Origin of the sequence: Streptomyces longisporus, from assembly GCF_039532765.1 — a bacterium.
Taxonomy (GTDB): Bacteria; Actinomycetota; Actinomycetes; order Streptomycetales; family Streptomycetaceae; genus Streptomyces; species Streptomyces longisporus.
Map to the genome: position 1 here is coordinate 339,790 of NZ_BAAASG010000012.1, position 56,678 is coordinate 396,467.

The 56,678-nt window shown below is 70.9% G+C and carries 52 protein-coding genes, 5 tRNA genes and 1 other RNA gene (2 of these 58 only partly in view); 24 read left to right on the top strand and 34 right to left on the bottom strand.

Translation table 11 applies throughout. The annotated features are described in order from the left end of the window. From ABD355_RS27250 to ABD355_RS27285, 8 genes are all read right to left on the bottom strand, one after another. A protein-coding gene (locus ABD355_RS27250; RefSeq protein ID WP_115907172.1) for a SigB/SigF/SigG family RNA polymerase sigma factor crosses the window boundary here: on the bottom strand, positions 1-735 show its 5' portion. 189 nt of this gene lie to the left of the window's left edge; the window shows 735 of its 924 coding nt (coding positions 1-735); the start codon lies at positions 733-735; its stop codon lies off the left edge, out of view. A gap of 246 nt (positions 736-981) precedes the next feature. Beyond that, a complete protein-coding gene (locus tag ABD355_RS27255; protein ID WP_344403322.1) occupies positions 982-1,821 on the bottom strand; it encodes an RNA polymerase sigma factor SigF in 840 nt (279 codons plus the stop codon). A gap of 169 nt (positions 1,822-1,990) precedes the next feature. Continuing rightward, positions 1,991-2,284 carry a Dabb family protein gene (locus ABD355_RS27260; RefSeq protein WP_266957404.1) on the bottom strand — a complete coding sequence of 98 codons (294 nt, stop codon included), beginning with the start codon at positions 2,282-2,284 and terminating at the stop codon, positions 1,991-1,993. 19 nt (positions 2,285-2,303) lie between these two features. After that, positions 2,304-2,480 (bottom strand): hypothetical protein, encoded by a 177-nt coding sequence (locus ABD355_RS27265; protein WP_181922395.1) that lies wholly within the window; start codon positions 2,478-2,480, stop codon positions 2,304-2,306. Positions 2,481-2,562: 82 nt separating this feature from the next. Next, positions 2,563-2,647 (bottom strand) — tRNA-Ser (locus ABD355_RS27270). Positions 2,648-2,719: 72 nt separating this feature from the next. Further along, positions 2,720-3,145, bottom strand: coding sequence for a tRNA adenosine(34) deaminase TadA (gene tadA / locus ABD355_RS27275; protein WP_099934251.1), 426 nt, complete (start codon positions 3,143-3,145; stop codon positions 2,720-2,722). Between the two features lie 59 nt (positions 3,146-3,204). Then, positions 3,205-3,732, bottom strand: a complete 528-nt coding sequence (locus ABD355_RS27280; RefSeq protein WP_344403323.1) for a tRNA adenosine deaminase-associated protein — start codon at positions 3,730-3,732, stop codon at positions 3,205-3,207. A gap of 241 nt (positions 3,733-3,973) precedes the next feature. Next, entirely contained in the window at positions 3,974-4,168 is a 195-nt protein-coding gene (locus ABD355_RS27285; protein WP_344403324.1) for a hypothetical protein, read from the bottom strand. Positions 4,169-4,263: 95 nt separating this feature from the next. Here ABD355_RS27285 and upp point away from each other — a divergent pair, with 95 nt between their 5' ends. Further along, a complete protein-coding gene (gene upp / locus ABD355_RS27290) occupies positions 4,264-4,899 on the top strand; it encodes a uracil phosphoribosyltransferase (protein ID WP_344403326.1) in 636 nt (211 codons plus the stop codon). 120 nt (positions 4,900-5,019) lie between these two features. On the opposite strand, the gene ABD355_RS27295 is transcribed toward upp, so the two are convergent. The 6 genes from ABD355_RS27295 to ABD355_RS27320 all read right to left on the bottom strand — a co-directional run bounded on the left by ABD355_RS27295 (position 5,020) and on the right by ABD355_RS27320 (position 8,126). Further along, positions 5,020-5,658, bottom strand: a complete 639-nt coding sequence (locus tag ABD355_RS27295; RefSeq protein ID WP_344403327.1) for a LytR C-terminal domain-containing protein — start codon at positions 5,656-5,658, stop codon at positions 5,020-5,022. A gap of 111 nt (positions 5,659-5,769) precedes the next feature. Next, positions 5,770-6,066 carry a type II toxin-antitoxin system VapB family antitoxin gene (locus ABD355_RS27300; protein WP_003999914.1) on the bottom strand — a complete coding sequence of 99 codons (297 nt, stop codon included), beginning with the start codon at positions 6,064-6,066 and terminating at the stop codon, positions 5,770-5,772. A gap of 181 nt (positions 6,067-6,247) precedes the next feature. After that, complete coding sequence (locus ABD355_RS27305; RefSeq protein ID WP_344403328.1) at positions 6,248-6,370, bottom strand: hypothetical protein; 123 nt, start codon at positions 6,368-6,370, stop codon at positions 6,248-6,250. 56 nt (positions 6,371-6,426) lie between these two features. Further along, a complete protein-coding gene (locus ABD355_RS27310) occupies positions 6,427-6,741 on the bottom strand; it encodes a hypothetical protein (protein ID WP_344403329.1) in 315 nt (104 codons plus the stop codon). Between the two features lie 80 nt (positions 6,742-6,821). Beyond that, positions 6,822-7,472: an HdeD family acid-resistance protein gene (locus ABD355_RS27315; RefSeq protein ID WP_344403330.1), complete on the bottom strand. Its 651-nt coding sequence runs from the start codon at positions 7,470-7,472 to the stop codon at positions 6,822-6,824. 60 nt (positions 7,473-7,532) lie between these two features. After that, on the bottom strand, positions 7,533-8,126 hold the full coding sequence (locus tag ABD355_RS27320) for an HhH-GPD-type base excision DNA repair protein (RefSeq protein ID WP_344403331.1): 594 nt from the start codon (positions 8,124-8,126) through the stop codon (positions 7,533-7,535). Between the two features lie 138 nt (positions 8,127-8,264). On the opposite strand from ABD355_RS27320, the gene ABD355_RS27325 reads away from it, so the two are divergent. From ABD355_RS27325 to qcrB, 9 genes are all read left to right on the top strand, one after another. Then, positions 8,265-8,738, top strand: coding sequence for a cupin domain-containing protein (locus tag ABD355_RS27325; protein WP_344403332.1), 474 nt, complete (start codon positions 8,265-8,267; stop codon positions 8,736-8,738). 223 nt (positions 8,739-8,961) lie between these two features. Next, a complete protein-coding gene (locus tag ABD355_RS27330; RefSeq protein ID WP_344403333.1) occupies positions 8,962-10,698 on the top strand; it encodes a copper resistance CopC/CopD family protein in 1,737 nt (578 codons plus the stop codon). A gap of 247 nt (positions 10,699-10,945) precedes the next feature. Beyond that, positions 10,946-12,256 carry an ABC transporter substrate-binding protein gene (locus ABD355_RS27335; RefSeq protein ID WP_344403334.1) on the top strand — a complete coding sequence of 437 codons (1,311 nt, stop codon included), beginning with the start codon at positions 10,946-10,948 and terminating at the stop codon, positions 12,254-12,256. Further along, positions 12,256-13,236, top strand: coding sequence for a carbohydrate ABC transporter permease (locus tag ABD355_RS27340; RefSeq protein ID WP_344403335.1), 981 nt, complete (start codon positions 12,256-12,258; stop codon positions 13,234-13,236). Before ABD355_RS27335 ends, ABD355_RS27340 begins: the two co-directional genes overlap by 1 nt. Beyond that, positions 13,233-14,117, top strand: a complete 885-nt coding sequence (locus tag ABD355_RS27345; protein WP_344403336.1) for a carbohydrate ABC transporter permease — start codon at positions 13,233-13,235, stop codon at positions 14,115-14,117. Before ABD355_RS27340 ends, ABD355_RS27345 begins: the two co-directional genes overlap by 4 nt. A 26-nt stretch (positions 14,118-14,143) precedes the next feature. After that, entirely contained in the window at positions 14,144-15,457 is a 1,314-nt protein-coding gene (locus ABD355_RS27350) for a glycoside hydrolase family 36 protein (RefSeq protein ID WP_344403337.1), read from the top strand. Next, positions 15,454-17,466 (top strand): beta-galactosidase, encoded by a 2,013-nt coding sequence (locus tag ABD355_RS27355; RefSeq protein WP_344403339.1) that lies wholly within the window; start codon positions 15,454-15,456, stop codon positions 17,464-17,466. The genes ABD355_RS27350 and ABD355_RS27355 overlap by 4 nt, the downstream gene beginning before the upstream one ends. 38 nt (positions 17,467-17,504) lie before the next feature. Then, positions 17,505-18,281: an Fpg/Nei family DNA glycosylase gene (locus ABD355_RS27360; RefSeq protein ID WP_344403340.1), complete on the top strand. Its 777-nt coding sequence runs from the start codon at positions 17,505-17,507 to the stop codon at positions 18,279-18,281. Positions 18,282-18,446: 165 nt separating this feature from the next. Further along, positions 18,447-19,976 (top strand): cytochrome bc1 complex cytochrome b subunit, encoded by a 1,530-nt coding sequence (gene qcrB, locus ABD355_RS27365; protein WP_425585792.1) that lies wholly within the window; start codon positions 18,447-18,449, stop codon positions 19,974-19,976. On the opposite strand, the gene ctaF is transcribed toward qcrB, so the two are convergent. Together ctaF and ctaD are read right to left on the bottom strand one after the other, a co-directional pair. Further along, on the bottom strand, positions 19,894-20,298 hold the full coding sequence (ctaF, locus tag ABD355_RS27370) for an aa3-type cytochrome oxidase subunit IV (RefSeq protein ID WP_344403341.1): 405 nt from the start codon (positions 20,296-20,298) through the stop codon (positions 19,894-19,896). The genes qcrB and ctaF overlap by 83 nt on opposite strands. Beyond that, positions 20,295-21,974 (bottom strand): aa3-type cytochrome oxidase subunit I, encoded by a 1,680-nt coding sequence (ctaD, locus tag ABD355_RS27375; protein ID WP_425585793.1) that lies wholly within the window; start codon positions 21,972-21,974, stop codon positions 20,295-20,297. Before ctaD ends, ctaF begins: the two co-directional genes overlap by 4 nt. 200 nt (positions 21,975-22,174) lie before the next feature. Here ctaD and ABD355_RS27380 point away from each other — a divergent pair, with 200 nt between their 5' ends. Then, complete coding sequence (locus tag ABD355_RS27380) at positions 22,175-22,366, top strand: hypothetical protein (protein ID WP_344403342.1); 192 nt, start codon at positions 22,175-22,177, stop codon at positions 22,364-22,366. A gap of 10 nt (positions 22,367-22,376) precedes the next feature. On the opposite strand, the gene ABD355_RS27385 is transcribed toward ABD355_RS27380, so the two are convergent. The 4 genes from ABD355_RS27385 to ABD355_RS27400 are packed head-to-tail and all read right to left on the bottom strand — an operon-like array spanning position 22,377 to position 25,320. After that, complete coding sequence (locus ABD355_RS27385) at positions 22,377-23,420, bottom strand: Ppx/GppA family phosphatase (RefSeq protein WP_344403344.1); 1,044 nt, start codon at positions 23,418-23,420, stop codon at positions 22,377-22,379. Beyond that, positions 23,374-24,429, bottom strand: coding sequence for an iron-containing redox enzyme family protein (locus ABD355_RS27390; protein WP_344403345.1), 1,056 nt, complete (start codon positions 24,427-24,429; stop codon positions 23,374-23,376). The genes ABD355_RS27385 and ABD355_RS27390 overlap by 47 nt, the downstream gene beginning before the upstream one ends. Further along, complete coding sequence (locus ABD355_RS27395) at positions 24,426-24,647, bottom strand: CDGSH iron-sulfur domain-containing protein (RefSeq protein ID WP_344403346.1); 222 nt, start codon at positions 24,645-24,647, stop codon at positions 24,426-24,428. Before ABD355_RS27395 ends, ABD355_RS27390 begins: the two co-directional genes overlap by 4 nt. Continuing rightward, entirely contained in the window at positions 24,631-25,320 is a 690-nt protein-coding gene (locus ABD355_RS27400; protein WP_344403348.1) for a HemK2/MTQ2 family protein methyltransferase, read from the bottom strand. The genes ABD355_RS27395 and ABD355_RS27400 overlap by 17 nt, the downstream gene beginning before the upstream one ends. A gap of 208 nt (positions 25,321-25,528) precedes the next feature. Between ABD355_RS27400 and ABD355_RS27405 the strand changes: the two genes are divergently transcribed. Continuing rightward, positions 25,529-26,191 carry an MFS transporter gene (locus ABD355_RS27405; protein WP_344403349.1) on the top strand — a complete coding sequence of 221 codons (663 nt, stop codon included), beginning with the start codon at positions 25,529-25,531 and terminating at the stop codon, positions 26,189-26,191. 73 nt (positions 26,192-26,264) lie between these two features. Here the strand turns inward: ABD355_RS27405 and ABD355_RS27410 are convergent, their stop codons facing one another. Then, positions 26,265-26,888, bottom strand: a complete 624-nt coding sequence (locus tag ABD355_RS27410) for a TetR/AcrR family transcriptional regulator (protein ID WP_344403351.1) — start codon at positions 26,886-26,888, stop codon at positions 26,265-26,267. Between the two features lie 172 nt (positions 26,889-27,060). Here ABD355_RS27410 and ABD355_RS27415 point away from each other — a divergent pair, with 172 nt between their 5' ends. From ABD355_RS27415 to ABD355_RS27425, 3 genes are all read left to right on the top strand, one after another. Beyond that, positions 27,061-27,492, top strand: a complete 432-nt coding sequence (locus ABD355_RS27415; RefSeq protein ID WP_344403352.1) for a hypothetical protein — start codon at positions 27,061-27,063, stop codon at positions 27,490-27,492. 64 nt (positions 27,493-27,556) lie between these two features. Next, positions 27,557-28,207, top strand: coding sequence for a hypothetical protein (locus tag ABD355_RS27420; RefSeq protein ID WP_344403353.1), 651 nt, complete (start codon positions 27,557-27,559; stop codon positions 28,205-28,207). A 94-nt stretch (positions 28,208-28,301) separates the two neighbouring features. Then, entirely contained in the window at positions 28,302-28,931 is a 630-nt protein-coding gene (locus tag ABD355_RS27425; RefSeq protein ID WP_344403354.1) for a hypothetical protein, read from the top strand. Here the strand turns inward: ABD355_RS27425 and ABD355_RS27430 are convergent. Together ABD355_RS27430 and ABD355_RS27435 are read right to left on the bottom strand one after the other, a co-directional pair. Further along, positions 28,909-32,640, bottom strand: a complete 3,732-nt coding sequence (locus ABD355_RS27430) for a WD40 repeat domain-containing protein (RefSeq protein WP_344403355.1) — start codon at positions 32,638-32,640, stop codon at positions 28,909-28,911. The genes ABD355_RS27425 and ABD355_RS27430 overlap by 23 nt on opposite strands. Positions 32,641-32,813: 173 nt before the next feature. Beyond that, entirely contained in the window at positions 32,814-34,589 is a 1,776-nt protein-coding gene (locus tag ABD355_RS27435; RefSeq protein WP_344403356.1) for a cellulose-binding protein, read from the bottom strand. A gap of 497 nt (positions 34,590-35,086) precedes the next feature. On the opposite strand from ABD355_RS27435, the gene ABD355_RS27440 reads away from it, so the two are divergent. From ABD355_RS27440 to ABD355_RS27450, 3 genes are all read left to right on the top strand, one after another. Beyond that, positions 35,087-35,617 carry a SigE family RNA polymerase sigma factor gene (locus ABD355_RS27440; RefSeq protein WP_344403357.1) on the top strand — a complete coding sequence of 177 codons (531 nt, stop codon included), beginning with the start codon at positions 35,087-35,089 and terminating at the stop codon, positions 35,615-35,617. After that, on the top strand, positions 35,614-36,399 hold the full coding sequence (locus ABD355_RS27445) for a hypothetical protein (RefSeq protein WP_344403358.1): 786 nt from the start codon (positions 35,614-35,616) through the stop codon (positions 36,397-36,399). The genes ABD355_RS27440 and ABD355_RS27445 overlap by 4 nt, the downstream gene beginning before the upstream one ends. Before the next feature lie 115 nt (positions 36,400-36,514). Further along, positions 36,515-38,956: a non-reducing end alpha-L-arabinofuranosidase family hydrolase gene (locus ABD355_RS27450; protein ID WP_344403359.1), complete on the top strand. Its 2,442-nt coding sequence runs from the start codon at positions 36,515-36,517 to the stop codon at positions 38,954-38,956. Positions 38,957-39,215: 259 nt separating this feature from the next. Here the strand turns inward: ABD355_RS27450 and ABD355_RS27455 are convergent, their stop codons facing one another. The 3 genes from ABD355_RS27455 to ABD355_RS27465 all read right to left on the bottom strand — a co-directional run bounded on the left by ABD355_RS27455 (position 39,216) and on the right by ABD355_RS27465 (position 43,301). Then, positions 39,216-40,901, bottom strand: coding sequence for an RICIN domain-containing protein (locus tag ABD355_RS27455; RefSeq protein WP_344403360.1), 1,686 nt, complete (start codon positions 40,899-40,901; stop codon positions 39,216-39,218). Positions 40,902-41,395: 494 nt separating this feature from the next. Continuing rightward, on the bottom strand, positions 41,396-42,817 hold the full coding sequence (locus ABD355_RS27460) for an ATP-binding protein (protein WP_344403362.1): 1,422 nt from the start codon (positions 42,815-42,817) through the stop codon (positions 41,396-41,398). Between the two features lie 396 nt (positions 42,818-43,213). Next, positions 43,214-43,301: transfer RNA gene (locus ABD355_RS27465), tRNA-Ser, on the bottom strand. Positions 43,302-43,374: 73 nt separating this feature from the next. On the opposite strand from ABD355_RS27465, the gene ffs reads away from it, so the two are divergent. The 6 genes from ffs to ABD355_RS27495 all read left to right on the top strand — a co-directional run bounded on the left by ffs (position 43,375) and on the right by ABD355_RS27495 (position 52,239). Next, an RNA gene (gene ffs, locus ABD355_RS27470) (signal recognition particle sRNA small type) lies at positions 43,375-43,471 on the top strand. Positions 43,472-43,538: 67 nt separating this feature from the next. Further along, the gene (locus ABD355_RS27475; protein WP_344403363.1) at positions 43,539-45,794 is read left to right on the top strand and encodes a DNA polymerase III subunit gamma and tau; all 2,256 of its coding nucleotides are present in this window, start codon (positions 43,539-43,541) and stop codon (positions 45,792-45,794) included. Between the two features lie 302 nt (positions 45,795-46,096). Continuing rightward, on the top strand, positions 46,097-47,350 hold the full coding sequence (gene purD / locus ABD355_RS27480; protein WP_344403364.1) for a phosphoribosylamine--glycine ligase: 1,254 nt from the start codon (positions 46,097-46,099) through the stop codon (positions 47,348-47,350). Between the two features lie 356 nt (positions 47,351-47,706). Further along, positions 47,707-49,518 (top strand): M48 family metalloprotease, encoded by a 1,812-nt coding sequence (locus tag ABD355_RS27485; protein WP_344403478.1) that lies wholly within the window; start codon positions 47,707-47,709, stop codon positions 49,516-49,518. A 213-nt stretch (positions 49,519-49,731) separates the two neighbouring features. Further along, a complete protein-coding gene (locus tag ABD355_RS27490) occupies positions 49,732-51,231 on the top strand; it encodes a N,N-dimethylformamidase beta subunit family domain-containing protein (protein WP_344403366.1) in 1,500 nt (499 codons plus the stop codon). Between the two features lie 108 nt (positions 51,232-51,339). Further along, the gene (locus tag ABD355_RS27495) at positions 51,340-52,239 is read left to right on the top strand and encodes a phosphoribosylaminoimidazolesuccinocarboxamide synthase (RefSeq protein WP_344403367.1); all 900 of its coding nucleotides are present in this window, start codon (positions 51,340-51,342) and stop codon (positions 52,237-52,239) included. 45 nt (positions 52,240-52,284) lie between these two features. Here the strand turns inward: ABD355_RS27495 and ABD355_RS27500 are convergent. The 8 genes from ABD355_RS27500 to ABD355_RS27535 all read right to left on the bottom strand — a co-directional run. Further along, positions 52,285-52,357, bottom strand: a tRNA-Gly gene (locus ABD355_RS27500). Positions 52,358-52,380: 23 nt separating this feature from the next. Next, positions 52,381-52,995, bottom strand: a complete 615-nt coding sequence (locus ABD355_RS27505) for a response regulator (protein ID WP_344403368.1) — start codon at positions 52,993-52,995, stop codon at positions 52,381-52,383. After that, positions 52,992-54,260 carry a sensor histidine kinase gene (locus tag ABD355_RS27510; RefSeq protein ID WP_344403479.1) on the bottom strand — a complete coding sequence of 423 codons (1,269 nt, stop codon included), beginning with the start codon at positions 54,258-54,260 and terminating at the stop codon, positions 52,992-52,994. Before ABD355_RS27510 ends, ABD355_RS27505 begins: the two co-directional genes overlap by 4 nt. Further along, positions 54,242-55,021 (bottom strand): ABC transporter permease, encoded by a 780-nt coding sequence (locus tag ABD355_RS27515; RefSeq protein ID WP_344403369.1) that lies wholly within the window; start codon positions 55,019-55,021, stop codon positions 54,242-54,244. The genes ABD355_RS27510 and ABD355_RS27515 overlap by 19 nt, the downstream gene beginning before the upstream one ends. Beyond that, positions 55,018-55,956: an ABC transporter ATP-binding protein gene (locus ABD355_RS27520; RefSeq protein WP_344403371.1), complete on the bottom strand. Its 939-nt coding sequence runs from the start codon at positions 55,954-55,956 to the stop codon at positions 55,018-55,020. Before ABD355_RS27520 ends, ABD355_RS27515 begins: the two co-directional genes overlap by 4 nt. Positions 55,957-56,094: 138 nt before the next feature. Next, positions 56,095-56,167: transfer RNA gene (locus ABD355_RS27525), tRNA-Gly, on the bottom strand. A gap of 81 nt (positions 56,168-56,248) precedes the next feature. Continuing rightward, positions 56,249-56,320 (bottom strand) — tRNA-Gly (locus tag ABD355_RS27530). 124 nt (positions 56,321-56,444) lie between these two features. Continuing rightward, on the bottom strand, positions 56,445-56,678 hold the 3' portion of the coding sequence (locus ABD355_RS27535) for a histone-like nucleoid-structuring protein Lsr2 (RefSeq protein ID WP_099929933.1). The gene runs 84 nt beyond the window's last position; 234 of the gene's 318 nt are visible here — the last part of the coding sequence; the start codon falls outside the window, past its right edge; the stop codon is at positions 56,445-56,447.

The following is a 56,678-nucleotide window of genomic DNA, read 5'->3' on the forward strand; positions in this document are numbered from 1 at the left end:
CTCGACGCCCTCCAGGGCGGTGTCCTCGTAGCCGAGCCGGTCCGCGAGGGAGCCCTCGCCGCCGTCGTCCTCGGGCGCCGGGGAGTCCAGCGAGGAGGCGGTGTACGCGTTGCCGACCGCGAGGCCGTCGACCACGTCCTCCTCGGAGACGCCGAGCACCGCGGCGAGTTCGGGAACGGTCGGGGAGCGGTCCAGCTTCTGGGAGAGCTCGTCGCTGGCCTTGGTGAGGGCCAGGCGCAGCTCCTGCAGCCGGCGCGGGACCCGCACCGACCACGAGGTGTCGCGGAAGAACCGCTTGATCTCACCGACGACCGTCGGCATCGCGAAGGTCGGGAACTCCACGCCCCGTTCGCAGTCGAAGCGGTCGATCGCCTTGATCAGGCCGATGGTGCCGACCTGGACGATGTCCTCCATCGGCTCGTTGCGCGAGCGGAAGCGGGCCGCCGCGTAGCGCACCAGCGGGAGGTTGAGTTCGATGAGGGTGTCCCGGACGTACGCGCGCTCGGGGCTGGTCTCGTCGAGTGCGGCGAGCCGCAGGAAAAGGGAGCGGGACAGGGTGCGGGTGTCGATGGCATCCGAGGCCGGGGGGGCCGGGATGTCAGCGGCCGTAAGGGCCGGGGCCGGTGCGGTGTCGACGGCTGCCATCTCGTCGATGGAGCCGGGCACGGCGTCGGCGGGCGCTGACTCGCTCTTCGTGAGCGTGAGCACCTTCGAGCTGCCCTGGTCTGCGGACATGCCACCCCCTCTGGGTCGCGGGACGGTCGTGGCCGAGCCTCCTCCGGCGAGGAGTTCAGCCTTCACCTGAATACCGGAGCCGAAGCCGCGGCAAACGCGCTTGGGGAAGAATGTCACATGTCGGCAACACGCTGTAGTGACATGTCGACATGCGAGACACGAATCGGCCCTGGAAAAAGGGGGTCTGAGGCTTTTTCAGCGCAGAACTGTCGGGAACGGCCCTGGTGAGCGATTCGCTCGTGACGGTTATGCCTCGATCCTGTTTGCGGATCGCAGCCGCTGGAAGCTACGCGCGAGTAGCCGTGAGACATGCATCTGGGAGACACCGAGTTCCGCACTGATCTGCGACTGGGTGAGGTTGCTGTAGTAGCGCAGAAGAAGGATTCTCTGTTCCCGTTCCGGCAGTTGTACGAGGAGATGGCGGACGAGGTCGCGGTGCTCGACGCCGTCCAGGGCCGGGTCCTCGTAGCCGAGCCGGTCCAGGAGCCCCGGCAGCCCGTCGCCCTCCTGGGCGGCCTCCAGGGAGGTCGCGTGGTACGAGCGGCCTGCCTCGATACAGGAGAGCACCTCCTCCTCGGTGATGCGCAGCCGTTCGGCGATCTCGGCGGTCGTGGGCGTGCGCCCGAAGGCGGTCGTCAGGTCCTCGGTCGCGCTGTTGACCTGCACCCACAGCTCGTGCAGCCGGCGCGGGACGTGGACCGTGCGGACGTTGTCCCGGAAGTAGCGCTTGATCTCGCCGACGACGGTCGGCATCGCGAAGGTCGGGAACTGCACGCCCCGGTCCGGGTCGAAGCGGTCGATCGCGTTGATGAGCCCGATGGTGCCGACCTGGATCACGTCCTCCATCGGCTCGTTGCGGGAGCGGAAGCGGGCGGCCGCGTAGCGCACGAGCGGGAGGTTGGCCTCGATGAGCGCCCCGCGCACCCGGTTGTGCTCCGGCGTGCCCGGCCCGAGCCCCTTGAGCTCGCCGAAGAGCACCTGGGTGAGGGCCCGGGTGTCGGCGCCGCGGCTGCGCGGCGGTGCGGGCTCCGGTGGGGCCTCGGGGGCCTCCAGGGGCGGTGCTTGAGGCGCAGTACTGGCCGGCACGGTCAACTCCACCTCGCAATCGATCAACGTATTCGGCAAAAGCGGTCATAGCATCACAAGAGATGTGCACTGTGTGCAAGCACCGCATAACGCCGTGTTGAGGGCAAGTTGGGGCCCAATACGCATAAAGGCCCTGCGCCTTTCCGGCGCAGGGCCCAGCGGGGTCCGCTCAGTACTCGTAGTCGGCGATCACCCAGGTGGAGAACTCCTTCCACAGCGTCACGCCCGCCTGGTGCTCCGGGTGCTCGACGTAGCGGCGCAGCGCGGCCGCGTCGTCGAAGCCGGAGTTGATGGCGAAGTCGTACGCGATGGGGCGGTCGCTGATGTTCCAGCCCAGCTCCCAGAAGCGGATCTCGGGGATCTTCCCGTCCAGCGACCGGAAGGCGTCGACGCCCTCCAGGACGCGCGGGTCGTCGCGCTCGACGCCCTCGCCGAGCTTGAACAGGACGAGATGGCGGATCATGTGCGCTCCTAGCTACGGCCTAGTGGGCGCCGTTGGCGAGCCAGGTGAAGAAGTCGCCTATGGCCTTGGCGGCGTCCGATATGCCCTCGAACCCTATCTGGACGTAGCTGGCCGCCTTGGCCGGGTCCGTGATGATGACGTACAGCGCGAAGACCACGAGCACATAGACGGCGATCTTCTTGGCATTCACCGCCATTGCGGCCTCCCCAGTCACTGTTGCCCCACGACCGCACATGATCGCACGAAGGGCCCCGTCTCTCGACGGGGCCCTTCCCAAGCGGTAGCGGAGGGATTTGAACCCTCGGTGACTTGCGCCACACTCGCTTTCGAGGCGAGCTCCTTCGGCCGCTCGGACACGCTACCGAGGGAGACCTTACAGCACGCCGGGCAGTGCTCTGAAATCGGTATTCGGGGCGGGTGTGCAGGGGCCGGTGTTCAGCGGGAGCGGAAGAATTCGGTGAGGATCCGGGCGCAGTCCTCGGCGAGTACGCCCTCGATCACCTCGGGGCGGTGGTTGAGTCTGCGGTCGCGTACGACGTCCCAGAGGGAGCCGGCCGCGCCGGCCTTCTCGTCGCGGGCGCCGTAGACGACACGGTCCACCCGGGACTGCACGAGCGCGCCCGCGCACATCGTGCAGGGTTCGAGGGTGACGACCAGCGTGCAGCCGGACAGCCGCCACTCCCCGAGGTCGGCCGCGGCCCGGCGGATCGCGAGGATCTCGGCGTGCGCGGTCGGATCACCGGTGGCCTCGCGTTCGTTGTGTCCGGCGCCGAGCACGGTCGTACCGTCCGAGGCCAGTACGACGGCGCCCACCGGCACGTCGGCGCCCGCCCGTCCGGCCTCGTCCAGGGCGAGCCGCATCGCGGCCCGCCAGCGGTCGCGTACCGGGTCGGGGGTGCCTCCTTGGGTCGCTGCAGCGGTCAGCGGACGGTCTCCAGGACCTCCGAGGCGCCCAGGGCCTCGGCGATCGTGTTCAGGGCGTCCTCGTCGAGGGCGCGCAGCTCCTTGGCGCTGACACCGAGGTCGTCGAGGATCTCGGCGTCGCCGACCGGGCTGTGCGGCACGGACTCGGCGGACGACGTGTCCTCGTCGCCGTCGTCCTCGTCCTCACCGTCCTCGGTGCCGTCGAGGTCGAGGGACTCCAGGTCGGCGTCGTCGTCGCCGGGCTCCCTTCCGAGCAGTTCGTCGGTGAGCAGGATCTCGCCGTAGCTGCTGCGGGCAGCGGCGGCGGCGTCCGAGACGTAGATACGAGGGTCGTCCTCGCCGTCGACGCGGACGACACCGAACCAGGTTTCTTCCTGTTCGATCAGGATGAGCACCGTGTCGTCCTCGGTCGAGGCTTCCCGGGCGAGATCGGCCAGATCCGACAGGGTTTCCACATCGTCGAGCTCTGTGTCGCTCGCTTCCCACCCGTCTTCGGTGCGCGCGAGCAGTGCGGCGAAGTACACCGTGACTCTCCCACTGGTCTTAGGCGTGCCGGTTGGAGGTCCCCCCGGCGGGGCTCAGGGCGGGGAGAGCTGTGCTCCGAGCCCCACCCACTCGGAATCGTGGCAGAAACAAGGCGTTCAGGGGACGTCTTCGGCACCCTGTGTCTGCCGTCTTTGATCGGCCACGAGCGGGATCGTACGCGGCGATCGGCGTGTGCACGCAACGGGTTGCCCTCAGGCGCGTCCCGAGTCGGACCCCGAGCTACCAGCGGAAGGTGCGCATGCGCATGGCGTGGCGCAGCCGTGCGGTCTTCGCACGCCTGGGCTGCACACGGTCCCGCAGCTCACGGGCTTCGGCGAGGTCACGCAGGAACTGGGCCCTGCGACGCCGGCGCTCGGCGTCGGTCTCGGCCGACGACGAGTCCTTACGGGTTTCACGCTCAGGCAGGTCAGGCATAGGCACACCACCCCCCGGTACGTCCTCCCACTTTCCCTCTGATGGGCGGTTTGATGCCAGCGCAGCCGTCACTGAGGCGCGGTTACTGTTAGGGCATGCGTCTCCACGTCGTCGACCACCCCCTGGTCGCCCACAAGCTCACCACGCTGCGCGACCAGCGCACCGACTCCGCGACCTTCCGCCGTCTCGCCGACGAGCTGGTCACCCTGCTCGCCTACGAGGCCACGCGCGACGTGCGCACCGAACAGGTCGACATCACGACGCCGGTCTCCTCGACCACCGGCGTCAAGCTCGCCCGCCCGCGCCCCCTGGTGGTGCCGATCCTGCGGGCCGGGCTCGGCATGCTCGACGGCATGGTACGGCTGCTGCCGACGGCCGAGGTGGGCTTCCTCGGCATGATCCGCAACGAGGAGACGCTGCAGGCGTCGACGTACGCCTCGCGCATGCCCGAGGACCTCTCCGGGCGTCAGGTGTACGTCCTGGACCCGATGCTGGCCACCGGCGGCACGTTGGTCGCGGCGATCCAGGAGCTGATCAAGCGCGGGGCGGACGATGTGACCGCCGTGGTGCTTCTTGCGGCCCCCGAGGGGGTCGAGGTCATGGAGCGGGAGCTGGCGGGGACGCCGGTGACCGTGGTGACGGCGGCCGTGGACGAGCGGCTCAATGAGCACGGGTACATCGTGCCGGGGCTCGGGGATGCGGGGGATCGCCTCTACGGCGCTGCCGAGTAGGGCTTCGCCTTTTCGCCGTAGGGGCGCGGGTGTTTGGTGGCTGCGGGTTGTCTGTGGCTTGTCGCGCCCACGCGGCGGAGCCGCAAATCGACACCGCCCCGCGCCCCTGAAGGGGCGCTCTCAGCAGCGCTTCGTCGAAGACGTGGGCGTCGGCTGGGGATTGGCCAGTGCCGCCAGGGCCTGGTCCGCCGCCGGCTTCGGGGTGAGGTCCTTGAAGGCTGTGCCGAGGATCAGGTCGACGGCGGGGCCCTTGCGGGTGTCGGCCCGCTTCTCGGCGCCGGCGAGCTGCGTGGCGAGCACGGGCAGCGAGCTGTTCAGGGCGGACGGGGCGCCGAGCAGTATGCCGGTGCCCTTGACCTTCTTGTCGAACTCCTTCGACGCGTTGCCCACGTCACCGATCTTGAAGCCGCGCTTCTGCAGCTCGTCCGCCGTGTTCTTGGCCAGACCACTGCGGTCCGTGGCGTTGTAGACGTTGACCGTGATCGTGCCGGGCTTGGGCACGGGGGCCTTCTTGGTGTCGGCCGACGGGCGCGCCTTGGTCGCGCAGTCCGCCTTGGGGCCGGCCGCCGAGGCCTTCTCGCCACCGCCGGTGAAGAGGTCGATGAGCTGCAGCGTGCCCCAGCCGACCAGGCCGAGTGCGGCAACGGAGGCCACCAGGGCGACTCCGAGCCTGCCGCGCCTGCGCCTGCGCATTCGTGGGTATTTGTCCCCCGTGATCCGGTACTTACCACCCATGCCCGGCGGAGTCAGCATGCTCATGAGCGCAGCGTAGTGCGCCCGGGCGGCGATGCCTACTAGATGATCATTCGAGGCCGCACAGGTGAACCCGAAAGGGCCAAGCCGTCACCGGCAGCCCTTCGGGGGTGTGCGTCAGTCGAGTTCGAGCACGCGTGCGTGCAGCACCTGGCGCTGCTGCAGCGCGGCCCGCACCGCGCGGTGGAGGCCGTCCTCGAGATACAGGTCGCCCTGCCACTTGACGACGTGTGCGAACAGGTCGCCGTAGAAGGTCGAGTCCTCGGCCAGGAGGGTCTCCAGGTCGAGCTGTCCCTTGGTGGTGACGAGCTGATCGAGGCGGACCGGGCGCGGCGCGACGTCCGCCCACTGCCGGGTGCTTTCCCGGCCGTGGTCGGGGTACGGCCGGCCGTTTCCGATGCGCTTGAAGATCACACGGAAAGCCTACCGGTCAAGACCTTCCGGGCGCAGCCATGGCGACGCAGTGCGGGGACCGAAAAGAAGTTGCAAATCGGGGCAAAGGATCCGTACGGGTGTTACGCACAGGCTGTGGACGGCGAGCGTCGGCCCGGCGGAGGCGGTGGTTCACGGGGAACATCCGCCTCCGCCGGCGGATTCAGCGGTCCCGTTCCTTCGGGGGCTGCTCGGACTTAGGCTTCTGCGGGTTCTGCTTGGGTGCGTTGCGTGCGGCTTCGGCGCGCAGCAGGGCGCGCAGGACCGCGTACGGGTCGGTGGGCATGACTGTTTTCCCTGGTTCCTTGCGTGGTGACTGACTTTTCCGGGGGCCGGGATCTGTCAGCAGCGCAGGACCACGGAGCGCAGGGAGTGCAGGGCGTACGGCGGCCGGGGCGGCGCGGGAAGGGGGCGGTCCGCCGGGGTGCCGAGGGGCGGGGCCTGGAGCGGGGCGGGGCGCAGGGCCACGACGGTGCGGTGCAGGGCGTCGGCCGGTGGCCGCACGGCCGCGTCCAGGGCGTCGTACTCGACGATCTCCGTGGCGGAGGGCGGTGCCGCATGCACCTCCGCATGGGCGCCCGGGACCAGCAGGGCGAGCAGCAGGACGAGCGTCCGCAGCCAGGCGTGGCCGCGGGAGAGGCTTCGTACGGTGCTCACGAGAGGTCATTTGCCCATGCTTTGTCCCGCCTTCAGCATGTCGGGGCCGAGAACCGCCCGTTCGGGGGACCCGGCACGGCCTAACGGGTGCACGGCAGTTGCCGGGCCCGGCCGCGGATACGGATCGCGGTGACGATCTCGACCACGCCGACCGCGACCAGCCAGATGCCGCCGAGCAGGGTGAGCACGGCGACCGAATGCAATGGCGAGTCGATCAGCACGATCCCGCCGAGGAAGGTGACGATCCCGAGGAAGATCTGCCAGCCGCGGGCCGGCATGGTGCTGTCGGAGGCGGCGGCCAGGGTCTGGGTGATTCCCCGGATGAGCCAGCCGATGGCGATCCACAGGGCCAGCAGCAGGATCGACCGCATCGGGCCGCGCAGACAGAAAAGGCCCAGCAGGATCGACAGGGAACCGCTGATGAAGGCCAGGACGCGCAGGGCCGTGGTCTTGTGTGTGCCGAAGGCGGCGACCAGCTGGAAGATGCCGCTGATCAGGAGGTAGACGCCGAAGAGGACGCCGGCCGCGAGCAGGGAGGCTCCCGGCCAGACCAGGACCAGCACGCCGAGGACCAGGGAGGCGATGCCGGTGAGCAGGACGATCTGCCAGGCGGCGCGGGAGAGCGCGTGCAGGGCACCTTCCAAGGGGGGCTCCGGCTCATGCGGGCCCGTCGGGCGTCCGGCGGTGTGGACCTGCGAGCCCGCGCAAGAGGCGCTCGATGGCTCGGTCATGTTCCATGCTTGGACCGGCCGCGGGCGGCGCGCCGCCTCTGGGAGCCGGTCGGCTGACGGCTACTTCCCGGCGGCCTTCGCTGCCTTCGCGGCCGCCTTCATCTCCTGCTTGTGCGCCCGGACCTTGGCCAGCGACTCGGGCCCCTCGATGTCGGCGACGGAACGGTGGCAGTTCGCCTCGCCGTATCCGCCCGCGGCCTCCCGCCAGCCCTTGGGCCGTACGCCGAGCTGCTTGCCCAGCAGGGCCAGGAAGATCTGCGCCTTCTGCTTGCCGAAGCCGGGCAGCTCCTGAAGGCGCTTGAGGAGCTCACGCCCGTCGGTCACGCCCTTCCAGACGAGCTCGGCGTTGCCGTCGTAGTGCTCGACGAGGTACTGGCACAGCTGCTGGACGCGCTTGGCCATGGAGCCCGGGTAGCGGTGCACGGCCGGCTTCTCGGACAGCAGCGCGGCGAAGGCGTCCGGGTCCATGACGGCGATCTCGTGCGCGTCCAGGTCGTCGGCGCCGAGCCGGTCCGCGATCGTGCGGGGCCCCTTGAACGCCCACTCCATCGGGACCTGCTGGTCCAGCAGCATCCCGACGAGCACGGCGAGCGGAGAGCGTCCGAGGAGCTCGTCGGCCTTGGGGTCCTGGGCGAGGTGCAGGGTGACGTCCATGCCTCCGATCATGCCGCTTTCATGCCGCGGGGACGATTCCAGCGCACCCACCCTCGGTGCTCGGACCGGCCGGTGGTCGTGCTGCCCCGAGAAGAAGGCCCAATTGGCTTTTCCGCGGGGGGAGGTAGCCTTCCGCGAATGACTCCTGAGGACCTCGTCGCGCACTACGGACTGGAACCGATCCCGCGCGAAGGCGGCCTGTTCCGCCAGACCTGGGCGGGCCCCGAGCGCGCCGACGGACGGCCGGAGGGCACCGCGATCGTCGCCCTGCTGACGGCCGACGACCACTCGGCCCTGCACCGCCTGCCCACCGACGAGATCTGGCACTTCTACCTGGGTGATCCGCTGGAGCTGCTGCTCCTCGCACCGGACGGGACGTCCAGGACGGTGGTGCTCGGACCGGACGTACTGGGCGGCCAGCAGCCCCAGACGACCGTGCCGGCCGGCACCTGGATGGGCGGACGGGTCGCCGCGGGCGGGGCGTGGACGTTCTTCGGATGCACGATGGCACCCGGGTTCACCTACGAGGGCTACGAGCACGGGGACGCGGCCGAGCTCACGCCGCGGTATCCGGCCGAGGCCGACCGGATTGCGGAACTGTGCCGTCCATGAAGCTGCCGGAGGGACAGGTCGTTCCTGGCCATGTCGGCGACGCGTGCCCGGTTTCGTGGCCGGTCCCCTCACCACTCGGCCCGCCACTCGGCTCCGCGTGATGAATGCCCCGCGGTCTGCGTCCGTACCTATGCGGGAGGCGGTCCGGGCCGGGACGGAGGGTGGCGTGGGGTGTGACGGTGAGCGCAGGAGGCGGCAGCGGCGTCGGGGGGTTCGAGGGCTGGTGCTGCTCGGTGCCGTGCTGGTCCTGCTCGTCCTCGGCGGTGCGGGGACCGCGTCGGCGCACGCGGCGCTCAAGTCCACCGACCCCGAGGACGGAACCGTCCTCAGGTCGGCCCCCCGCTCCATCACCCTGACGTTCACCGAGTCCGTCGGTCTGCTGGACGATTCCTTCCGCGTCCTGGGTCCCGACAACCGGCGGGTGGGCATCGGTGAGGCCCAGCACGCGGGGGGCCGCTCCGACACGGCGAGCGTGACCCTGCCGAAGACGCTCGCCAAGGGCACCTATGTCGTGGCCTGGCGGGTCGTCTCGGCGGACAGCCACCCGGTGGGCGGCGCGTTCACCTTCTCCGTCGGCAAAGCCTCCGCAACGGTCGCCACCGTGAACACCGGACCGGTCGAGAACCCGGCGACCGCCAGTCTCTACAACATCGCCCGCTATCTGGCGTACTTGGCGGCCGCGCTGCTGATCGGCACGTCCGCCTTCGTCGCCCTGTGCCGCCCGACGGACCGCGCTCCGCTGCACAAACCCCTGGTCGTGGGCTGGTGGACGCTGCTGGGGAGCACCCTGGCGCTGCTGGTGCTGCGCGCCCCGTACGAGACCGGCACGGGTCCCGCGACCGCCCTCGACACCGCCGCCTTCACCCGCACCCTCACGGGCCGCCCGGGGCTCGCCCTGCTGGCCCGGCTCGCCCTGCTGCTGCTCGCCGCCGTGTTCGCCGTACGACTGAGCAAACGCGACGCACGGCCGCGGCCGCTGCTCGCCGCCGGTGCTGCCCTCGGCGTGGCCCTCGCGCTCACCTGGGCCGCCTCCGAGCACGCCTCGGCGGGCATCCAGGTCCCCCTGGCGATGGCGTCCGCCGTGCTGCACCTGCTGGCCATGGCCCTCTGGCTGGGCGGCCTCACGGCGCTGCTGATCCTGCTCCACCGCACCGAACTCGCCCCGGCCGTCGTGGCCCGCTTCTCCAGGATCGCCTTCGTCTCCGTGACCGTCCTGGTCGTCACCGGCGTCTACCAGTCCTGGCGCGGGCTGGGCTCCTGGAGCGCGCTCACCGGCACGACGTACGGGCGCCTGCTGGTGGCCAAACTGGCCGCTGTGGTGCTCCTGGTGGCGGCCGCTGGGCTCTCGCGGCGCTGGACCGCGCAGCTGGTGACGGCGGACGCCGAGACGGCCGTACGGGAACGGGTCCCGGAGCCCGTGGGCGGGCCTCCCGCGACCGTCGCGGAGGAACCGGCCGTCCCGGCCGCCGAAGGCGCCAGCCTCCGCAGTCTGCGCCGCAGCGTGCTCGCCGAGGTCGCCGTCGGGGTCGTGGTGCTGGTGCTCACGACCGTGCTCAGCAGCACGCTGCCGGGCCGCGCGGCCGCCGAGGCGGCGCAGGCACCCGCGACGGCCGGCGGGCTGCCTGCCGCATCGGTCACGACGATCCCGTTCGAGGTCGGCCGCGCGCGCGGCAAGGTGCAGATCACCCTCGACCCGGGCCGCGTCGGCGACAACACCGTGCAGGCGGTCGTCTTCGGGCCCGACGGCGGCATCGTCACCGTCCCCGAGCTGCGGCTCTCCCTCAGCCTCCCCGCGCAGAAGATCGGCCCGCTGGACGCCAGGTTGACCAATCAGGGCGGCTACTGGGGGAGCAGTTCGGTGACCGTGCCCCTCGCCGGAACCTGGACCATGAAGGCCACGGTCCGCACGTCCGAGATCGACCAGGTCACTGTGACGAAGTCGGTCCGGATCGTCGCCTAGCAGGCCCTGGTCGCCCCGCGAATCCGGCATTTACTCTCAACTCCGGGCGGGATCGTTCGATCACTCGCACCGAAACGATCACGAACATGTCGGTCACATTTCCACAAAGGTCCCCGGCGGCTCTTGACGCATGACCGGACATAGGACTGATATAAGCGCCACGATGTTTGGTCGAGTTGATTTCTGGTCGGTTTCGACTTTTTTCGACGTGGCGTTGTGACCGAACCCCTGCCTTCAGGAGCCGTACATGGACCTCTCCCCCTCGGGTCTCTCTCTTCCCGCGACGAGCCGTCGCAGTCTGCTGCGTGGTGTGGGTGGCGCAGCCCTGCTCGCGGGTGCGGGCATACCGTTGCTGTCCGCGTGTGGCAGCAGTGGGAGTGGCTCGGACTCGAAGACCGTCAGTCTGGGTTCCAACTCCTCGGACGCGGTGCCGAAGAAGGCGTTCGCTGAGATCTACGCCGCCTTCACGAAGCAGTCCGGCATCAAGGTCAACGTCAACACCAAGGACCACAACACCTTCCAGGAGCAGATCAACTCCTACCTCCAGGCCACGCCGGACGACGTGTTCACCTGGTTCGCGGGCTACCGGATGCAGTTCTTCGCGGCGAAGAAGCTCGCGACTCCGATCGACGACGTATGGACGAAGATCGGCGGCAACTTCCCCGACGCGATGAAGCAGCTGTCCAAGGGTGAGGACGGCAAGTACTACTTCGTGCCGCTGTACACGTACCCGTGGGCTCTCTTCTACCGCAAGAGCGTCTTCAAGCAGCACGGCTACCAGGTGCCCACCACGTGGGACCAGCTGGTGACGCTGTGCAAGAAGATGAAGCAGGACGGCCTGGTGCCGATCGCGTTCGGTGACAAGGACGCGTGGCCGGCGATGGGCACCTTCGACCAGATCAACTTCCGGCTCAACGGCTACGACTTCCACAAGTCGCTGATGGCGGGCAAGGAGGCGTGGACGGACCCGAAGGTCAAGGCGGTCTTCGACCACTGGTCCGAGCTGTTGCCCTACCACCAGGACGGCTTCATGGGCCGCACCTGGCAGGACGCCGCCCAGACGCTGGTGTCGAAGAAGGCGGGCATGTACGTCATCGGTTCCTTCGTGGCCCAGCAGTTCACCAACAAGGCCGACCTGGACGACCTGGACTTCTTCGCCTTCCCGGAGATCAACCCGCAGTTCGGGCAGGACACCGTGGAGGCGCCCACCGACGGCTTCATGGTCTCCAAGGCGCCCAAGAACCACGACGGTGTCACCAAGCTGATGGAGTTCCTGGGCACGCCGGAGGCCGAGCAGATCTACCTCAAGGCCGACTCCAGCGTGGTGGCCGCCTCCAGCAAGGCCGACACCTCCTCGTACACGCCGCTGCAGAAGAAGGCGTACGACATGATCTCCGGCGCCAAGTCGCTGACGCAGTTCATGGACCGTGACTCGCGGCCGGACTTCACCTCGACGGTGATGCAGCCGGGTCTGCAGAAGTTCCTCCAGAACCCCAAGGGCGTCGACAGTCTGCTGTCCTCGATCGAGCGCCAGAAGAAGACGATCTTCGCGTCCTGATGAGCTCCGAAACGACTACGAAGAGCCCGGAGGCGGCCGCCGTGCCGCCTCCGGGCCATGCGCCTGCAACCAAGCGGGTCCCGCAGGGCCACAAGCGCCTGCTGACCCGCCGTGACCGCATCACGCTGGCCGTCATGGCCGGCGTGCCCACCGTCCTGCACGTGGCCCTGGTGTGGGTGACCGCGCTGGCCTCCATCGCGCTGGCCTTCACCACCTGGGACGGCATCGGCTTCGACTCGATCAAGTGGGTGGGGCTGGACAACTTCAAGCAGTTGTTCACCGACAACCCGCAGTTCTGGCCGGCCGTCGAGCACAACATCATCTGGTTCGTGGTGCTCATCCTGATCCCCACGCCGATGGGATTGTTCCTGGCCGTCCAGCTGGACAAGAAGATCCGCTTCTCCCGGGTCTACCAGACCGCGTTCTTCCTGCCCGTCGTGGTGTCGCTCGCGGTGACCGGGTTTGTGTGGCAGCTGGTCTACAACCCCGACACCGGGCTGATCAACAGCCTGATCGGGGCGAACAAGCCGGGCCACTACATCGACTGGATCGGCGACCCGCACCTGAACCTGTGGGCGGTGCTGATCGCCGCGTCCTGGCGGCACACCGGCTACATGATGATCCTCTACCTGGCCGGCCTGAAGGGCGTGGACCCCTCCCTGCGGGAGGCCTCCGCCCTGGACGGGGCGAACGAGTGGCAGACGTTCAAGAACGTCATCTTCCCCACCCTGCGCCCCACCAACACCGTCGTCCTGGTCGTCACGATCATCGAGGCGCTGCGCGCCTTCGACCTGGTGTTCGTCTTCAACAAGGGTGCCCAGGGCACCGAGCTGCTGTCGATCCTGATCACCAACAACATCATCGGTGAGTCCAGCCGGATCGGTTACGGCTCCGCGATCGCCGTCGTCCTGCTGGTGATCTCCCTCGCGGTCATCATCCCCTACCTGATCGCGACCTTCCGGAAGGAGCGGCAAGCGTGAGCACGGCTGTCATCGCAAAGGAACGCACGCCGGTCCGCCCGGCCCGGATCCTGCTGCACACCTTCCTCATCGTCACGGCGCTGGCCTGGCTGGCCCCGCTGCTGTGGGCGGTCTTCGCGGCCCTGCGGCCGTACTCGGAGACCAGCAATCGCGGCTACGTGTCCTGGCCGCACAAGCTGAGCTTCGAGAACTTCACCAACGCGTTCCAGCAGTCGGACATGCTGCACTACTTCGGCAACACGCTGATCATCGCGGTCCCGGCCGTGCTGATCACGCTGCTGCTGTCCTCGATGGTGGCCTTCTACGTCTCCCGGTTCGACTTCCGGCTGAACATCTTCCTGCTGCTGGTGTTCACCGCGGGCAACCTGCTGCCCCAGCAGGTCATCATCACCCCGCTGTACCGCATGTACCTGCTGATCGACCTGCCCGGCATCACCGCCAGCGGCAAGCTGTACGACTCCGCGCTCGGCCTGGTCCTCATCCACGTCGCGTTCCAGTCCGGGTTCTGCGCCTTCGTGCTCTCCAACTACATGCGGATGCTGCCGCACGAGCTGACCGAGGCCGCCCTGGTCGACGGGGCGTCGGTGTGGCGGATGTACTGGCAGATCGTGCTGCCGCTGTGCAAGCCCGCCATGGCCGCCCTCGCGACGCTGCTGTCCATCTGGATCTACAACGATTTCTTCTGGGCGATCGTGCTGATCTCCACCGGCGAGAACATGCCGATCACCAGCGCGTTGAACAACCTCTCCGGGCAGTACTTCACCGACCCCAACCTGGTCGCCGCGGGCGCCCTGCTCACCGCGATCCCCACCCTGATCGTGTACTTCGTACTGCAGCGCCAGTTCGTCAGCGGACTGACCCTGGGCGCCAACAAGGGCTGACGCCCTCCCCTTTGAAAGAGACCTCCGTGCAGCACCACTTCACCGCCGTCGCCTCCGTCCCCGTGGACCCGGCCAACGCCCGGGTCCACGAGGAGGGCTGGCAGTCCTGGAGCCCCAGCGGCGCCTATGCCCTCGGCGACAGACCGTACCGCCCGACCGACGACAACTGGGCGACGGTCTGCTACCGCCCCGGTGTGACCGTCCCCGAGGGCACCTTCCAGGGCGAGGGCCTGCTGGCGCTCGACCCCGGTGACGGCTCCCCGGCCCGTCTGTGGGCGGCCGTCGACCCCACCGGCGAGGTGCCGTCCATCCGTCTGACGGTGACGGACCGCATCGCGGAGGTCACCGCCGACGGCGCGGTGAAGGAGTGGACGGGGGTGAACATCCAGGCAGCACTGGGCAGTTGGGCCGAGGGCCTCGGCGTCGAGCCGCCGCGCCCGGCGCCGACCGTCTGGTGCTCCTGGTACGAGTACTTCACGAACGTCACCGAGGACGACATCCACGAGAACCTCCGTGCGATGGACACCCTGGACCTGCCGATCGACGTGGTCCAGATCGACGACGGCTACCAGAAGGCCCTCGGCGACTGGCTCACCCTCTCCGGCCGCTTCCGTTCCCGCGAGGGCATCGCGGACGCCATCCGGGCCCGCGGCCGCCGGGCCGGCATCTGGACGGCCCCCTTCCTCGTCGACCCGGCGAGCGACCTGGCCACCGAGCACCCCGACTGGCTGGTCCGCGACCCCGCGGGCGGTTTCACCCACGCCGGCCGCAACTGGGGCCACGACCTGCGCGTCCTGGACACCACCCACCCCGAGGCGGCGGCGTATCTCACCGAGGTCTTCGGCACCCTGCGCAGCGAGGGCTACGACTACTTCAAGGTCGACTTCCTGTACGCGGGCGCGCTGGACGGCGTACGGCACAAGGACGTCGACGCCCTCACCGCGTACCGCGAGGGCATCGAGCTGATCCGCGGGGCGATCGGCCCGGACGCGTACCTGCTGGGCTGCGGCGCCCCGATCCTGCCCTCCATCGGCCTGTTCGACGCGATGCGGGTAAGCCCCGACACGGCCCCGCACCGCCGCCCCGAGGCCGACGACTTCAGCCAGCCCGGTCAGGACCCGGCCGAGTTCACCGGCGCCGGACGCCAGTGGCAGCACGGCCGCCTGTGGGTCAACGACCCCGACTGCCTGATGGCCCGCCCGGCCGTGGAGACACGGGAGCGCTGGGCGGCCCATGTGGAGGCGACCGGCGGCCTGATGGCCTCCAGCGACCGCCTCCTGTCCCTGGACGAGTGGGGCGTGACCACCACCCGCCGACTGCTCTCGGGAGCCGAGCGATGACCCGCGCCCTGAACGTGCCGGGCATCGCGTACGGCGGCGACTACAACCCCGAGCAGTGGCCCGAGGAGGTCTGGGCCGAGGACATGCGGCTGATGGCCGAGGCCGGGGTCACCATGGTCAGCGTCAACATCTTCTCCTGGGCGCTGCTGGAACCCTCCGAGGGCAGCTACGACTTCTCGCGCCTCGACCGCATCCTCGACCTGCTGCACTCCCACGGGATCGCCGCCGACCTGGCGACCCCGACGGCGGCCCCGCCGGCCTGGTTCTTCGTGAAGCACCCGGAAGCGCTGCCGGTGGACAAGGACGGCCGCAGGCTGTCGTACGGCAGCCGCCAGACGTTCTGCCCGTCCAGCCCCGCCTACCGCGAGGCGGCCCTGCGCATGGTCGGCGAGCTGGCCCGGCGGTACGCGGACCACCCGGCGGTCGTGATGTGGCACGTCCACAACGAGTACGGCTGCCACAACGCCGAGTGCTACTGCGACACCAGCGCCGAGGCCTTCCGCGAGTGGCTGCAGGACAGGTACGCGAGCCTGGACGCCCTCAACCACGCCTGGGGCACCACCTTCTGGAGCCAGTGGTACTACGACTGGGACCAGATCCTGCCGCCGCGCGCCACCGGCGCGGTCCCGAACCCCACCCACCAGCTGGACTGGCGCCGCTTCTGCAGCGACGCCCTGCTCTCGCTGTACGAGGCCGAGCGGGACGTCCTGCGGGAGGCCGCGCCGGAGACCCCCGCCACCACCAACTTCATGGTGATGTTCAACTTCGACGCCCTGGACTACTGGCGCTGGGCGCCCGAGCTGGACATCGTCTCCAACGACCACTACCTCCAGTCCGCCGACCCGGAGTCGCAGATCGACATCGCGCTCAGCGGCGACCTGGTCCGCTCGCTCGCGGGCGGCCCGTGGCTGCTCATGGAGCACTCCACGGGCGCGGTCAACTGGCAGCCGGTCAACCGGGCCAAGACGGCGGGCGAGTTGCGGCGCAACGCCCTCAGCCATGTGGCGCGCGGCGCCGACGGCATCGCCTACTTCCAGTGGCGGGCGGCGAAGGCGGGCGCCGAGCAGTGGCACTCTGCGATGCTGCCGCACGCGGGCACCGACAGCCAGATCTGGCGGGACGTGGTCCAACTGGGCGCGGATCTACGGGCGTTGGCGGAGGTGCGGGGTGCCACCGGCACCGCCGAGGTCGCCATTGTCTGGGACTGGAACGCCCGTTGGGCCATGGAACTGCCCTCGCAGCCCAGCGGCGAGCTGCACTTCCAGGACCTGGTCCGCGCCTGGTACGAGCCCCTGTGGCGGTCCGGCGTGGCGGTGGACTTCGTACGCCCGGACGCGGATCTGTCGGCGTACCGCCTGGTCCTGGCGCCTTCTCTGTACCTGATCGACGACACGGGCGCGGCCAACCTCACCGGCTTCGCGGAGCGCGGCGGCACTCTGGTGGTCGGCTTCCACAGCGGGATGGTCGACGCCAACTGCCATGTGCGGCTCGGCGGTTACCCCGGCGCGTTCCGGGAGGCCCTCGGTGTCCGCACGGACGAGCTGTTCCCGCTGCTGCCCGGGCAGACGGTGGCCCTGAGCGACGGCAGCACGGGCACGCTCTGGTCGGAGCGGGTACGCCTGGAGGGCGCTCAGGTGGTGACGTCGTACACGGACGGACCGCTCGCCGGGGTGCCGGCGGTCACCCGCAACCCGTACGGCACGGGCACGGCCTGGTACGTGGCCACCCACCCGGCCCCGCAGGCCCTGTCCGGTCTCCTGGAGCGCATCCGCGGGGAGGCCGGGGTCGAGCCGGTGCGGTCCGCTCCGGCGGGCGTGGAGGTGGCCCTGCGGCGCGGCACGGAGGCCGACTACCTCTTCCTGATCAACCACACGGACCAGGACGCGGAGGTCGCCGCCTCCCCGGGGGCGACCGAGCTGCTGTCCGGGCAGCCGGTGGCCGGCGGGAGGGTGACGGTGGCGGCGAGGGAGGTCGTGGTGGTGCGGGAGCCACGGGTGGGTACCCGGTAGCCAGGTCGCCGGAGCCTCCCGTAGCGAGGTGAGCGGTCATGCCCGAGCTGCCGGACGTCGAGGGGTTCCGGGAGGTCCTCGTGTCCTGCGCGCAGGGGAGGGTGATCCGGCACGTCGAGGTCCGTGACGCGGGCGTACTGCACGGGGTGAGCGCGCGGCGGCTGCGGGAGGCGCTGGAGGGCCGGCGCTTCACCGGGGCGGAGCGCCACGGGAAGTGGCTCCTTGCCCGCACCGGCGGCCCCACCGTCGCGCTCCACTTCGGCATGACCGGCCTGCTGGTCTGCGCCGGCCCCGACGAGGAGGCCGCGCCCCACGACCGCGTCCTGTTCACCGTGGGCACAGGCCGCCAGCTCCGCTACCGCGACCAGCGCAAGCTCCAGGGCCTGTGGCTGGCCGAGGACGAAACCGCCGTCGAACGGCTGCTGGCCCGCCAGGGTCCGGACGCGCTGGCCGTGGACCGCGAGCGGTTCGAGGCCGCGCTCTGCGCCCGCCGCGGCACGATCAAGACCGTCCTCACCGACCAGTCCGTCGTCGCCGGCCTGGGCAATCTGCTGGCCGACGAGATCCTCTGGCGCGCGAGAGTGCGTCCCGCCGCCCACGCGAACGAGCTCACCGAGGACGACCGCCGCCGCCTCTACACCCAGATGCGCCGCACCCTGCGCTCGGCGGTCCCCACCGGCCGCGTCCCGCCCCGCGACTCCTGGCTCACCGGCCACCGCGACACCCCGTCCCCGCACTGCCCCCGCTGCGGCGAGCCGCTGCGCCGCTCCCGCCTGGGAGGCCGTACGACGGTGTGGTGCGCGCAGTGTCAGTAGCGCCGATCGGGTGCGACACCTCCGGCGCACGAGTGTTTCGTGACCGAGGGGTACTCGCCGCTTGCGCTCCGGGCAAGAGATGCCGGGAGCAGGCGGTGTCGAAGGGAGAGCGGCCGTGAGGTGGGTGCCGTACGAGGAAGCCGTCGGCCGCGCCATGGGCCCGTCGTGACCGCGTCCGGAGCGGCGCGCCCCTCCCACCGCGGGGAGCGGCTGGCGGACGCGGTGGACGCCCGGCTGCCCGTGTACGACGGGGGCGGCAAGCTGTTGCGCAAGGCGTTCCCGGACCACTGGTCGTTCCTGCTCGGCGAGCTGGCGCTGTACAGCCTGCTCGTCCTGGTGCTGACCGGGGTGTGGCTGACCCTCTTCTTCAAGCCGGAGATGCGGGAGGTCGTCTACGACGGGCCGTACGCCCCGCTGCGGGGCGTACGCATGTCACAGGCCTTCGACTCCACCCTGCACATCAGCTTCGACGTGCGGGGCGGGCTGCTGATCCGTCAACTGCACCACTGGGCCGCCCTGGTGTTCGTCTCCGCGATCGGCCTCCATCTGCTGCGGATCTTCTTCACCGGGGCCTTCCGCAGGCCGCGGGAGCTGAACTGGGTCATCGGCGTCACCCTGCTCATGCTCGCCCTGGCCGAGGGCTTCGCCGGCTACTCCCTGCCGGACGACCTGCTCTCCGGCACCGGACTGCGCATCGCCGAGGGGATCATGCTCTCCATCCCCGTGGTGGGGACGTACATCGCCTTCTTCGTCTTCGGATCCCAGTACCCGGGCCACGACGTCATTCCGCGGCTGTACAGCCTGCATGTGCTGCTGCTGCCGGGAGCGCTGATCGCCCTGGTCACCCTCCATCTGATCCTCGTCTTCCACCTCAAGCACACCCAGTGGCGCGGCCCGGGCCGCAGCAACGCGAACTCCGTCGGCAAGCCCCTCTACCCGCAGTTCACGGCCTCGTCCGCGGGCCTGTCCCTGACCGTGTTCGGGGTGCTGGCCGTGCTCTCCGGCGTCGCGCAGATCAACCCCGTCTGGGTGTACGGCCCCTACCGGCCGGACCAGGTGTCGACCGGGTCCCAGCCCGACTGGTACGTCGGCTTCCTGGAGGGCTCTCTGCGGCTCGTACCGCCGTGGGAGACGACCGTCGCCGGCCACACGCTGATGTGGAACGTCCTGCTGCCGGCGGTCGTCCTGCCCGCGCTGCTCTTCGCCGTCCTGTACGCCTACCCCTTCGTGGAGCAGCGGCTGACCGGCGAGTGGCTCACCGAACAGCACCTGTGCGACCGGCCCCGCGAACGGCCCGTACGCACCGGCCTCGGCGCCGCGGGCATCACCTTCTACGGAGTCCTGCTGCTGGCCGGCGGCAACGACGTGCTGGCGGCGACCTTCCGCATCTCCGTCAACACCCTCACCTGGACCCTGCGCATCGCCCTGATCGTGGGCCCGGTGCTCGCCTTCGTGATCACCCGCGCGCTGTGTCACGCCCTCCTGGAGGCGGAACGCGAACGTCTGGTCGAGGGCGAGGAGACCGGCGAGGTGCGGCAGAGCGTGGCCGGGGGCTACGAGAGCGGCCACCGCCCCGTCACCGACTTCCGGCCCGGTGCCCCGCGCGCCCCGCTCACTCCTGTGGACCGGCACCCCGGTCCACGTACTGGAACACCAGACCAAGAACACCCCGGCCCAGCACGCCGAAGCCGATGAGGAACAGCCACAGGCCGTAGACCACACCGGTCGCCGTGACCGCGAAACCGAACGCGGTGACGATCGGCCAGGGGCTGTGCGGTGGGAAGAACTCCAGCGGCCCGGCGGCATCGACCACCTCGGCGTCCTTGCGGTCCTGGGGGCGCCGGCCGTGCCGGGCGTACTGCACGGCGCAGAAGAACGACACCAGCCCGGCCATCGCGAACGCCACGACGAGCGCCGCGGTGCCGGCCGGGTCCCAGTGGGACCAGAAGCCGTAGAGCGCCGCCGAGCCGCCGAAGAAGGCGGCCACGACACCGAAGAGCACGGCCTCGACCTTCACTGGAGTCCCTCCTGCCTGGCCTGCTGGACGACGTCGGGGTGGTGCAGGTCGAAGGCCGGCGACTCCGAGCGCACCCGGGGCAGCGCCGTGAAGTTGTGCCGGGGCGGCGGACAGGAGGTGGCCCATTCCAGGCCCCGCCCGTACCCCCAGGGGTCGTCCTCCTCGACGGTCCGCCCGTGCCGGGAGGTGTGCCACACGTTGTAGAGGAACGGCAGCGTGGACACACCGAGCAGGAAAGCGCCCGTCGACGACAGGGTGTTGAGCAGGGTGAACCCGTCGGACGGCAGATAGTCGGCGTACCGGCGGGGCATGCCCGACTCGCCCAGCCAGTGCTGCACGAGGAACGTCAGCTGGAACGCCGGGAACAGCAGCCAGAAGTGCAGCTTGCCCAGGCGCTCGTCGAGCATCTTCCCGGTGATCTTCGGCCACCAGAAGTAGAAGCCCGCGAACGTCGCGAAGACCACGGTGCCGAAGAGCACGTAGTGCAGATGGGCCACCACGAAGTAGGTGTCGGTGACGTGGAAGTCGAGCGGCGGCGAGGCCAGCAGCACCCCGCTGAGCCCGCCCAGCAGGAACGACACCAGGAATCCGAGCGACCACAGCATCGGCGTCTCGAAGGACACCGAGCCGTGCACCATCGTCCCGATCCACGCGAAGAACTTGATGCCCGTGGGCACCGCGATCAGGAACGACATCACGGAGAAGAACGGCAGCAGCACGGCGCCGGTGGCGAACATGTGGTGCGCCCACACCACCGCCGACAGCATGGTGATGGTGGTCGTCGCCCCGATCATCGGCAGATAGCCGAAGAGCGGCTTGCGCGAGAACACCGGGATGATCTCCGAGATGATGCCGAAGAACGGCAGCGCGACGATGTAGACCTCGGGATGCCCGAAGAACCAGAACAGGTGCTGCCACAGCAGGGCGCCGCCGTTGGTGGCGTCGAAGACGTGCGAGCCGAACTTCCGGTCGCACTCCAGGGCCAGCAGCGCGGCCGTGAGCACCGGGAACGCGGGCAGCACCAGGATCGATGTGAACAGCACGTTCCAGGTGAACATCGGCATCCGGAACATCGTCATGCCCGGGGCGCGCAGACACAGGATGGTGGTGATGAAGTTGACCGCGCCCAGCGTGGTCGACACCCCGGTGACCACCAGCCCCATCACCCACAGGTCGCCGCCCGCGCCGGGCGAGAAGTACGCGCTGTTCAGCGGCGCGTACGCGAACCAGCCGAAGGCCGCCGCGCCGCCCGGCACCACGAACCCCGACACCACCATCAGACCGCCGAACAGATACATCCAGTACGACAGCGCGTTGAGCCGGGGGAACGCCACGTCCGGGGCGCCGATCTGCAGGGGCATCACGGCGTTCGCGAACCCGGCGAACATCGGGGTCGCGAACAGCAGCATCATGATCGTGCCGTGGATGGTGAACAGCTGGTTGTAGGTGTGCTCGTTCATGAACTGCAGCCCAGGACGTGCCAGTTCGGCACGCATGCCGAGGGCGAGCAGGCCGGCGAAAAGGAAGAAGCAGAACGACGTCACCATGTACAGGCGGCCGATCACCTTGTGGTCGGTCGTCGAGGCCCAGGCGAGCAGGGTGCGCCCCAGCGGGACGGCGGCGCCGCGAGACGCACGCCCCGCGCCTTCCTCGAGGCGTTGCGACGCTTCGGTCATGGTTCTCCTCAGCCGGGCCGAGAGCGAGAAGCGCCTCGCGAGTGCCCGCCCCGACCGACGGGAAACCCACGACTCCTCTGCGTGACGACGCTACCCACGCCTCGGACGGCGCGAGGGCTGCCACGCCCGCCGTGCTTCGCACGGGTCTCATGGGGAACTCGCCGGGTCCAACGAGTTCCGACCCAGGCAGGTGTCCGAGCATGTCCAACCCACAGCAACCGGAGCAGCGTCGCAGCGCCAAGGGCGGTGCCACACCGCAGCGCAGCGGCGAGCTGAAGGCACGGCAGGACCAGTCGAAGGGCGGCGGTCACGCCCACGGCACGGACAAGGGCAAGAAGGGCGGCGGCAAGGGCGGGGGAGTGCCTCCGGACCAGCAGGCCGACCACCCGTGACCGCTTCGTATCAGGGCGCTTCGTATCCGGGCGCTGACGAGGAGACGGCCACCCGCAGGGGGCGGGTGGCCACGGCCACCCCGTCCAGGGTCCGCGCCGCCTCGTCCTGGCCCTCCAGGTCGGCCCACCAGTCGGGCCCGTCCTCCAGGTAGCGCAGCAGGATGCCCTCGCGCAGGGCCCAGGGACAGATGGCGAGGGTCTTCACCCCGCTGAGTTTCATCGCCGTGCGGGCGACGATCGCCCCGGCAAGGCTCTGCCGGGCCCGGGCCTTGGAGATGCCGGGCAGCTCGGCCCGCCGCTCGGCGGGCAGCGCGGCCAGCCGGCCGATCGCCCGGCGCAGATCGCGGCGGCGCAGGACGCGCTCGACGAACGGGCCGCGGCGCCCCGGCGCGGCCCCGCACAGCCGCGCCAGCTGCTGGAAAGTACGCGAGGTGGCGACGGCGGTCTGCGGATGCTCCCAGCGGATACGGGCGGAGGCGTCGCGCAGCTGATGGCGTGCCCGGCGACGCAGGGCGGCCGTCTCGGACGGCCTCGGGGAGCCCGCCGAGTGCAGGAACTCCTGGGTGAGACGGTTGGCGCCGAGCGGCAGGGAGACCGCGAACTCCGGCACCCGTCCCCGGCCGAAGGCGACCTCCAGGGAGCCGCCGCCGATGTCGAAGAGGGCCAGCGGGCCGGAGCGCCAGCCCATCCAGCGCCGGGCGCCGAGGAACGTCAGCCGGGCCTCCACCTCACCCGGCAGCACCCGCAGGCTCAGCCCGGTCCGCTCGTGCACCGCCCGCAGGACGTCCGCCCGGTCGGGCGCGTCCCGCACCACGGAGGTGGCGAACACCAGGGGCTCCTGCGCGTCCCACCGGGCGGCCATCTCCGCTGCCGCGGTCAGGGCCGTGAGCAGCCGCTCGGTGCCTGCCTCTCCGAGGCGTCCGTCGTCCCTCACCTGCTCGGACAGGCGCAGCTTCCACTTCGCGGTGTGCACCGGGAGCGGGACACCCGCCTCCGCGTCGCTGACCTCAAGCCGGACCGTGTTCGAACCGACGTCCAGCACGCTCAGTCTCATGGACCCGGGGTACCCCGCCCCGGGGCCGCCAGTCCGCCAGCAGCCTGCCCGCCAGGGCGTCCTCCAGATGACCGGTCGCACGGATCCCGAAGACCACATCGGCCTCCAGGCCCGGATCGCTCTCCAGCAGCCCGCCGACGACGTCATGCCGTACGACCTGCTCGTGCACGGCGTCGGCCTCGACGTGCTCGGTGTAGAACCGCACGGCCGCCGGTCCGGCCCCGGCCCGGCGCATCGCTTCGGCGAGGCGGCGGGAGGCCGGGGACGAGGTCACCTCGACGGCGGCGAAGTGCCCGACGAGCGCGCCGCGCAGCGCCCGGTGCAGACCGAACAGGGACATCAGATTGACGATGGCGAGGGCCTCGGCGGGGGCGGCGTCGACATAGTGCCCGTACGCCGTCTCCAGCCCCAGGTCCGCCATCAGGTCGGCGTACAGCTGCGCATGGATCTCGTCCGCGCGGCCCGCGCCGAACTCGTCGAACTCGACCGCGACCATCGCCGCCTTGGCCCGGCCGTGCAGCCGGGGGATGACCCAGGCGTGCGGATCCGCCTCCTTGAGGTGGTAGAGCGAGCGCAGGGCCGCATACTCCCGCAGCCGGCCGAGATCGCCCTCGTCGCGCAGGAAGTGCGAGACGCTGCCGGCGGAGTCCACCGGCTCGACCTGCAGTTCGTCCAGTGCCTGCCGGGCCGTGTCGGTGCCGTCCACCGGCACGTCCGCGCGCAGTGCGCCGAGGAAGCGGTCCTCGATCGCGGCGCGGCACGCCAGCAGCCCGCTGTCCCACTCGAGCCCGTCGGGCACGCCCTGGAAGCCCTCGTAGTGCAGCTCGTAGAGGACGTAGAGGGCGAGCTGCAGGTCCTCGCCGTACGGCGCACAGTCCGCGGCAGCCGGAATGCTCTCGGGGATCGATCCCCGCAACAGGGCCAGTACGGCGGCGGAGAGCGGGCCCCTCGGTTCGGGCAGGGGCGGTGGCCGGTGCCGTGACTGCTGCCGGGGGTGGGTCGTGCTCATTCGGGCCCGCCTTCGCAGGGGCGCCTGCCGCGGCGGCGATGGCTGGTGTCGCACCAGGGGAAGGTACGGCTGCGGCGGCAGGTGCAGACGGCCACGGTGAAGCGCCGGGAGACCGTCACCTCGCCGTTCTCGTCCACCACTTCGACCGGTCCCTCGATGAGCAGGGGCCCGTCGCGTTGCACGCGAACCCGGCGGGGCCGATCAGATGTGTTCGGCACGGATCACCACCAGCTCCTCCGTCGTACCGTCGGCCGTCAGCCCCTGCTCGCGCAGCCAGCCGAGCCGTGAACGCAGCACGCGGCCGAACGGGAGCCGGGTCCGGTCGACGACCTCGGCCCGCAGCCCTGCGCCCGCGAGGCGGGCCAGCGTGGCGTCGACGCCGCACAGATGCGAGTGCACGAGCAGCAGCGCGCCCGTCGGCCGCAGGAACGTCGTCGCGCTGTCGCAGATGCGGTCGATCAGCAGCCGGCCGTCCGGACCGGCGTCCCAGGAGCGGGCGGCGCCCACGGGCGGCGTCTCGTCCTCGGCGGGCACGTAGGGCGGGTTGGCGACCACGAGATCGAAGCGGCGGCCGGGCACGGCCGAGGCGAGGTCGCCGTGGCGCACCCTCAGGTTCTGGCCGTTCAGCAGGGCGTTGAACCAGGTGGCCGCGACCGCCCGCCAGGAGATGTCGACGGCCGTGACCCGGCCGCCGAGTCGCGCCGCCTCCACCGCGAGCACTCCGCTCCCGGTACCCAGGTCCAGCACGTCCGTACGTTCCGTGATCGCCTCGCGGTACAACGCCCGCCGCAGCAGCCGGGTGTCGGTCTGTGGGGCGTAGACACCCCGCGGGACCCAGCAGCGGAGCGGGGCGGCCACGACCGAGCGGCTGGTGGTCAGAGGTGTCTCCATCAAGTCCGAGCCTTCCGCCTAGGACGAGTGCCACCGGGACGAACCGGCGGCGTCCCACGGGTACCCCCTGGCGGCCGAGGTAACGACTGCCTCCCGACGCACCGGCGGTTCCTGTGGTTCTGTCGAGCGACCGTGTCATCCAACACAATCGAGCGACATTGTCGGGTGACAATGTCGCGTGTATGTTGATCGCAAGTGACAGCCTCTCGTGCGCCGGCTTCCGGACGGCCCGCCGGCCTCCGGCGGCGCCTTTGACGGCCCGGCGGGCCAAGGCGCCGCGGCCCGCCCTTCGGTGATCCTGCTGGCCGGAACCGCGCTCCTGTGGGCGGTCACCCAGGGGGCCTGGTCGTACGCCTCGGTGCTGGGACGTCGGCACACCGCCATGCCGGACTCGCTCGTGTCGGCGGTCCTCGCGGTCTCGAGCGTCGTGGCACTCGCCGGCGCGGTCGTCGGCCCCGCGGCCGCACGCCGCTTCGGGCGCATGCGGTCGATGGCCGCGTTCGTCAGCGCACAGGCCCTGGCGATGGCCGTCCTGATCTCCACCCACGACACCGTGCTCTTCATCGCCGCAGCCGTGATCTGGCAGGGTTGCCAACTGGCCGTCCTGGTGCAGATGCTGGCCGCCGCCGCGCTCATCGACCCGACCGGGCGCCTGGTCGCGTCCCTCAGCGGTGCGGGCGCGCTGGGCACCGGCATGGGACCACTGGCCGTCGGTGCCGTCCTGGACGTGGCGGGAGCCGGCGTCCTCAGCATCACTTTGGCCCTCGGAACCTTCCTCGCCTCGCTGCCGCTGCTCAGGATGACGGTGGCAGGCGCGGGTGCCTCCGCCGAGCGGCACCCGGCTCCGTCGCCTGCCGCCGAGGCGGGCTGAGAGCACACCCGGCCCTTTGCCGTTCCGATCACCGCGCCGGTGTGCCGGCGCGGGTGGTGGCCCGTCGGCCCGTTCAGCCCGCAGGCACGGTCACGAGGTCCAGTCGGCCGCCCGCCAGGGCCACGACCGCGGAGACCAGCGCCTGGAGCGCGGTGTGTTCGGCCGCCTCGTCGGGCAGCGACAGGTGCTGCATGGTCAGTCCGTCGAAACCCGCGAGGAAGAACCGCGCGATGGTCTCGGCCGGCTGGCCGAGCCGGTGGCCGGTGCGCTCGGCTGCCTCGTTCACCAGCTTCGTGGTCACGTCCACGATCCCGCCGTAGTGGCTGCGCAGGGCCTCGCTCAGCGAGGGGGTGCGCAGCGCGAACATGGACAGCTCGGTGAGCAGCTGGTAGCTGGTGGGCTGCTCACCCACGGTGCGCCACAGGGCGGCGGCGAAGGCCGCGACCGTCGCCTCGAAGCCGGCGTCCTCGGGTGCCGCCCGCTCGACCTGGGCGACCAGGTCCTCGGTGAGCTGCTCCATGACGGCGCGGTAGAGGTCCTCTTTCGTGCCGAACGTGTAGTGCACGGTGGCCTGTGCGACGCCCAGCTCGGCGGCGATGGCGCGCGTGCTTCCGGCGGCCACGCCCTCCCTGGTCATGAGGTCGATGGCCGCTTTGATCAGTTGGGGGCGGCGTTCGGCCGCTGAGACGTGAGCCATGCTCCCATTATACCGACTTAGTTGGTCGGTCAAGTCACTCGATCAAGTCGGGGGACTGGAGGCGATCGAGCCGCTCGGGGTTGATTACCCGCCGGATCCGACTCCCTCATCAACCGCCCGCCCCGGACATTCGGTGGTGCCCGAACCCCACCGGACAGAAGGGAGCGGGGCCATGTCCCGTTCACTCCGTAAGAGAATCGCCGGCGCCCTGGCCGTGGCCGCCCTCGCGGGAGGGTCGCTGACCCTGGCCGCAGGTGGGGCCAGTGCCGCCACCATTCCCCCGCCCCGCCCCTTTCCCCACCCTGCCTGCAACTCCCCGGTCTTCACCGCCTGCGTCGAGATCGTCAACCAGAGCGTGGACGCGTACAGCTGGCGTATCAGTGTCACCGAGCCCAACGGTCACAGGTGGAACCGCTGCCTCACGGGCGGCCGGCCCGGCAAGACGAGCTACTACCCGAGCGTGTGGTTCTCCAACAGCGACCGGGTCTCGCTGACGGCCTACCGCGGCGGGAGCTGCGAGGGATGGAGCAGGAACGACGACTGGTGGGGCGACTGGAACTCGACCCAGGACCAGTACCACCAGATCGTCGTCAACAGGCACTGACCGGCCTACACCGCTCGCACCACCGGACCTTCCCCCCCTTCATTCCCCGCAAGGAGCCACCCAAGTGCGTCCCCCCGCTCTGACAACCCCCGCAGCAGAGCCCACAGCGAACAAGAAGAGCAAGCACCGCCGCTGGCTGGCGCCGGTGCTGAGCCTGGGTCTCGCTCCGCTCGTCCTGCTGGCCTCGCCGGGCACCGCCTCGGCCGACACCTGGTGCTGGAAGCCGGACGGCTACGACATCCGCAAGGGCGACACCACCTGGGCGAAGCCGCAGATCCAGGCCGCCCACACCTATCAGGACTGGGTGTGGCGCGGGCCCACCTTCCGCTGCCCCACCAACTCCCCCGGCTGCCAGTACGCCTGGCAGCAGCAGAAGACGACGGGCTGGCAGTGGTCGGTCGGCATCAGCGTCAGCAACCCCGTCCCGTGGCTCAACCAGGTGCTCGCCAGCGTCACCCCCTCCTACGGCCGCAACGGGTCCACGTCCACCACGTTCAACTTCACCACGAACCTGAGCCCGGGCCAGTACGCCCAGCCGATCCAGGTGGTGGAGCGCCGCTGGACGAAGGGCACCTTCGTCGGCGCCTTCCGCACCGACCACTCCGGCTGCGAACACGGTTCGGAGCGGTACTGGTGGGACGGCAACTACGAGTGGGGCTCGTGGCAGGCCAACCTCAGGGTCAACGACTACGGCTCGTACAACATCTGGAAGTGACGCCCCAAAGCCGGCCCGGCCCCGGTGTTCCTGCACCTTCACCGGGGCCGGGCCCCCTTCCCGTTCGACCTCGACCTCATGAGGAACCCCGGCCATGCACCCGCGCCGTCTCCCCCGCACCGCCCTGCCCGCGGCCGCCGCCCTCCTGTGCGCTCTGCTGGCCTCCTGTTCCTCGGGCAGCGCGTCCGCCGGAGCCTCCCGCACCGGTGCGGCTCAGGCGACGACCGTCTCGCCCGGTCCCGCCGTCGCCCCCTCCGTCACCTCCTCGCCCAAGACCCTGCCGCCTTCCCGCCTGTGCGCCGTCCTCGACCGGTCCGCCGCCCGGCGGGTGCTGACCGCCCCGAAGCAGGCTCCCCGCCTGGCACCCGGCAACGGCACGGCCCTGGACTCGTGCAGCTACGCCTCGGGTGACGGGTCGGCCCTGCTGACGCTCAACCCGTCGGGACGTTCCTACGACGCCGAGGTCGCCGCCTCGCACAGACTGGTCCGCGACCCCGCGTCGGCGGGCATGCGCGACGTGAAGGTCACCGAGGTCACCGGGCTGGGGCAGGGCGCGTTCCGCGAGACCGTCCAGGTGCTGCAGCCGCTGCAGAACGTCGCCTACGTGGTGTGGCGCGCGGGTTCCAGGACCTGGGTGCTCACCCTCGCGGAGACAGCCGGGGCGACGGACGCCGACCGTCTCGTGTCGCTGGGCCGCCAGATCACCCCCCGGCTCCCGCACTGACCCCGCACACCCGCCGATAGGGCGCGTCCGGCACATACGTCCGCCACTGCTCCCGGGTGGGGCCGCTGCCCGCCCTGGCGCAGACCCGCGTGATCGCCCGTCCGGGGTCGACGGCGTACCGCTGGAGCGGAACGTGCGCACTCGCCGCGTACAGGGTCCTGCCGTCGGGCGAGAAGGCCAGGGACTGGATGCCGTCGCCCGGCGTGGTGAGCGGGGTGCCGAGGGGCTGGCGGGTCGCCACGTCCCACAGCTGCAGGCTGCCGGCGTCGCCGCCCACCGCCAGCGTCCGGCCGTCCGGGCTGAACGCCAGCGCGTTCACCGCCTCCGGCCGGTCACCGAGTGGCTCCGGGAAGACGTTGCGCAGCACACCGGCACGCCGGCTCGCCGTCCTGTCCCACAGGGCGACCCGGCCCATCTGGTCGCCGACCGCGAGCAAGGAGCCGTCGCCCGCGAACCCCACCGCGCCCACCTGCTCACCCTGCACCAGGTCACGGCTGGTGACCTTGGCCGACGGCAGCGCGGCGAGCCGTGCGTCACCGACCAGCAGCCCGCCGTCGGGGCGGACGGCCAGGTGAATGCCGGCCAGCCCCGGCAGCACCGCCGTCCTGCGGCGGGCCGCCGTGTTCCACGCCTCGCTGTACAGGTCGCCGCCGGGCCGAAGAGAGGAGCGGGCGGCGTACCAGGTGCGCCCGCCGGGCCCGAGAGCGGTCTTCACCACCGGGTCGCCGGACAGCACCAGCGTGGAGCGGACACGGTGACGGGCGATGTCCCACACCGTGAAGGACTGTGCGACGACCTCCTGGCCGGGCGCCGAGACACCGTACGCGAGTGCCGTGCCGTCCGGGCCGAACGCCAGCAGGGGGAGGGGGTCGACGGGCACCACCGGGTCGGGATCGCGGGCGACGGGCACGTTCACCGGGGGCAGGGTGCTCAGCAGACGGTCGTCGGCGCTGGCGCGGAGCCGGAAGAGGTAGCGGCCGCCGGACCGCTCGGCCGTGGCGTACGTACGGCCGTCGGGGCTGAGGCCGACGGCGTCCAGTGGGGCGCCGCGCCAGGCCGGAGTGACCGCCGGGCCGAGGTCGAGGGTGTGGACGGTGCTGCCCTCGAGGTAGCGCAGGGTGCGGCCGTCCGGGTCCCAGGCCAGGTCGCCGTAAGGGCGCTGGTTGTTCAGGGAGTGCCGGAAGACGGGTACTTCGGGGGCCGCCAGCCGCCACACCCGTATCTCCTCGTGGTCGGCCGTCGCCAGGAAGGAGCCGTCCGGGCTGAAGGAGGCGTGATCCACGCCGTCGTCGGCGAGGTCGGCGATCCGCTTGCCGGTCCCGGTGTCCCAGACCCGCAGCTCGTTGCCGGTGGCGGCGGCCAGCCGCTTCTTGCCGAGCGCGAGGACGGTCGTGTTGGCGTCCGCGTCGCAGAGGCGGTCCTTCTGCCAGTCGCCGGGCAGGGCACGGCGACCGGGGATGTCCCACAGCCGCGGGGCCTGCCCGCCGGAGCAGACGGCCGCGCGCCGTCCGTCCGCGCTGAGCGCCGTGACCGTGATACCCGGTGCCGGGGCGTCGAACAGCACGCGGCCGTCCGCGACCGAGCGCAGCCGAGCCCGTCCGCCCTCGGTGACCAGGAAGGTGCGGTCGTCGCCGGTGAAGCGGACGTCGGTGTCCGGCGGCAGCGGTCCGGGACCGCCGGTCCAGTGCCCGGTGGCGGTGTCCCACAGCCGTATGCCGTCGTGGCCGTTGATCACGAGCACCCGCAGGTCCGGACTCTCGCCCAGAACCATGCCGCCCGGCAGCCGGCCCGAGCCGGTGCGCCGGTGCGTTCTCACGTCCCAGGTGCGCCAGGTGCGGTCGGCGGCGCCCAGCAGGGTGCGGCCGGAGACGGAGAGCCAGGCGGAATCGCCCGGGAAGGGGTCGGTGAAGGTGTCCGTCTCCTGCTGGGCGAGGGAGCCGAGCAGGGCGCGGCGGGTCTCGGGCAGCTCGGCGACGCGCCAGGCGGCCGCGCCCAGCAGCAGCGCGGTGCGCGGGTCGGTGGTGCGCAGCGCGTCCGCCACGTCGGCGACCTGGCGGGCCGCTTCCTGGGTGCGCCGGCGCTGGTTGTCGTCGTAGGCCTGCCAGACGGCGAGGGCCGTCAGCAGCGCCACCGCGAGGACGGCGGACAGCGATCCGGTCAGGATGCGGTGCCTGCGGCTGATTCGGGCCGCGGCCCGGTGCTCCGCGGCCCGGGCGTCCAGCGCGGCGGACAGGAAGTCCCGCTCCGGCACCGTCAGCGCGAGGTCGGCCGTGGGGTCCGGGAACAGCTCCTCGGCGCGGGCCAGCCGGTTGCCCCGGTACAGGTCACCCGGGTCGCGGTCGTGTTCCAGCCAGGTGCGGGCCGCGTCCGCGAGCATCCGATGGTGGCGCAGCCGTTCGCGGTCCTCCTCGATCCAGCCGTGCAGCCGGGGCCAGCAGGTGATCAGGGACTCGTGGGCGAGCTGGACGCCGTCCTCGTCGGCGGTCAGCAGCCGGGCCCGGGTCAGCCGCTCCACCACCACCCGCACATCGGCGTCCGCCCACTCCGCCAGCTCTGCCCGGGTGAGCGGGCGACGGGTGTCGGGCGTGCCCTGACCCGGCTCGACCATCCGCAGCAGCACCCGCCGGGCGGCACCCGCCTGGGCCGGGGACAGTCCGCCGTACACCTCCTCCGCGGTCGCCGCGATCGCGCCCCGCACTCCGCCGGCGGCCTCGTACCCGGCGAGGGTGAGCATCCGGCCCCTGCGCCGGCGCCAGGTCTCCAGCAGGGCGTGCGAGAGCATCGGCAGCCCGCCGGGCTCACCCTGCACCTCGTCCACCAGGCGTGCGGTCAGCGTCCGCTCCACGCGGCATCCGGCCGCCTGCGCCGGTCCGACCACCGCCTCGCGCAGTTCGTCCGCCGTCATCGGGCCGAGCAGCAGCCCGGCGCCACGCAGCGCGTCCGCGAGACCGCGGTGCTCGGCGCAGCGGGCGTAGAAGTCGGCGCGCACGGCGACCAGCACGCGCAGTCTGCTGTCGGGGGCGCGGGCGGCGAGCAGCAGGTCGACAAAGCGGGAACGTTCCTGCGGATCACGGCAGAGGGTGAAGACCTCCTCGAACTGGTCCACCACCACCCAGCTCTCCGGCTCGTCCTCGGCCGGGCTCAGCAGATGGCCGTACGTCGTGGCCGGCCTGGCTCCCGGAGTGAGGATCCGCAGGGCGGCCGGGCAGCCGCGCGCCGCGATCTCCTCCTGCAGCCGCGGGACCAGCCCGGCCCGCAGCAGGGACGACTTCCCGCTCCCCGAGGGGCCGAACAGCACCGCGAACCGGTGCTCGCACACCAGGTGCCCGACCTCGTCGACCATCCGGTCGCGGCCGAAGAACACATGCCGGTCGTCCGGCTCGAACCGGGCGAGACCGCGGTACGGCGAGTGGGCGTCCTCGACGTCCTTCGCGGGGGCCTGGTTCACCTCCGCCTCGGCGGCCTTCCAGCGCGGCTCCCACCTGGCCGGGTCGTCCCCGCAGGCGCGTACATAGCCCCGGAGCACGGCGAGGGACGGCAGCCGTTCACCGGCGGCGGCCAGTGACAGCGCGGTCGCCGAGAAGCCCGCCGCCTTCGCCATGGTCCGGTACGAGGGACTTCCGGCGGACTTCCGCAGCTCCCTCAGCTCGTGCGCGAGCCGCTGGACGGGGCCCGCCGCCGGGTCCACTGGTCTCTCGGGCCGCCCCATGAGGCGTACCTCCGTAGGTGCGGTACAAGACATCCTGACATTGGAATGACGACCCTACGGATAGCCGGATGACATCCCGGTTGCCTGCAAGTGGCGGGCAGGTGACCGCGGCTGGTCGGCCGGGGCCTTGAGGCCCGGGCCGACTCAGCCGAGGACGAGGAAGAGACAGGGATTCACCTGGCGTGCGAACCCCTGCCGCGGCGCATGCGAAGTACCAGCACCGAACCGGCGGCGAGGGCCAGCAGACCGCCGAGGGCGCTGTACGTGACGGCGCTGCCCATGCCGGTGGAAGCCAGGTCGCCGGCCGTGTCGCTCCGGTCCGGCCGGCCGACGGGTACGCCGGCCGCCGAGGCCTGGGCCCGGGTGCCGATCGTGCCCGAGGCGGGGGCGACCTTCGCAGCGGCGGTCGGCGTGGGGGCCGGAGACGGGGCCTCGGCGCGGGAGGCCGCCGACGCGGGCCTCAGCTGGAGAGTCGTGATCGAGTACGGGGGCAGCGTCTGTGCGGCCGCCGTTCCCCGCGTCGCCGTGACGAGGCCGGTGCCGCCCTTGGTGTACGAAACGGTCCTGACCGTGCCCCGGGCGGGGGTGTATCCGGTGTAGGAGAGCGACACCTGAGCCGTGTTCTGCGGGTTCTTGTTGATCAGCATGACGTTCAGGCCGCCGTTGCCGGTGCGTACCGCGTGCACGGCGACCGACGGGCCGGCCGAGGACGCCTTGACCATGGTGTCGCCCGGCCGCGCGAGCGCGGTCAGCGAGCGGATGCCCCAGTAGGTGGCGAAGGGCGTCTCGCGGGCCGGTTCGCAGGTCCCGCCGGAGCAGGATCCGACGGAGAGCACGCCCCCGTCCTGGTAGTCGGTCTCGCCGTGGACGGTGGTGGGCTTGCCCGGGCCGTTGTGCAGGTCCCACCAGTCGACGTTGACGGCCCCCTGCTCGAGCCAGTTCATGTACGTGTCCGGCGCGAACAGCGCCGCTGCCTGGCTGGTCTGGGACGGCGACTGGGCGCTGGAGGTCTCGGTGACCGCGATCTTCACCGAAGCGGCGTGCGAGCCCGCGTACTTGTTGATCAGCGAGCGCGCCGCGGAGGTGACTCCGGCGATCCTGGCGGGGGATTTCAGCAGGTCCGCCGTGCTGGACCCGCCCGGGTACCAGTGGATGATCACGAAGTCGACCGACTTGCCGGCGATGGAGAGCACCGTGTTGTTCCAGTCGGCGGCGTCGCCGGAAGCCTTCACCCCGTCCGGCCAGGAGCCCGGAGTGTTGAGCACTGCCCCGATCCTCACCTTCGGGTCCACGGCCTTCATCGCCTTCGCATAGGCGAGGAGGTTCTTCGCGTACTCCCTCGGGCTTTTGTCGGCGTGGTTGTCGACCTCCCATTTGCTGCCGTAGTACCCGTTGCCGGAGACCTCGTTGCCGATCTCCCAGTACTTGATGCCGTAGCCCTTGTCGACGTTGGCGTACTTGACCCAGTCGGCGGCCTCCTGGGGGCTGCCGGAACCGTAGTTGGCGGTGATGATCGGCTGGGCGCCGACCTTCTTCGCGGTGGCCATGAAGTGGTCGAAGTCGGTGCCCGGCGCGGCCCAGCTGCCGCCGGTCACGGTGTGGGTCTTCCAGTGATAGGCGTCCGCGACCGAACCGCCGGGGTAGCGCAGCTGCCGGATCCCGGCCGCCTTCATCAGCGACGCCGCCGAGGCGTCGTTCATATAGGTGTCGTAGACCGCCGTGTTGAGGCCGACCCCGCTGCTGGGCACCGTGCCCAGCGAGATTCCTGCATCGACGGTGACTGCGACGGCCGGCGCGGCGTCCGCGCTGAGCGCCAGGGCGCCCGCGCCGGCCCCGGCCAGCAGGGCCGCGACCGCCCCCGCCACGATACGGCGGCGTGTTCGGGTACGGCGGTGCGTACGGTCCCGGGGCATCGGCTGCTCGGTGGTTGTCGGGTCGTCAGGTGACACGGTGGGGGCTCCCGATCGGAGTACGTGGACACGGGCGGCGAGCGCAGCCGACTGCGCTCGCTGTGGGTGGTGCACCCCTAGGTGTCCGCTCGGGGCGGAAAGGTTGCCGCCGTGTCCGATGGTCTTCAGATCCCTTTCGTGCGGTGCACGGGTCGCCGAGAAATGACGTCGGGGCGGCAACCTTCTCGTCTCCTGCGGCAACTGGGATCCGGAAGGCCGAACCGAACTACCGGATGGACGGGCATGAGGGCAACGAAGCACGCCGCGCCGCAACCGTGGCGCAGGCGCGGACTGGTCACGGGCCGCCCCCGCGGGGCGGTGCATCTCACCGTCCCGGACGCCGGGCATTGACCAGCTCGCCGGCCGGCCTGCACCGGCCCGCAACCGAGCACGGCCGCCGTTCGAATCCCGGGCCGGGCACTGTTAGGCTGCGCCCCCCGTTGTTGTTAAACGCGCAACTAACGCGCACATCATTGCCAGGAGAGGGCGACCGGGGGATGGTCCTCGATGACGCGTCCGCGGAGTTCCACGAATTCTTCGAACGCCACTATGCCGAACTCGCCCGTCTGGCCCACCTCCTGACCGGTGAGGCCGACGCGGCGGACGACCTCGCAGCGGATGCCCTGGTCGCCCTGTGGCAGCGCTGGGACCGGTTGCGGCAGGCCGACCACCCGGTCGCCTACGCCCGCGGTGTGGTGGCCAACCTGGCGCGGGGACGCATCCGCAGTGCGGTGCGCGAGCGACTGAGGATCACGCTGTTCTGGTCCCGCAGCCCCGAGAAGGTGGAGGGGCCGGACACGGCGGCGGTACTGGACGTCCGCGCGGCGCTCGCCCGGCTGCCGTTTCGCAAGCGGGCCTGTGTGGTGCTGCGGCACGCCTTCGACCTGTCGGAGAAGGACACGGCGGTGGCGCTGGGCATCTCGGTCGGAACGGTGAAGAGCCAGACCTCGAAGGGAATGGCCGAGCTGGAAAGGATACTTGGCGCACGAGCGGCCGGGGACTTGATGCCAGGGAGGAGGAACCGGTGAACGAGGAGATCGCCCGTCGGCTGCGCGAGGCCGCCGAGGCCCACCGGCCCGACCGCGCGAGGATGCTGGCCCGGGTGGAACGCGGCATGGCCGGCCCCGCCGTCCGTCACCGCGCGCGGCCGTTCGCGAGGTCCGGGACCAGGGTCGCGCTCGCCGGGCTCGCCGCCGCCGGCATCCTGGCGACCGGCGGCCTCGCCGTCGCCGCCATCGTCACGCACTCGTCGCCGTCGGCCACCGTGACCACACCGGCCACCCCGTCCCCGGACGCCACCTCCCGGCCACCGGCATCGACCCGCCCCACCCCTGTCGCGCCGGCCCCGGTCACCAGCCCGGGCAGCTCGCGCCCGACTCCGTCGGCCGCCGGTCCGTCACCGTCCGCCGGTGAGAGCCAGAACGGGCCGCTGTGGTCGGCCGGCTCGGAGGATCCGAAGAGCACCGTCTACTGGACGCAGAGCAACCTCGTCCTCAAGACGACCCAGCCGCTCACCTCGCTCACGATCGAGATGCGGATCGTGCAGACCGGCGGGGTGAAGAACACCGGTACCTGGCAGACCCTGCCGAGCGATGACTTCTCCATCACCACCCGGGAGGCCGACGGCATGCTGGTCTACCGCTGGGTCCTCAAACCGGGCCTGACCGTGCCGGCCGGGAGCTATGAGATGGCCGCCCAGTTCAACAACGGCACCGGCGTGCGCAGTGCCGCGGGCGACGCCTACCGCGTCGACGCGCAGGGTCCGGGCGGCTCCGCGTCGGTCCGCGGAGGGTTCGTGCCGGCCCGGTGACCGCCGCTGTGCGGATGGTCGAGCGGATCCTTCCCCGTTCGCGGCAACCTTTGTGCCCGTGGCGGCAACTAGCGGGTGACCAGGGCCGGATCACGGCCCACTGCGCCATAAGGACATGCCGTTGTCAGATCAGAACCGCTCTCATCGCCGCAGACCGGCCACCCGTCGTGTGCTCGCCGCCGCCGTGGTCATCGCCGCCGCGGGTGCCGCTGTACCGCTGGTCGCTCTGGCCGCACACACGCCGAATGACCGCACGCTGGCCGCGGCGGCCGGCAGCGGCCACTACTTCGGTACGGCAGTGTCCTCGGGCAGGCTCGGCGACTCGACGTACTCCACGATTCTCGACCGGGAATTCAACATGATCACCCCGGAGAACGAGATGAAGTGGGACACCACCGAACCCTCCCGCGGCAACTTCAACTTCCGGCCGGCCGACTCGATCGCCGCCCACGCCTCCGCACACGGGCAGCGGATGCGCGGCCACACCCTGGTGTGGCACTCGCAGCTGCCCGCCTGGGTGAAGTCCATCACCGACGCCAACACCCTGCGCAGTGTGATGGACAATCACATCACCACAGAGATGAGCCACTTCAAGGGCAAGATCTACGCCTGGGACGTGGTCAACGAAGCCTTCGCCGACGGCGGCAGCGGTCAGCACCGCAGCTCGGTCTTCCAGGACGTGCTCGGCAACGGCTTCATCGAGGAGGCCTTCCGCACCGCCCGCAACGCCGACCCCTCCGCCAAGCTCTGCTACAACGACTACAACATCGAGAACTGGACCGACGCCAAGACGCAGGGCGTCTACGCGATGGTCAAGGACTTCAAGTCCCGCGGTGTGCCCATCGACTGCGTCGGTTTCCAGAGCCACTTCGGCGCAGGCGGCCCACCGCCGAGCTTCCAGACCACCCTGTCCAAGTTCGCCGCGCTCGGCGTGGACGTCCAGATCACCGAACTCGACATCGCCCAGGCGTCCGCCACCGCGTACACCAACGCCGTCCAGGCGTGCATGAACGTCGCCCGCTGCACGGGCATCACGGTGTGGGGGATCAGGGACAGCGACTCGTGGCGCACCGGTGAGAACCCGCTGCTGTTCGACGCGGGCGGCAACAAGAAGCCTGCCTACGGCGCGGTGCTGACCGCCCTGGGCGGCAGCGGCAGCGGCGGCGGGGCCACGGCGGACGGGGGCCTGTCCTCCGGCACCGTCTACACGCTCTCCAACGCGGCCGCCGGACGCGTTCTCGACGAGCCCGCGGGATACAACGGCAACGGCACCGCGCTCCAGGTGTGGGACGCCAGCGGTGCCGCCAACCAGCAGTGGCGGGCCGCCAAGAACGGCGACGGCTCCTACACGCTGACCAACGTCGCCAGCGGCCGAGTCCTGGACGAGCCGGGCAACCAGACCGGCAACGGCACGAAGACGCAGGTCTGGGACTCCAACGGCGGCGCCAACCAGCACTGGAAGGCCGCCCGGAACAGCGACGGCTCCTTCACCCTGACGAACGTCGCCAGCGGCCGAGCCCTGGAGACCCCCGGCGGCAAGACCGCCAACGGCACCCCCGTCCAGATCTGGGACTCCAACGGCGGCGGCGCCAACCAGCACTGGAACTTCAGGACGTCGACCCCGACAACGCCCACGTCCACGGGCGCCACGTGTGCTCTTCCGTCGACGTACCGGTGGACCTCGACGGGTCCGCTGGCGCAGCCGGCCAACGGGTGGGCCGCGCTGAAGGACTTCACCACCGTGACGTACAACGGCAAGCATCTGGTCTACGGGACGAACTACTCGGGATCGTCCTACGGCTCCATGGCGTTCAGCCCCTTCACGAACTGGGCGGACATGGCCTCGGCACGCCAGACCGGCATGAGCCAGAAAGCGGTGGCGCCCACGCTGTTCTACTTCGCGCCCAAGAAGATCTGGGTGCTGGCTTCCCAGTGGGGGGCGGCGCCCTTCGTCTACCGCACGTCGAGCGACCCCACCGACCCCAACGGCTGGTCCGCGCCGCAGGCGCTGTTCACCGGCAGCATCCCCGGCTCCAGCACGGGCCCGATCGACCAGACCCTGATCGCCGACGGCCAGAACATGTACCTGTTCTTCGCCGGCGACAACGGCAAGATCTACCGGGCGAGCATGCCGATCGGGAACTTCCCGGGCAGCTTCGGCGCGTCGTACACCACGGTCATGAGCGACACGGAGAAGAACCTCTTCGAGGCTCCGCAGGTCTACAAGGTCCAGGGCCAGAACCAGTACCTCATGATCGTCGAGGCCCGGGGTGCCAACGAGCAGCGCTACTTCCGCTCGTTCACGGCCTCCAGCCTGAGCGGTTCGTGGACCCCGCAGGCCGCCACCGAGTCCAACCCCTTCGCGGGCAAGGCCAACAGCGGTGCCGGCTGGACCAACGACATCAGCCACGGCGACCTGGTCCGCAACAACCCCGACCAGACCATGACCATCGACCCCTGCCACCTGCAGTTCCTCTACCAGGGCAAGTCCCCGACAGCGACCGACCCCTACGACCGACTGCCGTACCGGCCGGGTGTCCTCACCCTGCAGCGCTGACCCGCCTGATCCAGGTGATCGCGACCGGGTGCGGTGCACCGGCGCGTAGACGAGCGGTCCACGGCGTGGACACCTCCACCGACTGACCCCCACTCACCGCCTCCAGGAACCCCACCCGTGCGTCGGGTGGGGTTCCCGTCGTCCGGGGGCCAGACGGAGGCCGGCGGGGCTCGTCCGGCAGATGGGTGTGCTCCTGGTAATGACGAAGCGCCCCCATCGGGGAGATGGGGGCGCGTTCGTGCCTTCGCCTGCCTTCGCGCTACTTGAGTGCTGTGCCACCTGAGTTGTGGTAGGCGATGGTCTTGTTGATCAGGTTTCCGCCGTCGGTCTCGGCCGAGGTCTGTTCCTGCTGCCCCGGACCGAAGAGCAGCCCGGCGACATGGGCGTTCGCGACCTGGTCCATGTGTGCGAAGAACCAGTCCACCTTGTCGTCCTTGTAATGGTTGAGGGTGTTGTTCTGTGCCATGTTGCCCACGGGGATCTGCCACAGGACCACCGGCTTGCCCACGGACTCGGCCATCGTCTTGTAGAACGTCAGCGCGGCAGCGGCCTTCTGGTCGGTCCAGAAGTGGTCACTCCCGCCGTGGGCCGGCTGCGCGTACCAGCCCGCGTCGCGGTCCGACACATCGGAGACCAGGAAGTCGGCGTTCTGCGCCCCGAGGTTCGCGTAGTCCTTGACGCATGCCTGTGTGTCGGTCTGCCAGTCGAAGCAGGAAAGGTGCAGCCCCACGGCGGTGTTCGGCGCGTACTTGTGCGCCATCGAGATCAGGCAGCGGGCGAGTCCGGCGGCGCTGTTCTCCTGCGATCCGCAATCCGTCGGATTTGCGCCCGAGACCTGTGCGGGAACCTGGTGCGGATTGCCGAGCGACCGGACGTAGCCCCAGAAGTCGGGCTCAAGGTCGATCGCGTCGTGCGACGCGCCGATCTTCTGCAGGAAGAACCGGTAGTCGTTCAGATACCGGGTGAGCAGGTCGAGCCGATTGATGGCCTTGACCTCGCCCGGACCGTCGCCCTGGCCTGCCGCATCCCCGAGGTCGCGCAACGAGTACCAGGTCCAGAGCATCTTCTGCGGACGCGGGCTGCCCTTGTACGTCGCCTGGGCCGCCACGCTGTCCCGCCAGGTCACGTAAGTGCCGGGTGCCGTGGTGCTCCCGTTCCAGCAGCCCCACCAGCCCGACCATCCGTCGTGGCAGCGCGCTGCCGAGTAGTACTCCGACGAGGGCGCGGGCTGGCTGTGCACATAGGCGTACCGCACGTCGAACGGTGCGGCGGCCGCCGAGGCGTCGGACATCGAGCCGCCGATGAGTACCGTGCTGCTGCCCATGAAACGCTTCGTCGAGCTGCCGCCACCGGCCACGGGAGAGGGCGTCGACGACGGGCGCGAGCTGCTCGGAGCCTGGCTGGCGGGAGCGCTGCCGCTCGGCGCGGTGGGCGTACCGGAGCTGCCGACACTCCCGGCCGGGACGAGTTGCCACTGCTGGTCGGCACCGCCCCGGTCGCGGTTCTGGACGACGTCGCCCCCGTCGGTCTTGGCGGCGTTGTGGACATCGACAGCCATGCCACTGAAGCGATTGACCAAACGCACGTAGCCGTCCGGCGACTTGGCCAGTTTGAACTGCTGGTTGGTGCCGTTGAGGTCTTTCCACTGCACGAGGGCGGAGCCGGCGGTCCTCGACCAGCCGAGGTCGTCCAGCACCTTGCCGGAGTTCCGGTTCTGCAGCCGGTAGTACCCGTCACCCGCGTCGATGAACCGCCACTGCTGGTTGGGGCCGCCATGACGGCTCCACTGCACCACCGCCGCGCCGTCGTTCTTGGCGGAGCCGCGGTCGTCCAGCACCTTGCCGCTGTTGCGGTTGACCAGCACGTACCACTTCTTCAGGTCCAAGGTCTTCTGCTCCGCCGAAGCCTGGCTGACCACCACAGCCGAGCCGGCCACGACCACCATGGCGAGACCCGCCCAGAGACCCCGACGCGCGAGCAACCGACGGCCACGATGCTTCGGGCGACCACCGCGCGCGCCGCCGTCGGCACGGCGCCCGTCGGTGCGGGACGCCATCGACGACGTGGGTGGGCCGGGGACATGTCTGTGCTCTCGTTCCAGGGACACGCCTGTGCTCTCTTTCAGCCGTTGCATCGGACCGGACCGCTTGGCCGGACGACACTGAGTGGTCACAGGGGCCGAAAAGGTTGCCGCGAAGAGCCACAGACATGTCCGCCCGACCGCTACCTGCCGGAGGCGGAGCGGGACGGGGCGAACGCGGGAGGCGGCGCCGTTGCCGGGTGGGGCGAGAAGCAGAATCTCGGTGGTCGTTCCACTCGGCTTCACCACGACGGGAACGGGCCGCTCGGTACGTGCCGAGTGCGAGCGGTGCGTAGCCCTGGCGGCAGCTTGCCCGCAGATCTACCCCTAGAACTGCAACCATAGAAGCCCAGCCTTGCTCACACCTTGCGCCAGGCGCTGAGCAGTTCGTCGGGGCCGTAGGCCGCCTGGAGACCGGAACATCTGATCCCGCTGCGGGAGACCGCCACGAGCGGTACTGGCTCGTCGGTGACCGCCGCCCGGTGCTTCTGCAGTGCGGCCAGGTCGTGGCTGTCGAACGCGGAGTTCTCCAACCACTTGACCGAGCCGAGGAAGAGCAGTTGCTTGGCCACCGGCTGCCGGTCGGCGCCCACCAAGTCGATTTCCACGTCGTTGTTGCGCGTCCAGTACCCGCCGATCGCCGGGGCGGCGGGCAGGAGCCCGTCCGGCAGGAGGCGGGCGAGCGATTCCCGGACCAGGGGCTCGATGGCACGGCCGCGCCAGCTCGTCCACTGCTCCTTGATCCGGCTCAGAGTGAGATCCCCTCGCATCCGCTCGATCTCCGCCATGTGCGGATCCAGGAACGCGAGCCAGAAGCGCAGGTAGGGATCGGCCACGCGGTAGCGGCGCTCCTTCGACGGCCTGAGCGAGAGCGGCAGCTCGGCGGCCACGACCCTTTTCTCGGTCAGGACGTCAGTGGCTCGGGTGAGAGTGGTGTGGGCGATGCCGCCCGCCGCCCGAGCGATGTTGGTGAAGGTTCGCTCCCCGGATCCGATGGCCCGCAGGACTTCCCTGCTCATCGCCTGCGGTGGAAACTCCGCGGCCAGTGACCGTTCAGCGGAGACCAGCAGCGCCGAGATCGGGTTGTCCAGCGAGTCGCGGAGGAACTCCCAGACATCCGCGCCGGCCCGCCACTCGGCACAGATCAGAGGCAGACCTCCCGTGATCAGAGCGGCGTCGAGCGCGGCCGCCGGAGACAGGCCGAGCATTTCGCCGATGTCGGCCGGGTTCAAAGGCCCCACGATCATTTCCCGGCCCCGCTGGTGAAACGGCCGGTCGTAGCCGTTCAGCGCCTCCATCATCGACAGATCGGACCCGACCAGGAGGAGAAGCACCGGCTTGCGGCTGAGCAGCCGGTCCCATGCCCGCTGGAGCATGCCCTCGAAGGCGTCGATGCGGTCCATCAGATACGGAACCTCGTCGATGACGACGACGCTGGGAGTGTCGTCGGGCAGGATCTCCGCAAGCAGTCTGAGTGCCGCATTCCACTGCTCCGGGGTCTCCTCCGAGAACAGTTCCCGCTCCGGCAGGGTGGATCTGGCGACGGCGTCGAGCAGCTCCGTCAGCTCGTCCTCGGCCGAGCCGCCCGCCGCGGTGAAGAAGAGGTAGGGCGTCTCGGTCCGCCGGATGAACTCCTCGACGAGGCTGGACTTGCCGACCCGCCTCCGTCCGCGCATGAGGATGCACTGACCGGGTTTCGCCGACCCGACCGCGTCGTGAACCGCCTGAAAGGCGTTGTCGAGCACGTTCAGCTCGCGATCCCGCCCGATGAAACGACGCATGTAGGCTCCCGATGAAGATAGTATCCCTAGCGATACTATCTGCGGCGACACTATCTGCAGCGATACTGCCTCCCTCCCTTCTCTAGGGCATGAGGCTCATGGCGCTGGATACAGGAGTGCGAAGTTTGGTCGCGTACCGGCGACGAGTGGCACCTTCGGCGTGGCCTTGAGCAGCCGGTCCGCCGGCAGGTGGTGGCGTCGGCGGCGGCGGTGACGGTGCCGCACTGTGTGGCAGGCGCTTCCAGATACGGACCGTTTCCTTGGTGTCTCGGCCACAGGTGCCGTAGCTCGCGGCGCACAGTGATCGTCGGGGCGAGCTGCCGCAGGGAACCGGTCAACGTCGAAGGGCCCCACCGCGAACGGTGGGGCCCTTCGACATTGTGCCCGGTGAGGCACTGGCGGAGGATACGAGATTCGAACTCGTGAGGGGTTGCCCCCAACACGCTTTCCAAGCGTGCGCCCTAGGCCTCTAGGCGAATCCTCCGCCGGAAACATTACATGACGTCGGAGGGTGCTAGCGAACTCGTTCGGGCGCCCGGCGATCGGGTAAGCTGGGCGTCAGCCCCTCACGCGGCGCTATCTGACTGAACTCCCCCAGGGCCGGAAGGCAGCAAGGGTAGGTTGGCTCTGGCGGGTGCGTGGGGGGTCTTGTGTTTCCCGGGATCGGCCGGGCGCATCCGGGCGGCCCGCGTTGTCAGTGGGCGCCTATAACCTCGTATGCGTGTCGTCTCTCGCGCTGTACCGCCGCTATCGCCCGGAGTCGTTCGCCGAGGTCATCGGGCAGGAGCATGTAACCGACCCGCTGCAGCAGGCGCTGCGGAACAACCGGGTCAATCACGCGTACCTGTTCAGCGGGCCGCGCGGCTGCGGCAAGACGACGAGCGCACGCATCCTGGCCCGCTGCCTGAACTGCGAACAGGGACCCACGCCCACGCCCTGCGGGGAGTGCCAGTCCTGTCGTGACCTGGCGCGCAACGGACCGGGCTCCATCGACGTCATCGAGATCGACGCCGCTTCGCACGGCGGCGTCGACGACGCCCGTGAACTGCGCGAGAAGGCCTTCTTCGGGCCCGCCGCCAGCCGGTACAAGATCTACATCATCGACGAGGCCCACATGGTCACGTCGGCCGGCTTCAACGCGCTGCTGAAGGTCGTCGAGGAGCCCCCGGAGCACCTCAAGTTCATCTTCGCGACCACCGAGCCCGAGAAGGTCATCGGGACGATCCGCTCGCGGACGCACCACTACCCGTTCCGTCTCGTGCCACCAGGGACGCTGCGCGAGTACCTCGGCGAGGTGTGCGGCAAGGAGAACATCCCGGTCGAGGACGGCGTGCTGCCCCTGGTCGTCCGGGCCGGTCAGGGTTCCGTGCGTGACTCCATGTCCGTCATGGACCAGCTGCTCGCGGGCGCCGGGGCGGACGGTGTGACGTATGCCATGGCGACCTCGCTCCTCGGCTACACCGACGGTTCGCTCCTCGACTCCGTCGTCGAGGCCTTCGCGACCGGTGACGGGGCCGCCGCCTTCGAGGTCGTCGACCGCATCATCGAGGGCGGCAACGACCCGCGCCGCTTCGTCGCCGACCTGCTGGAGCGACTGCGCGACCTGGTGATCCTCGCCGCCGTGCCGGACGCCGCGGAGAAGGGGCTCATCGACGCCCCGGCCGACGTCGTCGAGCGGATGCAGGCCCAGGCGGGCACCTTCGGTGCCGCCGAGCTCAGCCGCGCCGCCGACCTGGTCAACGAGGGCCTGACCGAGATGCGCGGCGCCAACTCGCCCCGCCTCCAGCTCGAACTGATCTGCGCGCGCGTGCTGCTGCCGGCCGCGTACGGCGACGAGCGTTCGGTGATGGCCCGCCTCGACCGGATCGAGCGGGGCGTCAACTTCTCCGCGGGTGGCGGAGCACCGGCCATGGGTTATGTGCCGGGGCCCGAGGCGCACGGGGGACCGATGCCCGGGACCGTCGGCGGCCCGGCCGGCGCCCCGGTTCCGCCCGGCGGCGGCCCCGCTGCGGCTCGGGCGGCGGTACGGAATGCGGGAGCACCGTCGGCAGGCATGCCGGCCGCTGGTGCTGGTGCCGGCACAGCCGCGCCGGTCGGCCCGGCAGCCCCCGCACCCCCCACCACCGCAGAGCCTGCCGCACCGGTCGCCTCACCGCCGCCTTCTGCCCCGGCCTCCCCCGCCCCCACCCCGGTCACCCCGGCCCCCGCCCCCGGAGCCTGGCCCACCGCGGCCCCCGCGGGCGGCGGCCGACGTCCCGGCGGCTGGCCCACCGCGGCCCCGGCCGGCTCCGGCCAACCCCCGGCCACGCCCAGCGCGCCGGCCGCTCCCGCACCCGCGCCCACGCCTGCTCCGCAGGCGGCGACACCCGCCCCCGCCTCGTCCTACGCGCCCCCGAGCGGCGGCCCGGACCCCCGCATGCTCTGGCCGAACATCCTGGAGGCCGTCAAGAACCGCCGCCGCTTCACCTGGATCCTGCTCAGCCAGAACGCCCAGGTGGCCGGCTTCGACGGCACGACCCTCCAGCTGGGCTTCGTCAACGCGGGCGCCCGCGACAACTTCGCGAGCAGCGGCAGCGAGGACGTGCTGCGCCAGGCGCTGGCCGAGCAGTTCAACGTGCAGTGGAAGATCGAGGCGATCGTCGATCCGTCCGGAGGCTCGGGCCCGCCGCCCGCCCCTTCCAACGGCTCCTACGGCGGAGGCGGCTACGGCAACCCCGGCACCGGCGCGCCCCCACAGCGCCCGGCGACCCCGCCGCCTTCTGCTTCCCCCGCCCCCGCATCACCGCCCCCGACGGCCCAGACCACCCCCACACCCAGCCCCCAGCCCAGGGCCCCGGAACCGCCGCCCCCGGTCTCCCCCGAGGACGACATCCCCGAGGACGACGACCCCGACCTCAACGAATCGGCCCTCTCCGGCCACGAACTGATCGTGCGCGAGCTGGGGGCAACGGTCGTGGAGGAGTTCACGAACGAGTAGGCCGTTCTTCCGGGCGCGGCTTGTTTCTTCCGGGCGGGAGTTCTTCCAGGAAGCTGCTCGTCCGGGCGGAGTTCTTCCAGAAGGGCCTGTTCTTCCGGGCGCGCTGTTCTGGCCGCCGGTCTCGGCATTTCAGCCCGTCCGGCGTTTGAGGACGAGGCCGTTCAGGCCGAAAGCGGGGGTCTGGGGGCGGCAGCCCCCAGGCGTCGGTGCCCCCACCACCCGGCACCGCTTGGAGGAACGTACAGCTCACCGCCCCCCTCCCACTCGGCACCCCACACAAAACCCCCGTTAGGCTGACCCCCGTGAAGGTCCTCGTCATCGGCACCGGCGCCCGCGAACACGCCCTGTGCCGCTCCCTGTCCCTCGACCCCGACGTCACCGCGCTGCACTGCGCCCCCGGCAATGCCGGCATCGCCGAGGTCGCCGAGCTGCACCAGGTCGACGCCCTGGACGGCAAGGCCGTCGCCGCGCTGGCCACCGAACTGGGCGCCGACCTCGTGGTCGTGGGCCCGGAGGCACCCCTCGTCGCCGGGGTCGCCGACGCGGTGCGCGAGGCGTGCATCCCGGTCTTCGGCCCCGCCAAGGAGGCCGCGCAGCTCGAGGGCTCCAAGGCCTTCGCGAAGGACGTCATGGCGGGAGCGGGCGTGCCCACCGCACGCTCGTACGTCTGCACGACCCCGGAAGAGGTCGACGAGGCCCTCGACGCCTTCGGTGCCCCGTACGTCGTCAAGGACGACGGCCTCGCCGCCGGCAAGGGCGTCGTCGTCACCGCCGACATCGAGGCGGCCAGGGCGCACGCCAACTCCTGCGAGCGCGTCGTCATCGAGGAGTTCCTGGACGGCCCCGAGGTCTCCCTCTTCGCCATCACCGACGGCGAGACGGTCGTCCCGCTGCAGCCCGCTCAGGACTTCAAGCGCGCGCTCGACGGCGACGAGGGCCCGAACACCGGCGGCATGGGCGCGTACTCGCCGCTGCCGTGGGCCGACCCGAAGCTGGTCGAGGAGGTCCTGCAGACGGTCCTGCAGCCGACCGTCGACGAGATGCGCCGCCGCGGCATCCCCTTCTCCGGCCTTCTCTACGCCGGTCTTGCGATCACCTCGCGCGGCGTCCGGGTCATCGAGTTCAACGCCCGCTTCGGCGACCCCGAGACCCAGGTGGTGCTGGCCCGTCTGAAGACCCCGCTGGCCGGCGTCCTGCTCGCCGCCGCGAACGGCACCCTCCAGGACCTGCCGCCCCTGCGCTGGAGCGAGGACGCCGCGGTCACCGTGGTCGTCGCCTCGCACAACTACCCCGGCACCCCCCGCACCGGCGACCCGATCACCGGCCTCGACGAGGTGGCCGCCCAGGACGCCCCGCACGCGTACGTCCTGCATGCCGGCACGAAGCACGACGGTGACACGGTGGTCAGCGCCGGCGGCCGCGTCCTGTCCGTCACGGCGACCGGCAAGGACCTCACCGAGGCCCGCGACCGCGCGTACCGGGCCGTCTCCCGCATCCATCTCGACGGCTCCCAGCACCGCACGGACATCGCGGCGAAGGCGGCGCAGAACGCCTGACCTGACCGCGGCGTCCACACCCGCCGACCAACCCATCGGGCCCCGAATCCGTCTAAGGATTCGGGGCCCGGCGCGTTCGCGGCCGGGTTCCGGGTCGGGTTCGGGACCAGAGGCCTGATCTTCGCTTTCCGTCATCCACCTCTCCCCAAAGCCATTCCATCGAGTGACCGATACCCCATCCGGCTGACGTGGGCCGAGGCCCCAACTAGGGTGCGGCGCAAGCGGTCCGGCACTTGGCCCACCGGCATTGCGATGTCAGTGGCGGGTGCCACAGTGGGGGAGTGAGCAACGCCAGGACAGACGCGCAGCCAGGACAGCTTGGGAGGGGGTGAGGACCGGCCGTGACCGGTAACGGTATGGGTGTGGAAGCGGGCGCGCAGGCAGCGCGCGCGAGGGCCCTCGCCGTGCTGCGCATCCGCAGCAGGGCGCTGGCGGTGGCGGTGCTGCCCGCGGCGGTCGCCGTGATCCTGCTGGCCGGCGGTTCCACGGACCACCTGGTGGGCCCCTTCTGGCACGCCGCCCGCTGGGCCATGACCCCCCTCGCCGTCCTCGTCCTGCTCGCCGCGGGTGCCATCGCGCTGGTCGTCGCCCGCGCCCGCCCGGCCGTCAGCCCGACGGTCCCGATCGCCGAGGAGTCGGCCCCGGACCTGTACCGGATGGTGCGCGATCTCGCCGACCGGCTCGACGTGCCCGCACCCTCGGCGATAGCGCTCACCCCGGACTGCGACAGCTGGCTCGAGGACCGCACCCACCCGGCGCACGGCCCGCCCCCCACGGCGGAGCGGGACGAGATAGCGGGCATGCGGGGAGCCCACCGGCGCACGGCCGCCGCACCGGTCCTGGTCATCGGCTCCCCCTTCCTGTGGTGGATGCGCGTCGGCGAACTGCGCGCGGTCCTCGCTCCGGTCGTCGCCGGTACGGGACCCTCCGCCCACCCGGACATAGCAGCGGCCCGCCGCTTCGTACGGGGCCTGGACGCGGCGGTGGCCGTCGGCTCGACGCCCGGTCGCTGTCCGCTGACCCGCGGGGTGTGCGCGAGCATCGGCTGGGTGGCCCGTCTGCTGCTGCGCAGCTGCCGGGAGCATGCGGCGCAGATGGAGCGAGGAGTGGCGGCCGCGGCCTCCGAGCGTGCACAGGCTGTGGACTACGGCCTCAGGATCGTCGCGCAGGAACAGGTGGGCCTGGCCTACGCCGGCTGGGACCGCCTGCTGACCCGGGTCGCGCTGCCCGCCTGGCGGATGGGCCGCTGGCCCTCCCGACTGGACGCGGGAGTGGTGGCGGCCCTCACCGAACTCTCCCGCCGCGACCGTCTGGCCGAGGGCTTCGCCTCCCGGCTGGGCGAGCGTCCCGCCTGCGACCTGCTGGAAGAGCCCGGCGCGGTGGACGGGGCGGCCTCACTCCTCGCCGCCCGCCTCTTCCACGGCGGCCCCGCAGAGTCCGGCCCCGACTGGGCGCCGGTCGACTGGGACGAGTACCCGGAGGAGGTCGTGGACCGCAAATGGCGCACCGACGCGGCCCGCCTCCACCGGGTCCTGGACACCCTGGGCGTCAGCCACACCCCCGACCCCGGCACCCCGCCCCCCGACGGCCCCACCCTCTCCAGAATCCTCGACCACCTGTCGACCCCGGATCTCCCCCGGAACGACCCTGCAGCCGCCGACGGCGAGGACCACCCACAGGGGCCACCCGCCCTCGACGCCGAAGGTGGTACGGGCGGTGAGGGTGGGAACTGCCAGGCCGAAGGCGAAGCCGAGGCCGAACGCCCCGAGCCCGAGAACGAACGCACGGCCACCCTCGCCGCAGGCCTCACCGCCGAACTCGCCCGCGAGGGGGCCACAGCCGCCACCCCCGCGGAGCGAACCGCCCCCGACGCCGCCTTCTGGGACGAGGCCACGCTTCCGCTCTTCCCGCTCCAACCACCGAGAACAGCTCGCGAGTTGCTCGCGGACCACGTCACCGCGATGGTCTGCTGCGCCGCCATGGACACCGCAGGCGCCACGCCCGGCCTCGACTGGCTCGACGGCCCGTCCCTGCTCATCAAGGGCGAACGGGCCACGGACCTGACCCCCCGCGTCCTCAGCCTGGTGGAGGACGGCGACCCGGCCCCTCTGCGGGCCTGGCTTCTCGAATCCGGCATACGCCCCGAGAAGCCCGTCCGGCTTGTGTGACGGTCAACGGTTCCGGAACCCCCCATTCCACTTTCGGCCAATTCGCAACGAATAGTGACCACATGGGTGCGCAATGTGATGTGCTGGGACCGATCGAGCACATGGCAAGGGCTTGCGGCACAAGCCGGGTACGCCAGGGCCACAAGCCAGGCACGCCACACCATGCGACAGGCACACCACGCGACCGCGGGGCATCGAGGGAGGGGAGCGACCATGGGGCAGGAGCAGATCCGCCGCTGGGAATCCGGGGCGCTGGCGCATGCCGTGACCGACCCCTTCGGCCAGGGCCCGCTGCCCTGGCTCCGCGGCAGCGAGACGTACTTCGACGACACCGGCCAGGTGGTCCCCTGGTACGTGGACGCCCCCCAGCAGTCGGCGGGTGACTCCCAGGACACCCCCCGCGTCCCGGCCCCGCGAGCCGCCGGCGGCCCCCGCTCCGCGGACGACGTCCGCCGCCAGATCAAGGGCTTCATCTCCACCGGTGCGGTCGCCCCGGGCGAGGCCGTCGACTTCCACATCACGGTCGACCCGCCCCAGGAGTTCAGCGTCGACATCTACCGCATCGGCCACTACGGCGGCGACGGCGCCGCCAAGATCACCACCAGCCCCCGCCTCTCCGGCATCGTCCAACCCCCGCCGCTCGCAGCTGACCGCACGGTGTCCTGCCACCACTGGTGGCTCTCCTGGCGCCTGCAGATCCCGAGCTACTGGAGCATCGGCGCCTACGTCGCCGTACTCACCACCGTCGACGGCTACCGCTCCCACATCCCCTTCACGGTCCGCGACAAGCACCCCGCGGACCTGCTCCTGCTGCTGCCGGACGTCACCTGGCAGGCGTACAACCTCTACCCGGAGGACGGGCGCACGGGCGCGAGTCTCTACCATGCCTGGGACGAACAGGGCCGTCTGCTGGGCGAGTCCGACGCGGCGACCACGGTCTCCTTCGACCGCCCGTACGCCGGAGCCGGCCTCCCCCTGCACGTGGGCCACGCCTACGACTTCATCCGCTGGGCGGAGCGCTATGGCTACGACCTCGCCTACGCCGACGCCCGCGACCTGCACGCCGGGCACGTGGACCCCACCCGCTACCGCGGCCTGGTCTTCCCGGGGCACGACGAGTACTGGTCGGCCAACATGCGCCGCACGGTCGAACTCGCCCGCGAGCAGGGCACGTCCCTCGTCTTCCTCTCCGCCAACACCATGTACTGGCAGGTGGAGTTGGGCCCGTCCCCGTCCGGCGTCCCCGACCGTCTGCTGACCTGCCGCAAACGCAAAGGCCCCGGCCGGCCCGTCCTGTGGCGCGAGATCGACCGCCCCGAGCAGCAACTGGTCGGCATCCAGTACGCGGGCCGGGTCCCCGACCCCCACCCCCTGATCGTCCGCAACGCCGACCACTGGCTGTGGGAGGCGACCGGCGCCCACGAGGGCGACGAGATCGAGGGTCTGGTCGCGGGCGAGGCGGACCGCTACTTCCCGCGCACCCCGCTCCCCGAGCACGAGGAGCGCATCCTGCTCGCCCACTCCCCGTACACCGACTCCGAGGGCACCCTCCGCCACCAGGAGACCTCCCTCTACCGAGCCCCCTCCGGCGCCCTGGTCTTCGCGTCCGGGACCTTCGCCTGGTCCCCGGCCCTGGACCGTCCGGGCCACGTCGACACCCGCGTCCAGCGCGCCACGGCCAACCTGCTGGACCGCATCTGCAAACGTGACTGAACTCACGTAAGCCCACGTCACCGCCCCTTTCGAGCCCACCCCACTCCAAAGGCGATCCCTGGCATACGGGAGAATCGACCCCATTGGACAGAACCACGGGGAGGAACCGTGTCCGGATTCGTAGAAAAGCCCGAGCCGATCCAGGTTCCGGGCCTGGTTCATCTCCACACCGGCAAGGTGCGCGAGCTGTACCAGAACGAGGCCGGCGACCTCGTCATGGTCGCCAGCGACCGTATCTCCGCCTTCGACTGGGTGCTGCCGACCGAGATCCCCGACAAGGGCCGCGTCCTCACCCAGCTCTCCCTGTGGTGGTTCGACCAGATCGCCGATCTGATCCCCAACCACGTGATCGGCACCGACCTGCCCGCCGGCGCCCCCGCCGACTGGGCCGGCCGCACCCTCGTCTGCAAGTCGCTGCAGATGGTCCCGGTGGAGGCCGTCGCCCGCGGCTACCTCACCGGCTCGGGCCTGCTGGAGTACAACGAGTCCCGCACGGTCTGCGGCCTCGCCCTCCCTGAGGGCCTGGTCGACGGCAGCGAACTCCCCGCCCCGATCTTCACCCCGGCCACCAAGGCCGAGGTCGGCGAGCACGACGAGAACGTCTCCTACGAGGAGGTCGCCCGCCAGGTCGGCGCGGACACCGCCGCCCGACTGCGCCAGGCCACCCTCGCCGTCTACGGCCGGGGCCGGGACATCGCCCGGGACCGCGGCATCATCCTCGCGGACACCAAGTTCGAGTTCGGCTTCGACGGCGAGACCCTGGTCCTCGCGGACGAGATCCTCACCCCGGACTCCTCCCGCTTCTGGCCGGCCGACCAGTGGCAGCCTGGCCGTGCCCAGCCGTCGTACGACAAGCAGTTCGTCCGGGACTGGCTGACCTCGCCGGAGTCCGGCTGGGACCGCAAGAGCGAGCAGCCCCCGCCCCCGCTGCCGCAGCAGGTCGTGGACGCGACCCGGGCGAAGTACATCGAGGCGTACGAGCGCCTGACCGGCACGAGCTGGAGCTAGGGCAACGGAAAGACCCCGGTCCGGTGGACCGGGGTCTCATTCCCGAGCGGACGACGAGGCTCGAACTCGCGACCTCAACCTTGGCAAGGTTGCGCTCTACCAACTGAGCTACGTCCGCAGTGCGCCGTGGCGCGGAGCCAACTATACCCAACCCCGCTCCCGCGCGAGCCGCACCGCCGTATGACGGTTCTCGGCGCCCAGCTTGGAGACGGCCGACGAGAGGTAGTTCCGTACGGTCCCCTGCGACAGCGCGGCCCGCTCGGCGATCTCCGCGACGGGCGCCCCGTCGGCGGCGAGTTCCAGCACCTCGGCCTCCCGCGCGGTCAGCGGCGAGTCCCCGGAGGCGATCGCATCGGCGGCCAACTCGGGGTCGACGTAACGGTTCCCGGCGTGCACGGTCCGGATGATCTCCGCCAGCCGCTGCGCGCTGACCGTCTTCGGAACGAACCCCCGCACACCCGCCGCAAGCGCCCGCTTCAGATGCCCGGGCCGCCCGTGACTGGTGACGATCAGCACCTGGCAGCCGGGCAGCTCGGACCGCAGGGATGTGGCGACCTTCACACCGTCGGCGCCCGGCATCTGGAGATCGAGCACGGCCACGTCGGGCTCGTGCGCCCGCGCCATCGCCAGCGCCTCGGGACCGGACGCGGCCTCGGCCACGACCACGAGGTCGTCCTCCAGGGCGAGCAGCGCGGCGAGCGCCCCCCGGATCAGATGCTCGTCGTCGGCGAGCAGAAGCCGTACGACGGCGGTCATGCCAGGACCTCTTCCACACTCAGCGGCACCTCGGCCGTCACCCGGAACACATCCGCCCCGACCCGGCCCGCCTCCAGCGTCCCGCCCACCGCCGACAGCCGCTCCCGCAGCCCGGCCAGTCCGGACCCGCCGCCACCGGCAGGGGCCGAGGCCCCGTCGTTCTCCACGGTCAGCACCACGCTTCCCGCACCGGCCTCAAGTGCTATGTCACAGCGCACCGCGTCCCCGTGGCGCAGCACGTTCGTGGTGGCCTCCCGCACCACCCACCCGAGCACCGACTGGACTCCGAGCTCCAGCCCGCCGGCCTCCCCGCTCACCTCGCAGCGGATCCCGGCCGCACTCAACACGCCCTGCGCACCCGCGAGTTCGACCCCGAGATCGGCCCCTCGATACCCCCGTACGACATCCCGCACCTCCCGTTGCGACTCCTGCGCGATCCTTTGCACCTCGATCATCTGCTCCACCGCCTCGGGCCGCCCGCGTCGCGCCAGCTGCACGGCCAGCTCGCTCTTCAGGGCGATCACGGCGAGGTTGCGCCCCATCACGTCGTGCAGATCCCGCCCGAACCGCAGCCGTTCCTCGGCGACGGCGAGCCGTGCCTCGACCTCCCGGGCCCGCTCCGCCTCCCACAGCACGGACAGGGTCCAGGCGCCGCAGCGGCTGGCGAGCAGGGAGAAGGCCACCCCGAAACCGGTCAGTACGCCGACCATGGCGATCCCGGCGGGATCAGGATCGGGCCAGGCGAACGCGGCCATGAGCACCAGGGCGAGCACGGCGGACCGGCGCAGGAACACCCGCATGGACACGACCAGCCCGTACAGCAGCCCGAAGGGCATCAGCGCGGCACCGATGACCAGCCTGATCGTCACCGCGTCGGCCCCGCCCAGCGCGGCGAGGGCCAGAGTCAGGGCCAGTGCGAGGCCCATCAGGACGGCGGCGGGGCGCAGGGCGCGGACCGGTAGTTCGGCGCGGCCCAGGTAGTGGTCGAGCACGGGCCGGGTGAGCCGGTTGGCCTCCGCGCACTGCAGGGCGCTCACCAGGAGAAGCAGGACCACGACGACCGTCGGCGCGGGCCGCCGCTCGAGCCCGCCCACCAGCGGCAGTGCCAGCCAGGACAGGGCGAAGACCCAGGTCGTGACGTACCAGGTCACCAGGGTCTGCAGCTCGACCCGCTCGGCCTTGCTCCGCTCCCGCCAGTACCGCCGCTGCCACCCCCGTATCAGCACGAACACCGTTTCCCCGCCCCTCAGCGCCTCGGCTCCCACCGGAACCACCGCCGTACAGCAAACACCGCGAGCACGGTCCAGGCCAGGGCGGTCGCCACGGCGCCCAGCGCCTCGTACCCGCTCAGCTGTCCGGTCCAGCCGCCCCGGACCAGCCGGATCGCAGGGGAGAGCGGCAGCAGTTCGCAGACGGAGCGCAGCCGGTCCGGCAGGACCTCGGTGGGGATCGCGATGCCCGAGCCCATCATCGACACCAGCACCAGCGGCATCGCGGTGACCTGGGCGCTCTCCACGGTCCTGGTGAAAGAGGCGGTCAGCGCACCGAGCGCGGCACACAGCACCAGGCCCGACAGCACGCCCAGGACGGTGAGATACGGAGCGCGGGGCACCCCCGCGTCCAGCAGCACGGCGCAGCCGACGGAGAGCACGACGGCCTGCGCCAGGCCGATGCAGACGGCGGGCAGGGCGGTGCCGGTAAGAATCTCCACGTCGTCGAGTTCACCGGTGCGCAGCCGCTTGAGGACCAGTTCCTCGCGGCGGGCGACATAGGCGCTCACCAGGGACGTGTACACGGCGAACAGGAGGGAGAACCCGACCGCGGCCGTCAGCGTCACCGTGCCGATGCTCAGCCCCTGTGCCTTCAGGTCGATCCGGTCGACCGCGGGCCGCACGCTGAAGGGCAGCGCCAGCGGCATGAGCAGTGCCGTGACCACCGCACCGCGATTGCGCCCGAGCAGGGTGAGCTCGGCGCGGGCCAGCGCCCGCAGCCGCCGCCCGACCGGAGCAAGAGCCACCGCGTTCATGCCGCCACCGCCTTCTCCCGCGCGATCCCGAGGAACGCCTCCTCTAGCGAGGCCGACCGCACATCCAGCCCATGCAGCTCCACCCGCGCCCCCTCGGCCCACACCAGCAGCCGGGTGGCCGTCCGCTGCAACTCCCGCGTCCGCAGCCGTACGAGGTTCCCGTCCACCTCGTGCCCGCACACCCCCAGCTCACCGAGCGGCGGCAGGTCCCCCAGGAAGTAGCCGTCGGGCAACCGGAAGGAGATCCGTGAGGGCTGCGCGGCGGTCACCTCGGCCGGTGTCCCGGTCGCCGCGACGCGCCCCTCGTGCAGGATCGCGATCCGGTCGGCGAGCCCCTCCGCCTCCTCCAGGTAGTGCGTGGTGAGCAGCACGGTGGTGCCGCCGTCGCGCAGCGCCCGTACCAACTCCCAGGTGTCCCGGCGCCCTTCGGCGTCGAGCCCGGTCGTCGGCTCGTCCAGGAACAGCACCTCGGGCTCGCCGAGCAGCGCGAGCGCCAGGTCCAGCCGGCGCCGTTCACCCCCGGACAACTGCTTCACCCGTACGTCGGCCCGTTTCCCGAGCCCGACGAGCGCCAGCGCCTCATCCTCCGGCCGCGCCCCGCTCACACACCCCGCCCACATCCGCGCGGTCTCCGCGACGGTCAACTCGGACGGAAAGCCGCCCTCCTGCAGCATCACCCCGACTTTCGGCCGTACGGCGGCCCGCTCCTCGTGGGGATCGTGGCCGAGCACCCGCACCCGGCCCCCGGCCGGCCGGGCGAGTCCCTCCAGCAGTTCGACCGTGGACGTCTTGCCCGCGCCGTTGGTGCCGAGCAGCGCGAAGATCTCGCCGCGGCGCACGGAGAAAGAGATTCCGCGCACCGCCTCGAACCCGCCCCCGTACACACGCCGCAGGTCAGTGACCTCAATCACGTGTTCGCGTTCGTTCGTGTCCATGACTTCAGCGTCCCGGCGACCGGGACCCGGCAGCAGTGCGCGCTGTCATCACTCGGCATGACAAATGTCAGACGGACGGCAGGGAGAGACCCCGAACACGACGAAGGCCCCAGCCATAAGACTGGGGCCTTCAATCAGAGCGGACGACGAGGCTCGAACTCGCGACCTCAACCTTGGCAAGGTTGCGCTCTACCAACTGAGCTACGTCCGCATTGCCTCCGACCGGCTCCCACCGATCGGCGCGAGCACCAGCCTACCTGATCCACAACAGTGGTCCGGACCGGCGGTGCAGAGCGGGTGACAGGAATTGCACACTGCGCCTTCCCCCTGGAAGGGGGATGTTCTGCTACTGAACTACACCCGCATGTACTCCGTGAGCCGGGCCTTTCGGCCTTGCCCCTCGGCGTGCTCCAGACTCTAGCTGACCAGGAGGGGTGCAGCGCAAGTCGGTTCTCCCGAGGGGCCGGTGACCGGTCGTCGGGCGGCGGCTACTGCGCCGCGCTGAAGGCCTCGTAGACCTTCTTGGGGATCCGGCCGCGGGCCGGGACGTCCATCTTGTTGGCCTGGGCCCAGGCGCGGACGGCCGCCGGGTCGGGGGCGACCTCCGTCTGCCGGTAGGTCCGCCCCGACTTCGACCGCTTGCGGCCGGCCTCCACGTACGGCGCGAGCGCCTTACGCAGTTTCTTGGCATTGGCTTGATTCAGGTCGATCTCGTACGACTT

Excerpts from the sequence above, each read along its gene's own strand:
- ABD355_RS27260 (WP_266957404.1), bottom strand. The coding sequence starts at position 2,284 with ATGATCCGCCATCTCGTCCTGTTCAAGCTCGGCGAGGGCGTCGAGCGC.
- ABD355_RS27265 (WP_181922395.1), bottom strand. The coding sequence starts at position 2,480 with ATGGCGGTGAATGCCAAGAAGATCGCCGTCTATGTGCTCGTGGTCTTC.
- tadA (WP_099934251.1), bottom strand. The coding sequence starts at position 3,145 with ATGCGGCTCGCCCTGGACGAGGCCGGACGGGCGGGCGCCGACGTGCCG.
- ABD355_RS27285 (WP_344403324.1), bottom strand. The coding sequence starts at position 4,168 with ATGCCTGACCTGCCTGAGCGTGAAACCCGTAAGGACTCGTCGTCGGCC.
- upp (WP_344403326.1), top strand. The coding sequence starts at position 4,264 with ATGCGTCTCCACGTCGTCGACCACCCCCTGGTCGCCCACAAGCTCACC.
- ABD355_RS27295 (WP_344403327.1), bottom strand. The coding sequence starts at position 5,658 with ATGAGCATGCTGACTCCGCCGGGCATGGGTGGTAAGTACCGGATCACG.
- ABD355_RS27305 (WP_344403328.1), bottom strand. The coding sequence starts at position 6,370 with ATGCCCACCGACCCGTACGCGGTCCTGCGCGCCCTGCTGCGCGCCGAA.
- ABD355_RS27315 (WP_344403330.1), bottom strand. The coding sequence starts at position 7,472 with ATGACCGAGCCATCGAGCGCCTCTTGCGCGGGCTCGCAGGTCCACACC.
- ABD355_RS27320 (WP_344403331.1), bottom strand. The coding sequence starts at position 8,126 with ATGGACGTCACCCTGCACCTCGCCCAGGACCCCAAGGCCGACGAGCTC.
- ABD355_RS27325 (WP_344403332.1), top strand. The coding sequence starts at position 8,265 with ATGACTCCTGAGGACCTCGTCGCGCACTACGGACTGGAACCGATCCCG.
- ABD355_RS27335 (WP_344403334.1), top strand. The coding sequence starts at position 10,946 with ATGGACCTCTCCCCCTCGGGTCTCTCTCTTCCCGCGACGAGCCGTCGC.
- ABD355_RS27340 (WP_344403335.1), top strand. The coding sequence starts at position 12,256 with ATGAGCTCCGAAACGACTACGAAGAGCCCGGAGGCGGCCGCCGTGCCG.
- ABD355_RS27355 (WP_344403339.1), top strand. The coding sequence starts at position 15,454 with ATGACCCGCGCCCTGAACGTGCCGGGCATCGCGTACGGCGGCGACTAC.
- ABD355_RS27360 (WP_344403340.1), top strand. The coding sequence starts at position 17,505 with ATGCCCGAGCTGCCGGACGTCGAGGGGTTCCGGGAGGTCCTCGTGTCC.
- ctaD (WP_425585793.1), bottom strand. The coding sequence starts at position 21,974 with ATGACCGAAGCGTCGCAACGCCTCGAGGAAGGCGCGGGGCGTGCGTCT.
- ABD355_RS27380 (WP_344403342.1), top strand. The coding sequence starts at position 22,175 with ATGTCCAACCCACAGCAACCGGAGCAGCGTCGCAGCGCCAAGGGCGGT.
- ABD355_RS27385 (WP_344403344.1), bottom strand. The coding sequence starts at position 23,420 with ATGAGACTGAGCGTGCTGGACGTCGGTTCGAACACGGTCCGGCTTGAG.
- ABD355_RS27390 (WP_344403345.1), bottom strand. The coding sequence starts at position 24,429 with ATGAGCACGACCCACCCCCGGCAGCAGTCACGGCACCGGCCACCGCCC.
- ABD355_RS27400 (WP_344403348.1), bottom strand. The coding sequence starts at position 25,320 with ATGGAGACACCTCTGACCACCAGCCGCTCGGTCGTGGCCGCCCCGCTC.
- ABD355_RS27410 (WP_344403351.1), bottom strand. The coding sequence starts at position 26,888 with ATGGCTCACGTCTCAGCGGCCGAACGCCGCCCCCAACTGATCAAAGCG.
- ABD355_RS27415 (WP_344403352.1), top strand. The coding sequence starts at position 27,061 with ATGTCCCGTTCACTCCGTAAGAGAATCGCCGGCGCCCTGGCCGTGGCC.
- ABD355_RS27425 (WP_344403354.1), top strand. The coding sequence starts at position 28,302 with ATGCACCCGCGCCGTCTCCCCCGCACCGCCCTGCCCGCGGCCGCCGCC.
- ABD355_RS27430 (WP_344403355.1), bottom strand. The coding sequence starts at position 32,640 with ATGGGGCGGCCCGAGAGACCAGTGGACCCGGCGGCGGGCCCCGTCCAG.
- ABD355_RS27440 (WP_344403357.1), top strand. The coding sequence starts at position 35,087 with ATGGTCCTCGATGACGCGTCCGCGGAGTTCCACGAATTCTTCGAACGC.
- ABD355_RS27450 (WP_344403359.1), top strand. The coding sequence starts at position 36,515 with ATGCCGTTGTCAGATCAGAACCGCTCTCATCGCCGCAGACCGGCCACC.
- ABD355_RS27455 (WP_344403360.1), bottom strand. The coding sequence starts at position 40,901 with ATGGTGGTCGTGGCCGGCTCGGCTGTGGTGGTCAGCCAGGCTTCGGCG.
- ABD355_RS27460 (WP_344403362.1), bottom strand. The coding sequence starts at position 42,817 with ATGCGTCGTTTCATCGGGCGGGATCGCGAGCTGAACGTGCTCGACAAC.
- ABD355_RS27485 (WP_344403478.1), top strand. The coding sequence starts at position 47,707 with ATGGGTGTGGAAGCGGGCGCGCAGGCAGCGCGCGCGAGGGCCCTCGCC.
- ABD355_RS27490 (WP_344403366.1), top strand. The coding sequence starts at position 49,732 with ATGGGGCAGGAGCAGATCCGCCGCTGGGAATCCGGGGCGCTGGCGCAT.
- ABD355_RS27505 (WP_344403368.1), bottom strand. The coding sequence starts at position 52,995 with ATGACCGCCGTCGTACGGCTTCTGCTCGCCGACGACGAGCATCTGATC.
- ABD355_RS27515 (WP_344403369.1), bottom strand. The coding sequence starts at position 55,021 with ATGAACGCGGTGGCTCTTGCTCCGGTCGGGCGGCGGCTGCGGGCGCTG.
- ABD355_RS27520 (WP_344403371.1), bottom strand. The coding sequence starts at position 55,956 with ATGGACACGAACGAACGCGAACACGTGATTGAGGTCACTGACCTGCGG.